Origin of the sequence: Rhodococcus sp. NPDC127593, assembly GCF_042671975.1 — a bacterium.
In the GTDB taxonomy this organism is placed as follows: Bacteria; Actinomycetota; Actinomycetes; order Mycobacteriales; family Mycobacteriaceae; genus Rhodococcus_F.
In genome coordinates, this window is the sequence record NZ_JBHXWI010000043.1 from 56523 (window position 1) to 100592 (window position 44070).

Annotated in this window: 45 protein-coding genes (1 of these 45 cut by a window edge); 11 read left to right on the forward strand and 34 right to left on the reverse strand. The window is 68.7% G+C overall.

The features are described from left to right. Both ACFVJ3_RS33555 and ACFVJ3_RS33560 read left to right on the forward strand, forming a co-directional pair. Window positions 1–523: the 3' portion of a sulfate adenylyltransferase subunit 1 gene (locus ACFVJ3_RS33555; protein WP_378456160.1), read on the forward strand. The gene continues 764 nt to the left of window position 1, outside the view; the window shows 523 of its 1287 coding nt (coding positions 765–1287); the start codon falls outside the window, past its left edge; it ends in the stop codon at window positions 521–523. Between the two features lie 5 nt (window positions 524–528). Beyond that, on the forward strand, window positions 529–1284 hold the full coding sequence (locus tag ACFVJ3_RS33560) for a sirohydrochlorin chelatase (protein WP_378456161.1): 756 nt from the start codon (window positions 529–531) through the stop codon (window positions 1282–1284). Here the strand turns inward: ACFVJ3_RS33560 and ACFVJ3_RS33565 are convergent. The 7 genes from ACFVJ3_RS33565 to ACFVJ3_RS33595 form a co-directional block, all read right to left on the reverse strand. Beyond that, window positions 1220–2269, reverse strand: a complete 1050-nt coding sequence (locus tag ACFVJ3_RS33565; RefSeq protein WP_378456162.1) for an aminotransferase class I/II-fold pyridoxal phosphate-dependent enzyme — start codon at window positions 2267–2269, stop codon at window positions 1220–1222. The two genes, ACFVJ3_RS33560 and ACFVJ3_RS33565, sit on opposite strands and share 65 nt — an antisense overlap. 1 nt (window position 2270) lies before the next feature. Further along, on the reverse strand, window positions 2271–3293 hold the full coding sequence (locus ACFVJ3_RS33570) for a 3-oxoacyl-ACP synthase III family protein (RefSeq protein WP_378456163.1): 1023 nt from the start codon (window positions 3291–3293) through the stop codon (window positions 2271–2273). A gap of 3 nt (window positions 3294–3296) precedes the next feature. After that, complete coding sequence (locus tag ACFVJ3_RS33575) at window positions 3297–3956, reverse strand: SRPBCC family protein (RefSeq protein ID WP_378456164.1); 660 nt, start codon at window positions 3954–3956, stop codon at window positions 3297–3299. Continuing rightward, the gene (locus tag ACFVJ3_RS33580) at window positions 3953–5665 is read right to left on the reverse strand and encodes a thiamine pyrophosphate-binding protein (protein WP_378456165.1); all 1713 of its coding nucleotides are present in this window, start codon (window positions 5663–5665) and stop codon (window positions 3953–3955) included. The genes ACFVJ3_RS33575 and ACFVJ3_RS33580 overlap by 4 nt, the downstream gene beginning before the upstream one ends. Window positions 5666–5851: 186 nt before the next feature. After that, entirely contained in the window at window positions 5852–6610 is a 759-nt protein-coding gene (locus ACFVJ3_RS33585) for a zf-HC2 domain-containing protein (protein WP_378456166.1), read from the reverse strand. Then, window positions 6607–7113, reverse strand: a complete 507-nt coding sequence (locus ACFVJ3_RS33590) for a sigma-70 family RNA polymerase sigma factor (RefSeq protein ID WP_378456167.1) — start codon at window positions 7111–7113, stop codon at window positions 6607–6609. Before ACFVJ3_RS33590 ends, ACFVJ3_RS33585 begins: the two co-directional genes overlap by 4 nt. 121 nt (window positions 7114–7234) lie before the next feature. Next, window positions 7235–7636: a DUF1801 domain-containing protein gene (locus tag ACFVJ3_RS33595; protein ID WP_378456168.1), complete on the reverse strand. Its 402-nt coding sequence runs from the start codon at window positions 7634–7636 to the stop codon at window positions 7235–7237. A gap of 162 nt (window positions 7637–7798) precedes the next feature. On the opposite strand from ACFVJ3_RS33595, the gene ACFVJ3_RS33600 reads away from it, so the two are divergent. The 4 genes from ACFVJ3_RS33600 (at window position 7799) to cysC (ending at window position 12511) form a co-directional block, all read left to right on the forward strand. After that, complete coding sequence (locus tag ACFVJ3_RS33600; protein ID WP_280782427.1) at window positions 7799–8659, forward strand: universal stress protein; 861 nt, start codon at window positions 7799–7801, stop codon at window positions 8657–8659. 248 nt (window positions 8660–8907) lie between these two features. After that, the gene (locus ACFVJ3_RS33605) at window positions 8908–9711 is read left to right on the forward strand and encodes a Stf0 family sulfotransferase (RefSeq protein WP_378456169.1); all 804 of its coding nucleotides are present in this window, start codon (window positions 8908–8910) and stop codon (window positions 9709–9711) included. Next, window positions 9708–10628: a sulfate adenylyltransferase subunit CysD gene (gene cysD, locus ACFVJ3_RS33610; RefSeq protein WP_378456170.1), complete on the forward strand. Its 921-nt coding sequence runs from the start codon at window positions 9708–9710 to the stop codon at window positions 10626–10628. The genes ACFVJ3_RS33605 and cysD overlap by 4 nt, the downstream gene beginning before the upstream one ends. Then, on the forward strand, window positions 10628–12511 hold the full coding sequence (cysC, locus tag ACFVJ3_RS33615; protein WP_378456171.1) for an adenylyl-sulfate kinase: 1884 nt from the start codon (window positions 10628–10630) through the stop codon (window positions 12509–12511). The genes cysD and cysC overlap by 1 nt, the downstream gene beginning before the upstream one ends. Window position 12512: 1 nt before the next feature. Here the strand turns inward: cysC and ACFVJ3_RS33620 are convergent, their stop codons facing one another. From ACFVJ3_RS33620 to ACFVJ3_RS33655, 8 genes are all read right to left on the reverse strand, one after another. Next, a complete protein-coding gene (locus tag ACFVJ3_RS33620) occupies window positions 12513–14006 on the reverse strand; it encodes a UDP-N-acetylmuramoyl-L-alanyl-D-glutamate--2,6-diaminopimelate ligase (protein WP_378456172.1) in 1494 nt (497 codons plus the stop codon). Window positions 14007–14076: 70 nt separating this feature from the next. After that, window positions 14077–15456, reverse strand: a complete 1380-nt coding sequence (locus ACFVJ3_RS33625; RefSeq protein WP_378456173.1) for a sulfatase — start codon at window positions 15454–15456, stop codon at window positions 14077–14079. Window positions 15457–15481: 25 nt separating this feature from the next. Beyond that, window positions 15482–16495: a sulfate/molybdate ABC transporter ATP-binding protein gene (locus tag ACFVJ3_RS33630; protein WP_378456174.1), complete on the reverse strand. Its 1014-nt coding sequence runs from the start codon at window positions 16493–16495 to the stop codon at window positions 15482–15484. Continuing rightward, window positions 16492–17298, reverse strand: a complete 807-nt coding sequence (gene cysW, locus ACFVJ3_RS33635; protein WP_005261260.1) for a sulfate ABC transporter permease subunit CysW — start codon at window positions 17296–17298, stop codon at window positions 16492–16494. The genes ACFVJ3_RS33630 and cysW overlap by 4 nt, the downstream gene beginning before the upstream one ends. After that, entirely contained in the window at window positions 17295–18179 is an 885-nt protein-coding gene (cysT, locus tag ACFVJ3_RS33640) for a sulfate ABC transporter permease subunit CysT (protein ID WP_378456175.1), read from the reverse strand. Before cysT ends, cysW begins: the two co-directional genes overlap by 4 nt. 7 nt (window positions 18180–18186) lie before the next feature. Continuing rightward, complete coding sequence (locus ACFVJ3_RS33645) at window positions 18187–19218, reverse strand: sulfate ABC transporter substrate-binding protein (protein WP_378456176.1); 1032 nt, start codon at window positions 19216–19218, stop codon at window positions 18187–18189. Window positions 19219–19398: 180 nt separating this feature from the next. Continuing rightward, window positions 19399–19527, reverse strand: a complete 129-nt coding sequence (locus ACFVJ3_RS33650; RefSeq protein ID WP_368681004.1) for an Ms4533A family Cys-rich leader peptide — start codon at window positions 19525–19527, stop codon at window positions 19399–19401. A gap of 87 nt (window positions 19528–19614) precedes the next feature. Beyond that, window positions 19615–19797: a hypothetical protein gene (locus tag ACFVJ3_RS33655; protein ID WP_005247996.1), complete on the reverse strand. Its 183-nt coding sequence runs from the start codon at window positions 19795–19797 to the stop codon at window positions 19615–19617. An 86-nt stretch (window positions 19798–19883) separates the two neighbouring features. On the opposite strand from ACFVJ3_RS33655, the gene ACFVJ3_RS33660 reads away from it, so the two are divergent. Next, complete coding sequence (locus tag ACFVJ3_RS33660; protein WP_378456199.1) at window positions 19884–21839, forward strand: glycoside hydrolase family 15 protein; 1956 nt, start codon at window positions 19884–19886, stop codon at window positions 21837–21839. Between the two features lie 99 nt (window positions 21840–21938). Here the strand turns inward: ACFVJ3_RS33660 and ACFVJ3_RS33665 are convergent, their stop codons facing one another. Further along, on the reverse strand, window positions 21939–22877 hold the full coding sequence (locus tag ACFVJ3_RS33665) for an NAD(P)H-dependent flavin oxidoreductase (protein ID WP_378456177.1): 939 nt from the start codon (window positions 22875–22877) through the stop codon (window positions 21939–21941). Window positions 22878–22927: 50 nt separating this feature from the next. After that, on the reverse strand, window positions 22928–24820 hold the full coding sequence (lepA, locus tag ACFVJ3_RS33670; RefSeq protein WP_378456178.1) for a translation elongation factor 4: 1893 nt from the start codon (window positions 24818–24820) through the stop codon (window positions 22928–22930). A 65-nt stretch (window positions 24821–24885) separates the two neighbouring features. On the opposite strand from lepA, the gene ACFVJ3_RS33675 reads away from it, so the two are divergent. After that, window positions 24886–25449 (forward strand): type II toxin-antitoxin system PemK/MazF family toxin, encoded by a 564-nt coding sequence (locus ACFVJ3_RS33675; RefSeq protein ID WP_378456179.1) that lies wholly within the window; start codon window positions 24886–24888, stop codon window positions 25447–25449. 5 nt (window positions 25450–25454) lie between these two features. Here ACFVJ3_RS33675 and ACFVJ3_RS33680 read toward each other — a convergent pair whose 3' ends face one another. The 5 genes from ACFVJ3_RS33680 to ACFVJ3_RS33700 form a co-directional block, all read right to left on the reverse strand. Beyond that, window positions 25455–26216 (reverse strand): SGNH/GDSL hydrolase family protein, encoded by a 762-nt coding sequence (locus ACFVJ3_RS33680; RefSeq protein ID WP_378456180.1) that lies wholly within the window; start codon window positions 26214–26216, stop codon window positions 25455–25457. A gap of 131 nt (window positions 26217–26347) precedes the next feature. Next, entirely contained in the window at window positions 26348–27121 is a 774-nt protein-coding gene (locus ACFVJ3_RS33685; RefSeq protein WP_378456181.1) for an aquaporin, read from the reverse strand. Between the two features lie 64 nt (window positions 27122–27185). Further along, entirely contained in the window at window positions 27186–28016 is an 831-nt protein-coding gene (locus ACFVJ3_RS33690; protein ID WP_378456182.1) for a transglutaminase domain-containing protein, read from the reverse strand. 8 nt (window positions 28017–28024) lie between these two features. Next, entirely contained in the window at window positions 28025–28996 is a 972-nt protein-coding gene (locus tag ACFVJ3_RS33695) for an alpha-E domain-containing protein (protein WP_009473987.1), read from the reverse strand. Then, entirely contained in the window at window positions 28996–30621 is a 1626-nt protein-coding gene (locus ACFVJ3_RS33700) for a circularly permuted type 2 ATP-grasp protein (RefSeq protein WP_378456183.1), read from the reverse strand. The genes ACFVJ3_RS33695 and ACFVJ3_RS33700 overlap by 1 nt, the downstream gene beginning before the upstream one ends. A gap of 305 nt (window positions 30622–30926) precedes the next feature. Between ACFVJ3_RS33700 and rpsT the strand changes: the two genes are divergently transcribed. Next, window positions 30927–31187, forward strand: coding sequence for a 30S ribosomal protein S20 (gene rpsT / locus ACFVJ3_RS33705; protein ID WP_378456184.1), 261 nt, complete (start codon window positions 30927–30929; stop codon window positions 31185–31187). 70 nt (window positions 31188–31257) lie between these two features. Here rpsT and holA read toward each other — a convergent pair whose 3' ends face one another. Continuing rightward, on the reverse strand, window positions 31258–32235 hold the full coding sequence (holA, locus tag ACFVJ3_RS33710) for a DNA polymerase III subunit delta (protein ID WP_378456185.1): 978 nt from the start codon (window positions 32233–32235) through the stop codon (window positions 31258–31260). 118 nt (window positions 32236–32353) lie between these two features. On the opposite strand from holA, the gene ACFVJ3_RS33715 reads away from it, so the two are divergent. After that, window positions 32354–33112, forward strand: coding sequence for a hypothetical protein (locus ACFVJ3_RS33715; RefSeq protein ID WP_378456186.1), 759 nt, complete (start codon window positions 32354–32356; stop codon window positions 33110–33112). On the opposite strand, the gene ACFVJ3_RS33720 is transcribed toward ACFVJ3_RS33715, so the two are convergent. Both ACFVJ3_RS33720 and ACFVJ3_RS33725 read right to left on the reverse strand, forming a co-directional pair. Then, window positions 33105–34214 carry a glutamate--cysteine ligase gene (locus ACFVJ3_RS33720; RefSeq protein ID WP_378456187.1) on the reverse strand — a complete coding sequence of 370 codons (1110 nt, stop codon included), beginning with the start codon at window positions 34212–34214 and terminating at the stop codon, window positions 33105–33107. The two genes, ACFVJ3_RS33715 and ACFVJ3_RS33720, sit on opposite strands and share 8 nt — an antisense overlap. A gap of 48 nt (window positions 34215–34262) precedes the next feature. After that, on the reverse strand, window positions 34263–35813 hold the full coding sequence (locus ACFVJ3_RS33725; protein ID WP_378456188.1) for a carboxylesterase/lipase family protein: 1551 nt from the start codon (window positions 35811–35813) through the stop codon (window positions 34263–34265). 132 nt (window positions 35814–35945) lie between these two features. Here ACFVJ3_RS33725 and ACFVJ3_RS33730 point away from each other — a divergent pair, with 132 nt between their 5' ends. Next, complete coding sequence (locus ACFVJ3_RS33730; protein ID WP_378456189.1) at window positions 35946–36674, forward strand: ANTAR domain-containing protein; 729 nt, start codon at window positions 35946–35948, stop codon at window positions 36672–36674. A 6-nt stretch (window positions 36675–36680) separates the two neighbouring features. Here ACFVJ3_RS33730 and ACFVJ3_RS33735 read toward each other — a convergent pair whose 3' ends face one another. From ACFVJ3_RS33735 to nadD, 9 genes are all read right to left on the reverse strand, one after another. Beyond that, window positions 36681–36851: a hypothetical protein gene (locus ACFVJ3_RS33735; protein WP_378456190.1), complete on the reverse strand. Its 171-nt coding sequence runs from the start codon at window positions 36849–36851 to the stop codon at window positions 36681–36683. Window positions 36852–37046: 195 nt separating this feature from the next. Next, window positions 37047–38012 carry an LLM class F420-dependent oxidoreductase gene (locus ACFVJ3_RS33740; protein WP_378456191.1) on the reverse strand — a complete coding sequence of 322 codons (966 nt, stop codon included), beginning with the start codon at window positions 38010–38012 and terminating at the stop codon, window positions 37047–37049. Between the two features lie 53 nt (window positions 38013–38065). Next, complete coding sequence (locus ACFVJ3_RS33745) at window positions 38066–39625, reverse strand: ComEC/Rec2 family competence protein (protein WP_378456192.1); 1560 nt, start codon at window positions 39623–39625, stop codon at window positions 38066–38068. Then, window positions 39625–40488, reverse strand: coding sequence for a helix-hairpin-helix domain-containing protein (locus ACFVJ3_RS33750; protein WP_378456193.1), 864 nt, complete (start codon window positions 40486–40488; stop codon window positions 39625–39627). Before ACFVJ3_RS33750 ends, ACFVJ3_RS33745 begins: the two co-directional genes overlap by 1 nt. A 69-nt stretch (window positions 40489–40557) precedes the next feature. Next, window positions 40558–41424: a DegV family protein gene (locus ACFVJ3_RS33755; RefSeq protein ID WP_378456194.1), complete on the reverse strand. Its 867-nt coding sequence runs from the start codon at window positions 41422–41424 to the stop codon at window positions 40558–40560. Window positions 41425–41428: 4 nt separating this feature from the next. Then, a complete protein-coding gene (gene octT / locus ACFVJ3_RS33760) occupies window positions 41429–42226 on the reverse strand; it encodes a diglucosylglycerate octanoyltransferase (RefSeq protein WP_378456195.1) in 798 nt (265 codons plus the stop codon). Next, on the reverse strand, window positions 42213–42872 hold the full coding sequence (locus ACFVJ3_RS33765; protein ID WP_378456196.1) for a histidine phosphatase family protein: 660 nt from the start codon (window positions 42870–42872) through the stop codon (window positions 42213–42215). Before ACFVJ3_RS33765 ends, octT begins: the two co-directional genes overlap by 14 nt. Next, window positions 42869–43294, reverse strand: a complete 426-nt coding sequence (gene rsfS, locus ACFVJ3_RS33770; protein WP_378456197.1) for a ribosome silencing factor — start codon at window positions 43292–43294, stop codon at window positions 42869–42871. Before rsfS ends, ACFVJ3_RS33765 begins: the two co-directional genes overlap by 4 nt. 36 nt (window positions 43295–43330) lie before the next feature. Continuing rightward, window positions 43331–44026, reverse strand: coding sequence for a nicotinate-nucleotide adenylyltransferase (gene nadD, locus ACFVJ3_RS33775; protein WP_005248045.1), 696 nt, complete (start codon window positions 44024–44026; stop codon window positions 43331–43333). Window positions 44027–44070: the final 44 nt, after the last annotated feature.

Here is a 44070-nt window from a genome sequence, read left to right on the forward strand (position 1 = left end):
CGACGAGGTCGTGATCCTGCCATCCGGTGTCCGCACCACGGTCACCCGAATCGACACCGCGGACGGCGAACTCGACAGCGCCCACGCCGGCCGCAGCGTCACACTCGTGCTGGCCGACGACGTCGACGTCTCCCGCGGCGACGTCATCGCCTCCCCCGCCGACGCCCCGGAGCCGCTCGGCGAGTTCGACGCGACGGTCTGCTGGCTGGCCGAGAAGCCGCTGCGGCCCGGCGCGCGCCTGCTGCTCAAGCACGGCACCCGCACCACGCAGGCCATCGTCGGCACGCTCGTCGAGCGTTTCAACGAGCAGGAGCTCATTTCGGAGCCCAGTCCGGAGTCGTTGGAACTCAACGAGATCGGCAAGATCTCGGTGCGTGTCGCCGAGCCGATCGTGGCGGACGACTACACCGTGAACCGCCACACCGGCAGCTTCCTGCTGATCGACCCGGCCGGCGGCAACACGCTCGCGGCCGGCCTCGTCGGAGATGCCATCGCAGCGGTGGAGCTCGGCGAGCGCGTCTAGATGCGATGACTCCGCTGATCGCTGTCGCCCACGGCAGTCGCGACCCCCGCAGTGCGCGGGTGGTGGCGGCTGCCGTGTCGGCGCTCCGGGCGAAGCGACCGGACCTCGACGTCCGGCTGTGCTTCCTCGACCTCAACGCACCGTCCGTGGACCAGGTGATCGACGCGGTCGCCGCCGAGGGGCATTCCTCCGCCGTGGTCGTGCCGATGCTGCTGGGCAGCGCGTTCCATGCACGCGTCGACCTTCCGGCACTCCTGGACGCCGCCCGCCTCCGTCATCCCCACCTGCACGTCCGGCAGGCCGACGTTCTCGGGCACGATGCGCGGCTGGTCGAGGCCGTCCGTGACCGCATCGGCGAGGCCGGTGGTTCCGTCGGCGAGGCCGGTCTCGGGATCGTCCTCGCCGCGGTCGGTTCATCCGACCCGGCCGCGAACGACCGAACCCGCGAGCTGGCCGGATCGGTCGTCGCGGGTACCCGATGGTCGGGAGCGGTGACGTGTTTCGCGACCTCGGCGGAACCGACGGTGCAGCAGGCGATCTCGACGCTGCGGCAGGCCGGTGCCGAGCGCATCGTGATCGCACCGTGGTTCCTGGCCCCGGGACTGCTCACGGACCGGTTGAGCCGTGCGGCGGAATCCTGCGGACCCGGCATCACCTACGCGGCCACCATCGGACCGCACCCTCGGCTGCTCGACGTCATGCTCGACCGGTACTCGCAGACCCACACGGAGCTGCAGCGGTACCGCGCACTGTCGGCCTGAGCGCGTCTGTCACCGCACGCCCGGCGTCCGGGTTCCCGACCGCTATCCGCGCGTCACCACTGGGATAGGTGCGCGCGTGGATGCCGGCGCGAGCCAGTGCGTCACCGACTCCCTCCCCGGGGATGTACAGGAAATTGGCGGAACTGCGCGGGACCGGAATTCCCGCCGCCCTCACCGTGCGCCACAGTTCCTCGCGTTCGGCGACGATGGCTGCCACCCGGGCACGGAGTTCACGCTCGGCGGCGTACGACGCCGTGACCGCGGGAACGGCGGCGCTGCCCATCCCGAACGGCAGTTGCAGCGTTCGAATCGTCCGCGCCAGAGCCGCATTCGCGAAGCCGAATCCGATACGCAACCCGGCAAGTCCGTACGCCTTGGAGAACGTTCGCAGGAACACGACGTTCGGATGTTCGGCGATGATGCGATGCACGTCCAGGACCAGTCGGCGGTCGACGAACTCCACGTAGGCCTCGTCGAGGACGACGACCACCCGGTCGGGAACACGACGGAGGAAGTCCGCCAGTTCGGCGGCGTCGACGAGCGTTCCGGTGGGGTTGTGCGGGCGGCAGACGACGACGAGCCGGGTGCGGTCGTCGATCGCGGCCGCCATCGCGGCCAGATCCTGCCCGCCGTCCGGGAGAATCGGTACCGGCACCGCGTCGAGTGCCGCGATGCGCGCCATGATCGGGTACCCGTCGAACGTCGGGGTGGTGAACACGATCCGCTCCCCCGGCCCGGCGACGGAGCGCATGATCTGCAGGGCGACGCCGGTGGCACCGGCGCCCACCACCACCTGATCGGCGTCGAGCCCCTCGTGATCCGCGATGACCTCGATCAGCCGGTCGGGCAGGAACTCCGGATACCGATGCGCCCGGCGCATCACACCGTCGAGCGCATCGAGTACGGAGGGCAGCGGGGCGAACGGGTTCTCGCTCAACGCGAGATCGAATCTCACACCGGGTCCCGCGATGGTCGGCGTCGTCATCTCACACCCCCGCCGGGGCGGCGCCCCATCGAATCGCCCCGGCCCCGGCGAAGTCGCCCGCGTGCGCGAACGCGGACATCATCACCAGCGAGCCGTTCGGGATCCGGCCTGCCCGGTTCTCGATGTCGAGGGTGACGGGGATCGCGGCGCCGAACAGGTTCCCGCATTCGTCGAACGTGTCGGGGTGTCGTTCCGCCGGGAGCTCGAGTGCGTCCCGCCAGTTGCGGAGGAACAGCCGGTTGGGCTGGTTGGTGACCAGGGTGTCGATCTCGTCCGGGGCGATGCCGATCTGCTTGCACACCGCGAGGGCGACCTCGGGGACCAGCCGGTTGCCGCGGGCGAAGACCTTCGCGATCCTCGATTCGGTGAACCCGATGTGCAGTTGGCCGGTTCCCGCCTCCCAGTACTTGCGAGGCGGATCGACGGCGGCCGTCATGTCCCCGGCGAACTCGGGGTAGGTCCGGCACTCGAGCCCGAGCACCGGCGCGGCCTCCGACTTCACCAGCAGGCACGCGCCCGCGCCGTCACCCGGCACCGCCGACTGTGCCAGCGCGCGCACGTCCGATTGCGTGAAGATCTGGCCCGCGCTGTTCTGCACCGACACGATCAGGGCGGTCGACGCGTCGCCGGTCTGCATGATCTGACGTGCCAGTTTGATCATGTACACGAACGATGCGCAGCCGCCGTTGTGCAGGTCCACCACCCAGTCCGGGGTGATCCCCATCCGGCGCGCGAGTTCCCCGCCGGCGCCCAGGATCGGGACGTCGGGCAGCTGGGTGTGGGTGATGAGAATGTCCACGTTGGACACGAGTTCGGAGCCGTTCCGTTCGATCAACGGGGCGATCGCCCGTTCCGCCATGTCGACGGAGTTCTCGTCGCTCCCGATGTGGTGACGAAACTTCGGTGCCCGGAACATGATGTTCTGGGCGAGCCGGTCGGAGGCGGCGAACTGGGCGAAATAGTCTGCTCCCACCCGGTTCTCGGGTAGGTAGCCGGCGATGTCGATCAGGCTGACGGTGTCCATGTCTCACTCACTCATCCAGGTCGGGGTCACGGGCAGGTCGTTCGCCCACCGGTATTCGCAGATCGCCTTGAGATTGCTCATCTCGAGCTGGTGTCCGGCGGCGAACATGTCCCAGAAGTCGCCCACCCACGGAACCCGGTCCGCGGGAGCGGTCTCGGGGTAGGGATTTTCGTCGTAGAAGGGATGGTGGCAGTTGGTCCACAGCACGACGGATCCGTCGACGTCCAGGACCGTGCGCGCGTCCACCACCCGCATCAGATACACCATCCACAGGTGTTTGCCCTGGTCCCAGGCACAGTGATAGTCGACGGTCATCGCGGCCGGGTGTGCCACGGTGCGCGTGTAGATCTCGGTGGTGTCGCCGAGGCGGTCGTACGCGAGCCACAGCCCGGGTTCCCCGGCCGGGGTGAATCCCCGGAGGCTGTACGTCCATTCCTCGAGGCTGCGGGTGTCGGAAAGGTAGCGGAACACCTCGTCCGGCGGGCAGTCGATGTATTCGTTGACAGTGCAGTACTTTCCGAACACCTGGTCGTGCGGATACACCGATCTCAGCATGTCCATGATGATCGGTGTCGTCGCCTGACGGTCGGAGGTCTCGATCCGGACGAGGCCGGGCAGGTCGGCGGGAAGGTCGGGCAGCGGGGCGATCTCTCGAGCGGTCATCGGCGGGCTCCTTCTCGGGATTCGGATCTCTCGGTCGGGCGTCGTGCGGGCAGGAACGGCAGGAACGGCGGCAACTCGTCGGCGTCGCAGGCGACTTCGATGACAGCGGGCCCCGCCGAGTCGGCCGTGGCACGGAGAGAGTCGGCGAGGCCGGCGTGCGTGTCGACCGTGTGGGACGGCAAGCCGGGAAACAGTGCGCCGACTCCCGCCGCGATGTGTGCGGGACGAAACCGGCTGTAGGTGTATGCGCCCTCGAAGTACACCTGCTCGCGGGTCAGGCACATCGCGTGGGCGTTGTTGTTGAACACGACGAACGTGACCGGCACGTCGTACTCGACCGCCGTGTGGATCTCGAGACCGTGCGCGTAGAACGCACCGTCGCCGGCGATCACGAACGTGCGGCGGCCGCGTGAGAAGGCGGAACCGATCGCGGCGCCGAACGTGTAGCCCATCCCGCCCATTCCCAGCGCCACCACGAACCGGCCCCCGGTTGCGACCGGAAGATGGTGCACCACAGCGGCACCCGTATTTCCTGCGTCCGCGAACACGTCGGCGCCCGCGGGCATCACCGCGGCGAGCGCCTTCACCGCGTCGGTGTAGCGCAGACCCGATGTGCCGGACGACGGCACGTCGATCGGGGTCGGATCGCACTGCGCGACGGGCGCACGCGAGGTCGCCGGTCCGATCTCGGTGACGAGCCCACGCAGTGTCGCCCGCAGATCCCGCGTCGGAACGTGATGGGACTGCAGATACGGCTTCGCCGAGCCGACGCTGTACACCAGCGTCTTCTCGAGCACGGCATCCAGACCTCCCCGCGCCATCACCGGCAGTCGCGTGCCGACGAGCAGGCAGACGTCGGAATCCTGCAGTGCGTCGACGACATCCGGATTCCCCATCGCGCCGGTGACCCCGAGTCGCCCCGGCGCCGCAGGATCGAGCACGTCCCTCGCGTCGGGCGTGACGGCCACCCGGGCACCGAGCACGTGCGCGAGTTCCGCGAGTTCCGTTCGCGCGCCGGCTCGCGCGACCTCGTCGCCGGCGATGACGGTGATACGGCCGTAGTCGTCGCGCAGGGCTTCGGCGAGCCGCGTGACGTCCGTCGTGGTGGCGCGCGGCGCGGCCGGGACCGTCGGGCGCGGTTCCGGGAACTCGCCGATTGACTGCTGAATGTCTTTCGGCAACAGGAGAACCGCCGGTCCGCCGCGGCGCGCGGCGGCCAGCGCCTCGGCCAGCTGTCGTTCGAGATCGAGTGGCGACTCGACGCGCGCGCAGTACACGGACACCTCACCGAACAACCGGGACGCATCGATCGACCCCGCCAGTCCACTCGTGTCCTGGAATGCGCCCATCCCCTCGAGCGTCGTCGGCGGTTGCCCGACCAGCGCCAGAAGCGGCACACGGGACGCGAATGCCTCACCGAGCCCGGCGATCACATTGAGCGCACCGCCGCCCGACGTCGCCGCGACCACGCCGATCCGGTTCGACGTCCTGGCATACCCGTCGGCCATGGTCGTCGCCGAGAACTCGTGTTTGGCGACGACGCCCTCGACGTCGCGGGAGCGGTGCAGCGCGTCGTACAGGTCCTCGATGTTCGCGCCTCCCACTCCGAAGACGTGCTCGACCCCTTCTGCGGCCAGCGCCGCGACGATGTAGTCGGCGACGCGCATGTTCCGACCGGTTTTCCGTGGCTCGTGATCCGTGAGATTCATCGGCAGACCCCCGTGTCGTGGATCGGACGGGGCGACCTGCGGTCACCCACTGGATATACACACGAACCACGTACCGGTCGGGTTCACCGGTGGCAGAACATTTTTCCGTAAACGTTCGTGACGAACGAAACACGGCGGTGAAGCGTGCAAAGGGTATGAAACCGACCCGACTCCCTGGCGGCCCGCTCACAACGCCGTGGTCAGCAGTACCTGATGGTCGTCGTCGGATCGCACGTCGATGCTCGCGATCTCGTCGACGGGCAGGCTGGTGGTGGCCGTGGGCCGCACCGTCCTGCCTGCCTCGCCGGTCCAGGTGGCCAGTGTGGTGACGACCCCGGAGCGGTCGGTGACGGTCAGCGCGTACCCCTCGGTGTCCGCGCCGTAGCGACCGTCGCCGGGCCAGGTGTCCTCGTAGGAGCACTCGACGAAGATGACGGTGCCCCAGGACGTCGACGCGACGGACGCAGTCGCGGTGATCGTAGTCGGGACCACGGGGGTGAACACCGCCTCGGTGGTGTTCGCGCGGTCCGGGACGGGCATGGCCGTGACGGGGACGGCCGGGGTCCGGTCCTGCGTCACCAGCACCCCGACGGGGACCGCCACGGCGACCACGGCGGCCGCCGCCGCGAGTGCCGTCGCCGCTCGCCGGTAGCGTCGGCGCCGTTGTACCGTGCCCACCAACTGGGTCAGCACGCGCGGTGCGGGCGTCTCCTCGTCCTGGGGCCCAGCGTTCCCCGGCAGTGTGCCGAACGCCTCTTCCGGTGTGATCAGGGCCATCAACCCGGGCATGCCCGCCAATTCGGACACGGCCTGCGAGCACCGTGCGCAGTGGGCGAGGTGCGCCTCGTATTCGCGCCGATCGCTCGGGGACATCGCACCGAGCACGTACGCGGCATCCCAGCGTACGTAGGGATCCTCGTGCGACTCGAAGTCGTCGAACGTCATCGGGTCACCCCCATTTCCTGCAGAGCCAATCGAAGGGCCCGCAATCCGTAGTGCATGCGGGATTTCACCGTTCCCTCCGGAATTCCGAGTTCGTCGGCGATCTGGTGGGTCGACATTCCCCGGTAGTAGCCGAGCACGAGGACCGCACGGTGGTCGGGACTGAGCCGGGCCAGCGCATCACCCATCATCCAGGCGTCGAGTGCGCCGTCCGAGCTGTCCGGGGCGGCGCGTTCGGGTGTTGTGCTCATCCCGATCTCACGCTGGGAGCGGGCGCTGCGGTGCTCGTCGAACACGAGGTTCCGGGCGACCGTGAACAACCACGCCCGAGCCGACGACTCCGACTGGTCGAGCACGTTCGGATGCTTCCAGGCTCGCAGCAGTACCTCCTGCACGATGTCCTCGGCGCGGGCGCGGTCGCCGGTCAGCCGCAGGGCATACCGCCACACTGCGGGGGCATGCTCCTCGTACAGGGCGTGCATAAGCTCGGACTGGGCATCCGGCATCGGTCACCACCTCCCAGCAGTACACACGGTTCAACCGCGCCTCCGGTTCACCACGCCAGCGAAACGCAGGGAAACCCCAGGTGAACCGGGTCGGGGCGGCCGAAAACCCTTGGCCCGTACTTCAGGAGGTGTTCAGTGCCACGGCGGCGTGGACGAGCGCCTGGAACGCCTTCTCGTCGATCGTGTCGCCCTCGTGGAAATCGATGGCACGCCGGGTATTGCCTTCGAGGCTGGAGTTGAAGAGGCCGGAAGGGTCGTCCAGTGAAGCGCCCTTGGCGAACGTCACCTTCACCGCGTTCTTGTACGTCTCACCGGTGCAGATCATTCCGGCGTGCGACCACACCGGAACCCCTCTCCACTTCCACTCCTCGACGACGTCGGGTTCGGCCTGCTTGACAAGGGCACGGATCCGGGCGAGCGTTTCGCCCCGCCAATCGGACAGCTCCTCGATTCGCGCATCGATCAACTGTGAGGGAGAGTCGCCTCCCCCTCCCTCTTCCGAGCCGCTCGTCCGCTTCTTCATGGTGAACCGTTGCTCTCTTTCTTGCTGTCGTCGCTCGCTCGCCGCTCACTCGAGTATCCCGCGGACCGCCTCGATCGTGTCGGGATCGGCCGCCGGCCGATTTCCCTCTGGCGCGTCGCCGCCGTCCTGGACCAAACTGGAATGGAGGTGAGGAGCACCCCCATGAGCACAGCACGGATTCGACGCGGCATCGTGGCAGGGATCGACGGATCGGACGGCGCGCTGGAGGCGGCGGCGTGGGCTGCGTCCGCCGCGAGGCGTTTCGAGGAGCCGCTGCGCCTCGTCCACGTGTTACCCAAGCATCCGAATTCCGCGGACGGTCACCCCGAAGGCGATGAGTTCCTCGACGCCGCCGAACGCATCGTCCTGGACGGGCAGCAGGACCTGGAGGTGGAGCGCAGCACCCACCCCGGTCCGCCCGCCCACGCGCTGGTGGAACTGTCCAAGACGGCGCGGATGCTGGTTCTCGGGCCCGCGGCCACGAGTGAGATGAAATCCGTGGTTGCCGGTTCCGATGTCGTGCGGGTGTCGAATCGCGCCGAATGTCCGGTGGTCGTCTGGCGCGGCATCCAGGGCCACGAGGTCAGCGAGACCCGTCCCGTCGTGGTGGGTGTGGACGGCAGCGAACTGAGCGACATGGCGGTGGCCCACGCGTTCGAGTTCGCGGCGTTCTTCGGCGCTCCCCTCGTCGCGGTGCACACCTGGGCCGAGCACTCCACCCTCGGTGCGTGGTACTCGGAGGAACGTCGCTTCACCGACTGGTCCGATCTGGTCCAGCACGAGGAGGCGTGGCTCGCCGAGAGCCTCGCAGGGTGGCGCGAGAAGTATCCCGATGTCGAGGTCACGCGCTGCCTCGAGCGTGGTGGGCCGATGAAGGTGCTCCTCGAGTATTCGTTCGGTGCGCAGTTGATCGCCGTCGGCAGCCACGGGCGAAATCCGTTCACCGCGTCGATCGTGGGCTCGACGAGCCAGAGCCTCATCCACCACGCCCGGTGCCCGGTGCTCATCTGCCGAAAAGGCTGAACACGGTCGGCTTCCGTTTCACCTATTTCGATCGGCCTGATTCATATTCATCCGTCGCGGCGTCATTCCCCCGACGAGGCGCGAACCGAATTCCTACGCCCGAACACTGTCCTGAACTGCCGAAATGCATAGCGTCACAGCGCTGACATCGGAGACTCACACGCAGCAGAAAATGCCAAGTGTTTCAATCACGCTAATTCGATTTCCTCCCGATTTCCGCACCGAATTTCGCGTTTATAGTTTCCGGCATGTCGGAGCCACGCTCATATCTCGTCTGCGCGTCACAGCGCAGCGGCAGCACTCTGCTCGTCGAATCTCTTCGCGCCACGACCGTGGCCGGCCACCCCGAGGAGTTCTTCCAATACCTGCCGTCCACCAGTCGATCACCGCAGCCGCGGCAGTGGTTCGACGGCGTCACCGACGAGGCGGTGCTCGCACTGCTCGCCCCGCTCGAACCGGGGACCGCCGACACCCGCACGGCGGAGCAGTGGCGTGATCAACTGCTCAGCCTCGGTCGCACCCCCAACGGGGTGTGGGGCGGAAAGCTGATGTGGAACCAGGTGCCGCTCGTCGTCGACCGCGCCGCCGGACTTCCGGAGCGGTCCGGCGACGACCTGCGGTCCGCCCTCGACGACATTCTCGGCCGCGACCTCGCCTTCATCCATGTGTACCGGCGTGACGTCGTCGCGCAGGCGGTGTCGATGTGGCGGGCGGTGCAGACCCAGGTGTGGCGCGACGACGCCACCCCACCCGCCCCGCACGACGGCGCCGAGTACCACGCGGGCGGCATCGCCCACCTCGTCCGCATTCTGCGCGATCAGGATGAGCAGTGGCGCAACTGGTTCGAGGCCGAGGGACTCGACCACATCGACATCGGTTTCGACGATCTCGTCGCGGCGCCGCAGGCGACGGCGGCGAAGGTGCTCGTCGAACTCGGCCTCGACGCCGATCTCGCGCCGCCGCCGCCGCTGAAGCGGCAGAGCGACGGCCGCTCCAAGGAGTGGGTGGAGCGGTATCGGTCCGACGCCGCCGCGAACGGACTTCCGCTGTGACCGCCACCGACACCGCCGCACGGGTGGACGAACTCCGCGCGCTGGAGGCGGAGGCCGTGCACATCATCCGCGAGGTGGTCGCCGAACTCGAGCGGCCGGTTCTGCTGTTCTCGGCCGGCAAGGACTCGATCGTGTTGCTGCGGCTGGCGGAGAAGGCGTTCCGGCCGTCCCCGTTGCCGTTTCCCGTCCTGCACGTCGACACCGGGCACAACTTCCCCGAGGTGATCGAGTTCCGCGACCGCCGGCTCGCCGAGGACGGTCACCGGCTGATCGTCGCGTCGGTGCAGGAGTCGATCGACCGGGGCCGCGTCACCGAAACGGGCGCCCCGGGCACGTCCCGGAACCGCCTGCAGACCCGCCCCCTGCTCGACGCCCTCGAGGAGCACCGCTTCGACGCCGCGTTCGGCGGCGCGCGCCGCGACGAGGAACGGGCCCGCGCGAAGGAGCGGGTCCTCAGCTTCCGCGACGAGTTCGGGCAGTGGGATCCGCGTTCGCAGCGGCCCGAGCCGTGGTCGCTGTACAACGGGCGGATTCGCCGCGGGGAGCAGGTCCGCGTGTTCCCGCTGAGCAATTGGACCGAACTCGACATCTGGCGCTACATCGAACTCGAGAACCTGGCGCTGCCGTCGATCTACTTCGCCCACGAGCGGCAGGTGTTCGAACGCGACGGCATCCTGCTGGGGTTGTCCGAGTACACGCTGCCCACCGAAGACGAACTGGTGCAACGACTCCGGGTGCGGTACCGCACGGTCGGGGACCTGACCATCACCGGTGCCGTGCGCTCCGACGCCGGCGACGTCGCCGGCGTGATCGAGGAGATAGCCGCGGCCACGGTCTCCGAACGGGGCGAGACCCGGGCCGACGACAGGACTTCCGTTGCCGCGATGGAAGACCGCAAACGCGAGGGGTACTTCTGATGACCACCACCAGCCGGCCCCGCCAATTGCTGCGGCTCGCCACCGCGGGCAGCGTCGACGACGGCAAGAGCACGCTGATCGGGCGGCTCCTCCACGACACCGGGAGCCTGCCCACCGACCACCTCGAGGCGGTGACCAACGCCGACGGCGAGGCGGACCTCGCCGCCCTGTCCGACGGGCTGCGCGCCGAACGCGAACAGGGCATCACCATCGACGTGGCGTACCGGTTCTTCTCCACCCCCACCCGCAGCTTCGTCCTCGCGGACACGCCGGGGCACGAACGGTACACCCGCAACATGTTCACCGGTGCGTCGAACGCCCACGTGGCCGTGCTGCTCGTGGACGCCCGCGCCGGGGTGCTCCGGCAGACCCGCCGCCACGCCCGGATCGCCGACCTCCTCGGTGTGCCGCACCTCGTCGCGGTGGTCAACAAGATCGACCTCGTCGACTTCGACGAGACCCGGTTCAAGGAAGTCGAATCCGAACTCGGCCTGCTCGCGCAGCGGCTCGGCGGCCGCGACCTCACGGTGATCCCCGTGTCCGCCACCCGCGGTGACAACGTCGTGACACGGTCGGATTCGACACCCTGGTACGACGGGCCCACGATCCTCGAGTACCTCGAAGAGGTGGAACTCGCCGCGCCGTCCGCGGTCGCGTCCGAACTGCGACTGCCGATCCAGTGGGTGGCGCGTCCCACCGACGACCGGCGACGCCGCTACACCGGCCGGCTGTCCGCAGGCACCCTGTCCGTCGGCGACGAGGTGGTGGTCCTGCCCGCTGGTTCCCGCAGCACGGTCACCGCCCTCGACACCCTCGATCCGAGCCGGTCCGTCGCGGTCGCCCCGCTGTCGGTGTCGTTCGAACTCGCGGACGACCTCGACATCGCCCGCGGCGACCTCGTCGTGAGCGCCGCCGCCGACGCGACCGCACCCGCCCCGGCCCGCGAGATCGACGCGACCGTGTGCTGGCTGAGCGAGACACCGCTGCGGGCAGGCGACCGGGTGGCGCTCAAGCACACCAGCCGCACCGTGCGCGCCACGGTTCAGGAATTGCACACCCGGCTCGACCCGGAAACGCTCGAAGAACACGACTCCCCCAGCGAACTCGCCCTCAACGACATCGGCCGGATCACGCTCCGGACGAGCACGGTGGTGCTTCCCGACCCCTACGCCACCAATCGCGATGCCGGCGCGTTCATCCTCATCGACGAGCAGAGCAACGACACCGTCGGCGCCGGCACCGTCAGCGAAGCCCGGGAAGTCGTGCCCGGCGAGCAGACCCGGCACGACATCAAGTGGCACCCGTCGTCGCTGGAACGGGATCGGCGCTGGTCCGCGACCGGGCAGCGGGGCGCCACCATCTGGTTGACCGGGCTGCCGGCGTCCGGCAAGTCGACGGTGGCCGTCGCACTCGAACGGACCCTCGTCGACGCCGGACGGACCGCCTACCTGCTCGACGGCGACAACGTCCGGCACGGCATCTCGGACGACCTCGGATTCTCCCCCGGCGACCGGGCCGAGAACATCCGCCGCGTCGGTCACCTCACCCGGTTGTTCGCGGACGCCGGGGTGGTCGCCATCGCGTCGATGGTGTCACCGCTGCGCTCGGACCGCGCGATTGCGCGGGCGCTCAACGAGGCCGCGGGACTGCCGTTTCTCGAGATACACGTGAGCACGCCGGTCGACGAGTGCGAACGGCGTGACCCCAAGGGGCTCTACGCGCGGGCGCGGGCAGGCGAACTCCGCGGCCTCACCGGGATCGATGCACCGTACGAGGACCCCGAGAACCCGGATCTCGCGTTCGACACCACCGGCGCCGATCTCGACGACCTCGTCACACGGATTCTCGCCGAACTCGCCCGGCACGAGACGCTACTGGCCTAGCTCAGCGTGCGCCGAGCCGGAGGAGTGCCTCGTGGAGCGCGATCCGGTCGTCGAACACACGTCGGCGCGGTCCGTACGCCTGAACCCGATCGTGCCCACGGCCTGCGACCACCACGACGTCGCCCGGCGCGGCGAGGGTGACGGCGGCGGCGATCGCCTCGGCGCGGTCGGGAAGGACGAGCACTTCGGCGTCGCCACCACTGCGTGCTCCTCGCGCCACGTCCTCGCGTAGGCGGTGCGCGTTGTCGGAGTACGGACTCTCGTCGGTGACGATGACGGTGTCGGCGAAACGGGCTGCGGTCGCGCCGAGCGGGACCCGCTTGCCGGGGTCGCGCTCACCGGTCGCCCCGACGACGGCGATGACCCGACCCTCGGTCAGCGAGCGGAGGTACGGAAACAGACGTCGCTGTCCGGCCGTGTTGTGCATGTAGTCGACGAAAGCGAGGAACGGCTGGCCCGCGTGCACCGCCTCCAGGCGTCCGGGCACGGTGTCGAGGTTCTCGATCCCGGCGACCGCCGCGTCGAGGTCCACGCCGCGAGCCGCGAGGGCGGCGATCGCCGCGAGTGCGTTGTCCACCTGATGCACTCCGAGTAGCCGGAGCCGCACCGGTTTCCGCGCCCCGGCGCTGTGGAGCGTGAACGACGTGCCGCCCTCGTCCGCGTGCACGGCGGAGGCGTGGAAGTCGGCCGCCGGCGTCGTCGACGAGAACGTCATGCGGGGCACGGTGACGGTGGCGGCGAGGCGGCGTCCGAACTCGTCGTCGACGCCGATGGCTGCCGCGGCGCAGTGCCCCGGTTCGAACAGTCTGGCCTTCGCCGCGAAATACGCGTCCATGTCGGGGTGAAAGTCCAGATGGTCGCGGGCGAGGTTGGTGAACACCCCCACCCGGAAGGATGTTCCGTCGATTCGGTGCAGAGCGAGGCCGTGGCTCGACACCTCCATCGCGACGGCGCCGATCCGGTGCTCCGCGAACGCGGCGAGGGTCTGCTGGAGTTCGCACGCCTCGGGAGTGGTCCGGGTCGCCGTGCGTGACCCGTTCGGTCCCCGGACGGTGATCCCCGTCATCATGCCGGTGGCGACACCTGCCGCACGCAGTCCCGCGTCCAGCAGGTACGCGGTGCTGGTCTTCCCGTTCGTCCCGGTCACGCCGTAGACGTCGAGTGCGTCGGACGGAGTGCCGTAGACCCACGATGCCAACGGACCGAGAACACGACGCGGATCGTCCACCACGATCGTCGGCAGGACGTCCGAGTCGCGGTCGCTGAGCATCGCGACGGCGCCGCGCGCTGCCGCTTCGACCGCGAACTCGATCCCGTGACGGTGCCGCCCCGGCAGCGCCGCATACACGTCTCCGGCCTGTACGAGACGCGAGTCCTGGCTGATACCCGTCACCGCTGCCTCGCCGGACCCGGAAAGTGTCGCCGAACGGCCGAGGCGGCGCACCATCTCACGCAGCAGCTTCGGCGGGGTGCACCGCGGGCAGTCGACGCTCACGCTTCCAGTGCACCACTGCCGTGCAGGTCGCGAGGACGGAACCGCATCATCCGCCCCGCGACCCGGCCCCTTACGTCGCGACGCCGCTCCGCGGCTCGTCCAGGATTCCGCGTTCGGCGCTGTAGGCCGAACGCACGTCCGGCACCCGGCAGAGAGTGGCGAGGTATTCCTCCATGGCCTTCCGGGCGTAGGCCGTTCCCTCCTCCTCGCTCGGGATCGAGTCGCCCGTCGCCCGCCGCCACGTGGAGAGTTCCAGCGCCAACTCGGCCTGCGTCCCGGCGAAGTCCTCGGTGTCGGCCAGGTTGTCGCGCTCGCCGGGATCGGCGACCAGGTCGTAGAGTTCCCGGCTCGGACGCGGCCGGAGATGCTCGGTGCCCAGCGCTGCACCGGACAGACTGTTCTCGATGTCGAGGGGCAGATCGAGCCTGGGCCGTGGTGCGTAGTTCTCGATGTAGCTGAACTGCTTGGTGCGCACCGCGCGAATGGGATCGAAGCTGTCGTGGAACGTCTTCTCCGTGAACAGGACGTCGCGCGCCGTCGACTCCGACCGCCCCAGCAACTGCCCGGCGTGGGAAACACCCTCCACGGCCGCGGGGATCGGGACGCCGAGCAGATCGAGAAGGGTGGGAACCAGATCCACCCCACTGAACAGGTCGTCGTAGACGCGGGGCGCCGCCCGCAGCCTCCGCGGTGGGCGGACGATCGTCGCGATTCCCGTGCCCGGCGCATACAGTGTCGATTTCGCTCCGGGGAACGCCTCGCCGTGGTCGGTGAGAAACACGACCCACGTGCGCTCGTCGTGCCCCTCGTCGTCCAGCGTCTGCAGCAACCTGCCGACGGCCGCGTCGGCCACCTCGATCGACCCGTGGAATCCGGCTAGATCCTCACGGACCTCCGGCCGGTCGGGCAGGTACGACGGAACGTCGAAACCTTCGGGATCGGCGGGTACATACCTGTCGACCGGGTACGGGCGGTGGGTCTCGAAGAATCCTGCGGTCAGCAGGAACGGTTGCGGAGGGAACCGCGCCAGCCACCGCGACGCCCGATCGGTGACGTATTCGCAGTACGAGTTCGTCACGTCGTACTCGTGGAAGCCGAGGCGCTTGGGATACGCGGTCTCGTGCTGCATCCCGAACAGAGCCGTGTACCAGCCCGCCTCCGCCAACAGGGACGGCAGCGTGCGGACGTCGTCGTGGTACTGCCAGCCGTGGTGTGCGAGGCCGATCAGCCCGTTGCTGTGCGGGTACCGGCCCGAGAACAGAGCGCCACGGGACGGCGAGCACAGCGGCGCCGCCGCATGCACGTCCGTCAGCAGCACACCCTCCGCGGCGAGCCGGTCGAGGTTCGGACTACGCACCCCGGACGCGCCGTAACATCCGAGGTGACGGCCCAGATCGTGCCAGTGCACGATCAGAACGTTGTCACGGACGGGATTCACCGGGGTCGCCACAGTCGCCTCCTACATCGGCGGGGAGTTACAGGGAGACCGGAACTTCGGCCTCCGGGAGTTCGGGTGCCCGCGTCGCCCGCGCGTACACGGTCTCGCCTTCCTGCAGACCGAGCGCCGCGCTGTCGCCGCGAGTAACCTGCGCGGAAAAGGGTTCACCGGTCGCCTCGTTGCGCAGATCCACCCGCACCTCGAACCCCAGGTGCACCACTCGCTCGACGGTGGCCCGCGTGACGCCGAGCGACTCGGCCGTGCCGGCCTTCTGGGCGAGGGCCAGGTCGGGATCGCGGCCGAGGCGGATGTCGTGCGGGCGGACCAGCTGACCGTTGAGCTTGGCCACCGACCCGAGGAACGACATCACGAAGTCGTTGTGGGGACGGTCGTAGAGGTCTGCCGGTTCGCCGATCTGCTCGATCCGGCCCTTGTTGAGGACCGCGATCCGGTCGGCGACGTCGAGCGCCTCCTCCTGGTCGTGGGTGACCAGCACGGTGGTCACGTGCACCTCGTCGTGCAACCGGCGCAGCCAGGTGCGCAGGTCAGTGCGGACCTTCGCGTCGAGCGCGCCGAACGGCTCGTCGAGGAGAAGCACCTTCGGGTCCACGGCCAGGGCCCGCGCGAGCGCCATCCGCTGACGCTGACCGCCGGACAGTTGCGCCGGATAGCGATGCTGGAAGCCGTCGAGGCCGACGATCTCGAGAAGCTCGTTGACCTTCTTGTCGATCTCCGGCTTGGGTCGCTTGCGGATCTTCAGACCGAACGCGACGTTGTCACGCACCGTCATGTGCTTGAACGCCGCGTAGTGCTGGAACACGAAGCCGATGTCCCGCTTCTGCGGGGAGATGTCGGTGACGTCGTTCCCGCCGATCACGACGGTGCCGGAGTCGAGGGACTCCAGGCCGGCGATGGATCGGAGCAGCGTCGACTTGCCCGAACCACTGGGCCCGAGGAGCGCGGTCAGCGAACCCGAGGGGATGTCGATGGTGACGTCGTCGAGAGCAGCAAAGGACCCGTAGTTCTTCCGGGCGCCGGTCACGGTAATCATGTGGTGCTCCTCTTGCGGTCGAGCAGAGTCATCAGAAGCAGGGTGATCAGCGCAATGCCCATCAGCAGGGTGGCTGCGGAGTACGCACCGAACGTGTTGTGGTCGTCGATGTAGCGCGAGTGCACGAGCAGGGTCAAGGTCTGCGACACACCGGGGAAGCCGGAGGACACCATGATCACCGCACCGAACTCGCCCAGCGAGCGGGCGACGGTCAGGACCACGCCGTAGGTGAGGCCCCAGCGGATGGCGGGCAGGGTGATCAGCCAGAACGTCTGCCAGCGGCTCGCACCGAGCGTCGCGGCGGCCTGTTCCTGCTCCTCGCCGATCTCGTGCAGCACGGGCTCCACCTCCCGCACGACGAACGGCAACGTCACGAAGAGGGTGGCGATGACCATGCCGGGAAGCCCGAAAATCACCTTGAACCCCAGCGATTCGAGCCCGCCGAACCACCCGTTGGCGCCCCACAGCAGGATCAGCGACACACCGACCACGATCGGCGAGACGGCGAACGGAAGGTCGACCACCGCCTGCACCAGGCCGCGCCCGGGGAATCGGCCCCGGACCAGCGCGAGGGCCGTGACGATCCCGAACACCACGTTCACCGGGACGACGATGGCCACGATCAGCAGGGACAGATTGAGCGCGGAGATCGCGGCGGGGGTGCTGATCGACTGGACGAACGCGCCGATCCCGTTCTCGAACGTGCGGAACAGGATGATGACGATCGGCACCACCAGCAGGCCGAACAGATAGAGCAGCGCGACCGCGCGCAGGGTGATCCGGGTGGACCCAGAGAGCTTCATTCCGCCTGCTCCTCACGACGCTGCCCCCGGCTGGCGAAGACCCGGAGGGCGAACAACGTCACGAACGCGATGGCCAGGAGAGCCACCGACACGGCCGCCGCGGCGGCCGGCCGATCGATTTCGATCTGCTGTTGAATGTACTGGGAAGCGACCTGGGTCTCTCGGGGAATGTTTCCGCCGATCAGGACGACGGATCCGTACTCGCCGATCGCGCGGGCGAACGCGAGCCCCGCGCCGCTGATGATGGCCGGGGTCAGGGTCGGCAGCACGACTCGCCGGAAGATCGTCACGTTGTCCGCGCCGAGCGAGGCCGCGGCCTCTTCGACTTCCCTGTCCACCTCGATCAGCACCGGCTGCACCGAGCGGACGACGAACGGCAGCGTCACGAATGCCAGCGCCACGATCAGACCGGGTTGCGTCGCGTTGAGGTGGACGCCGATCGGGCTCTCCGGGCCGTACAGCGACAGCAGCACGATGCTGGCCACGATGGTCGGCAACGCGAACGGCAGGTCGATCAGCGCGTTGACGACCCGCTTGCCGGGAAATTCGTCGCGCACCAGAACCCACGCGATGAGCGTGCCCATGATCACGTTGATCACGGCCACCACCACCGACACCACGACGGTGACGCGCAGGGACGCCACCGCCACGGGCGCGGTGATCGCGTCCACGAAGCCGCCGATCCCGTCGCCGAACGAGGCCACGGTGAGCGCGGCAAGTGGCAGGACCACGATGACGCTCAGCCAGAGCGTCGCGATGCCGATGCCGAGCGGTCCCACCGCACCGGTGACCCGGGCGATCTTCTTGCGCGCGGGCGGAACGGGCGGAGACGGCACCGTGGTGCCGCGTCCGCCCGTCGCCGTCGTCGTCGTGTCGCTCACGTCGGTCTTACTTGGTTGCGTTGTCGTAGATCACTGCGATGGACCCGGTGTCCTTGGCGAACACCTCGGAGTCGACCTTGGACCAGCCGCCGAGATCGGCGATGGTCCACAGCTTGGCCGGCTCCGGGAACTTGTCGGCAAACTCCGTGGCCACTGCGGGATCGACCGGGCGGAATCCGGCCTCGCCCCACAGCTTCTGGCCCTCGGTGGTGTAGAGGAAGTCCTTGAACGCGTTGGCCTTCTCCAGGTTCTTGCTGTTCGACAGCACCGCGACCGGGTTCTCGATCTTGAACGTGGTCGGCGGGGTCACGTGCTCGACGGGGTCACCGTTGCCCTCGATGAACAGCGCCTCGTTCTCGTAGCTGAGCAGCACGTCACCGGTGCCCTGCAGGAACGCCTCCGACGCCTCGCGGCCCGACTTCGGCTGAATCTTCACGTGGTCGTTCACCAGCGAGGTGATGTAGGCGAGACCGGCGGCCGGGTCCTGGCCGCCGTTGCTCTTCGCCGCGTACGGTGCGAGCAGGTTCCACTTCGCGGATCCGGAGCTGAACGGGTTGGGGGTCACGACCTCGACGTCGGGACGCAACAGGTCGTCCCAGTCGTGGATGTTCTTCGGGTTGCCCTCACGCACGACGATGGTGACAACCGAACCGAACGGAATCCCGTTGTAGGCGTCCTGGTTCCAGCTCTTGTCCACCAGGCCGGCGTCGACGAGGCGGGTGATGTCCGGTTCGACGGAGAAGTTGACGAAGTCGGCCTCGGCGCCGTCCTTCACCTTGCGGGACTGGTCACCGGAGGCACCGTAGGACGGCTGGAAGGCCACACCCTTGCCCTCGTCGGTGGCGTTGAACGCGGGGATCAGCTTGTCGAAGCCCGGCTTCGGCACGGCGTACGCGTACAGGTTGATGGTGCCCGCGCTGCCGTCGGCACCGGCCGAGTCGCCGCCGGCGGTGTCGCTGGCGCCGCCGCTGCACGCGGTCAGCGCCACAGCTCCGAGCGTCACGAGGGCCGTGAGAAGACTACGAGAACGGCGTTTCATGGGAGAAACCTTCCTGGAGATCTGTCACAGAGGGGTGGTGCGAAACGTGGGAGGTGGTGCAAGAGGAGGAACGCAGGGATCGCCCGAACGGGAATCAGGAATGCGAACGAAATCAGCAGCACGAGACCGGTCGAGCGTGCGCGGTGTCACCCGCGCGCATTTCTGTGTGCGAGGGAGAAATCAACAACAGTCGATGTCGGCGACTGCGAGCATGCCGACAGCGATCAACGCCAATTCATGGCGGACCTGGTGTACAGCGGCTTCAGACACGCCGTGGACTGTAGCAGAGGCTGAACCAACCGCCCACATCGAACGGGATTTACCGGGTGACCAGCCAGGCGACCACGACGAGGACGAGCAGCGCGAGCAGCGCGAGTGTGACGCGTGAGCGCGGCATCAGGGTTCCTCCACCTTCGAGACGTCCCGCCTGAGCAGGACGAAGACTGCGGCCAGGCCACGATCGAGCAGCCACGCCAGTCCTCGGCACACCGGCACCATCACCAGCAGCACGAGAGCGACCTGCGGCACGAACGGGAGCCCGGCGATCCACAGCTCGAAGCCGTCCCACCAACTCGCCATCCGGTCCACCGTGCCACCCTATCGTTCGACGGCAGCTGGTCGGCGCACAGGTGGACGCCGTGACGACGACGGCCGATGATGAGCAGATGGTGTCTCTCGATGCGCACTCGGACGACCAGCCCCGCTCCGCCGCGCATCGCCACCGTCGCGCGTTTCCGCCGATCGACGATTACGCATTCCTGTCGGACTGCGAGACCACGTGCCTGATCGCCCGTAACGGGGCGGTCGAGTGGATGTGCATCCCCCGGCCCGACTCCCCCAGCGTCTTCGGCGCCGTCCTCGACCGCAGCGCGGGCCACTTCCGGATCGCACCGTACGGGCAGAACGTGCCCGCCGCCCGCCGCTACCTGCCGGGGGGACTGATCGTCGAAACGACGTGGCAGACCGAGACGGGGTGGCTCATCGTCCGCGACGCACTCGTCCTCGGTCCGTGGCACAACGTGGAGCAGCGGTCCCGTTCCCGCCGCCGCACCCCCACGGACTGGGATGCCGAACACGTCCTGCTGCGGACCGTCAAGTGCGTGAACGGCACCGTGGAACTGGAGATGAGCTGCGAGCCCGCGTTCGACTACCACCGCGGCGACGCGGTGTGGGAGTACACCGGCAAGGTCTACGAGGAAGCCACCGCCACCTGCAAGTCGAGCGGTCCCGGCGACCACCCGACACTCCGGCTGACCAGCAACATGAAGCTCGGGCTGGAAGGGCGCGAGGCCCGCGCCCGGACCCGGATGGTCGAGGACGACAACGTTTTCGTCGCACTGTCCTGGGCGCACATGCCGGCGCCGCAAACGTACGACGAGGCCGCCGAGAAGATGTGGCAGACGGCGAAGTTCTGGCGGGAATGGATCACGACCGGCCGCTTCCCCGACCACAAGTGGCGTGGCTACCTGCAGCGCAGCGCCCTGGCCCTGAAGGGGTTGACGTACGCCCCCACCGGCGCGCTGCTCGCCGCGTCGACCACGTCGCTTCCGGAAACCCCCGGGGGTGAACGGAACTGGGACTACCGCTACGCGTGGGTGCGCGATTCGACGTTCGCCCTGTGGGGTCTGTACAGCCTCGGACTCGACCGGGAGGCCGACGACTTCTTCGCGTTCCTCTACGACGTGTCCAGCGCCGACGACGGCAAGTACCGGCCGCTCCAGGTGATGTACGGCGTCGGCGGCGAGCGGACCCTCGTCGAGGAGGAGCTGCCGCACCTGTCCGGCCACGACGGCGCACGTCCGGTCCGGATCGGGAACGGTGCGTACGACCAGGACCAGCACGACATCTGGGGAACGATCCTCGATTCCGTGTACCTGCACGTGCGATCGCGCGAGCGGGTGCCCGAGACGCTGTGGCCGATGCTCAAACGTCAGGTCGAGGAGGCGATCGCGCACTGGCAGCTCCCCGACCGCGGCATCTGGGAGGTGCGCGGCGAGCCGCAGCACTTCACGTCGTCGAAGATCATGTGCTGGGTGGCGCTCGACCGGGGCGCGAAACTCGCCGAGCAGCAGGGCGAGACGAGTTACGCGGACCAGTGGGCCGAACTCGCCGACGAGATCAAGGCCGACATTCTGGGGCACGGCGTCGACGCACGCGGAGTCCTCACCCAGCGTTACGGCAGCGGCGAACTCGACGCTTCACTCCTCCTCGCTCCGCTCCTGCGGTTCCTGCCCGCCGATGACCCGCGCATCCGTGCGACCGTGCTCGCCATTGCGGACGAACTGACCGAGGGCGGGCTGGTGCTGCGCTACCGGGTGGAGACCACGGACGACGGGTTGACAGGCAAGGAGGGCACGTTCACGATCTGTTCGTTCTGGCTCGTGTCGGCGCTCGTGGAGATCGGCGAACTCGACCGCGCCAAACGCCTGTGCGAGCGGCTCCTCGGGTTCGCCAGCCCCCTCGAGTTGTACGCGGAGGAGATCGATCCCGAGTCGGGGCGGCACCTGGGAAACTTCCCGCAGGCGTTCACCCACCTCGCGTTGATCAACGCGGTCGTTCACGTCATCCGCGCCGAGGAGGCCGCGGCGGGCGGCTTCCACCCCGCCCACTACACGGTGTGATCAGGAGCCGACCGCCTCCAGTTGCGGCGTGATCCGGCCGAGCGAGTACTGCGCCAGCTCCGGGGTCAGGGTGAGGCGGCCCAGATTCGGCGCTACGGGTTACTCCGCGAAACGGTGTAGCAACCGCTCCGCGTCGGCCGCGATCTGCCGCACCACGACACCCGCCGGCCGCTCCGACGTGACGAGACCCGCCGCCTCCCCGGCGTACACGACACCGAGGTCGGGATTCGCGGGGTCGTAGGCGGTGGCGAGTTCGGTGTCGGGGGTGTCCGCGCCGTGCCAGCGGGACGTGAACTCGTTGCTCAGGGCCCGGCCGCCCCAGCGGGCGGGCCACGGCTGGCTGCGCGCCTGGTCGAACACCGACGTGTACACGGTGTCGGCGCTGCCCGCCGCGATCAGCTTGTCGCGGGCGTACTCCGGTCCGATGGTCTCGGGGCTGGCCAGCAGCGCGGTCCCGATCATCGCGCCCTCCGCACCGGCGGCGAGGACGGCGGCGAGACCGCGGCCGGTCGCGATGCCGCCCGCGGCGAGCACGGGCAGCGCGGTGGCGTCCAGGATCTCCTGCAGCAGCGGCAACGTCCCGATCCGGCCGGTGTGGCCACCCGCCTCGCCGCCCTGGGCGATGACGAAGTCGACGCCCGCCGCCTCCACGACACGCAGATCGTCGATCGTGTTGACCTGGGACACCACGAGCGCTCCCGTGGCGTGTACCCGCTCCACGTACGGGGCGGGATCACCGAACGACAGCGACACGACCCGCGGGTTCTCCGCCAGCGCGGCGTCGAGCAGAGCGTCGTCGTCGTCGAGCGCCCAGGTCATCAACCCGATGCCGAATGCGTCGCCGCCGATGCTCCGCGCGACCGCCGTCTCCTTCGCCACCCACTCCGGGGTGGCGTAGCGCGCGGCGCCGAGCAGGCCGAGCCCACCCGCCTTCGACACCTCGCCGACGAGGGTTCCGCCGGCCCGTCCGCCCATCGGGGCACCGAAGATCGGCACCTCGATTCCCAGCGTTCGGGTGAGCCAGGTTTCGAGGGCCACGGGACGCACCTACTTTCGATCAGACGTCGGCGGACAACACGATCGGGCGCCTACTTCTTCGGCTTGTCGCCGACCGACTCGGACGACAAGGCCGCCACGAAGGCCTCCTGCGGGACCTCGACCCGGCCGATGGTCTTCATCCGCTTCTTGCCCTCCTTCTGCTTCTCGAGCAGTTTGCGCTTGCGGCTGATGTCGCCGCCGTAGCACTTGGCGAGCACGTCCTTGCGGATCGCGCGGATGTTCTCACGGGAGATGATCTTCGACCCGATCGCCGCCTGGATCGGCACCTCGAACTGCTGACGGGGAATCAGCTCACGCAGCTTCGACGTCATCCGTCCGCCGTACGCGCCGGCGGCGGAGCGGTGCACGATCGACGAGAACGCGTCGACCGCCTCACCCTGCAGCAGGATGTCCACCTTCACCAGGTCGGCCTGCTGCTCGCCGGCCTCCTCGTAGTCGAGGCTGGCGTACCCCTTGGTCCGCGACTTCAGGGCGTCGAAGAAGTCGAACATGATTTCGCCCATGGGCATCTCGTAGCGAAGCTCGACACGGGTCTCGGACAGGTAGTCCATGCCGCCGAGTTCACCGCGCCGGTTCTGGCAGAGCTCCATGATCGCGCCGATGAATTCGCTCGGCGCGATGACGGTGCACTTCACCATCGGCTCGTAGACCTCGCGGATCTTGCCTTCCGGCCAGTACGACGGGTTGGTGACGACGTGCTCGGAGCCGTCCTCCATCACCACCCGGTACACCACGTTCGGCGACGTCGAGATCAGTTCGAGCCCGAATTCGCGCTCGAGGCGGTCGCGGGTGATCTCCATGTGCAGCAGTCCGAGGAATCCGCAGCGGAACCCGAACCCGAGTGCCACCGACGTCTCCGGCTCGTAGGCCAGGGCGGCGTCGTTGAGACGCAGCTTGTCGAGGGCGTCGCGCAGGACCGGGTAGTCCGAACCGTCGAGCGGGTAGAGGCCGGAGTAGACCATCGGCTTGGGGTCGCGGTACCCCACGAGGGGTTCCGTCGCACCGCCGCGCGCAGCGGTGACCGTGTCGCCGACTCGCGACTGCCGGACGTCCTTCACACCGGTGATGAGGTAACCCACCTCGCCGACGCCGAGGCCGATACTGGCCTTCGGTTCGGGCGAGATGATGCCGACCTCGATCAGTTCATGGGTGGTGCCCGTCGACATCATGGTGATCTTCTCGCGCGGCGAGATCCGGCCGTCGACGACGCGCACGTAGGTGACGACTCCGCGGTAGGCGTCGTACACCGAGTCGAAGATCATGGCGCGCGCCGGACCGTCGGGGTCGCCGACCGGGGCGGGGATCTGCCGCACGACCTCGTCGAGCAGTTCCTTGACCCCCATGCCCGTCTTGCCGGACACGCGCAGCACGTCGCCCGGTTCGCACCCGGTGATGTGGGCGATCTCCTCGGCGTACCGGTCGGGGTCGGCGGCGGGCAGGTCGATCTTGTTGAGCACCGGGATGATGGTGAGGTCCTTCTCCATCGCCAGGTACAGGTTGGCGAGAGTCTGCGCCTCGATGCCCTGCGCGGCGTCTACCAGCAGGACCGCACCCTCGCACGCCTCGAGTGCGCGGGAGACCTCGTACGTGAAGTCGACGTGCCCCGGAGTGTCGATGAGGTGGATGACGTACTCGTCGTCGCCCACCTTCCACGGGAGCCGGACGTTCTGCGCCTTGATCGTGATGCCGCGCTCGCGCTCGATGTCCATGCGGTCGAGGTACTGGGCACGCATCTGCCGCTCCTCGACCACACCGGTGAGCTGCAGCATTCGGTCGGCCAGCGTCGACTTGCCGTGATCGATGTGCGCGATGATGCAGAAATTCCGGATCCGGGCAGGATCCGTGAACGTCTTGTCGGCGAAGCTGCTGATGGGGGACCCCTTACCTGGACCGGCACCGGCCCGGTTCCGGACCACTGTCACCTGTCAGGATATCCAAGTCACCGCGTTGCGGCTGCCGCGGCATACACGCACTAAGCTCGGCGGCCATGGCGAGCACGTGGAGCAGCATCGGGAAGACGTTGGGCCGACTTGCACGGGACAAGGGCCCGCAGCTTCTCCGGCAGCTGCAGAAGTCCGGCGCGCTGGACCGCGCGGCCGGTGTCCTGACCGGGTCGACGGCCGCCGCGCCGAAGCCGGCCCCGGGTCGTCCGGTCACCGCGAACTCCGCCCCGACGGCCCATCGGGCACGGAAGGTGGAGTACTCCCCCGACCTGGACGGTCGCGCGGATCCCGGCGAAATCGTCTGGACGTGGGTGGCGTACGAGGAGGATCCGAGCCAGGGCAAGGACCGCCCGGTGCTCGTCGTCGGACGCGACGGCGACACACTGCTCGGGTTGATGCTGTCCTCGCAGAGCAAGCACGAGGGCGACCGGGACTGGATCGCGGTCGGCTCGGGGGCGTGGGATGCGGAGGGCCGTCCGAGCTGGATCCGCCTGGACCGGGTGCTGGACGTGCCGGAGGCGGGGATCCGCCGCGAGGGCGCCATCATGGCCCAGGACAAGTTCGAGATCGTGGCGCGGCGTCTGCGAGCGGACTTCAGCTGGCAGTGACGCCGTCACCGGCCCAGATCTTGGGCGATCATCTCGGCGATCGCGGTCATCGCGAGCGCGTTGGGATGTGCCGGTTCCGCGGGTGACTGCGGCAGGATGCCCTCGAACCACCGCCGCCCCGCGGGCGCGCAGGCATCGTGCCCACCGTCCACGGCGGCCTTCGCGATTTCGACGTAGTGCACGCCGTACCTGGCCGCGGCATCGACGTAGATCTGGTTGAACCGCTCGAAGTATCGCTCGAGCCAGACCGCGTCCGCGTCGGAAACGGGCATGTTCGGCCAGCAGCCGCGTCGTCCGACGGAACCGCCGTGCCCGATCAGGTAGACCTCGGCGTTCGGTGCCTTCGCGACGATCGCGGCCACCACGGCGTCGACCTGCGGCGCCATCGTCGCGATCCCCTCGACCGTGAGCTGCTCCGCCCGCGGGTTGTTGCGGCAACCGGCATCCGCTCCGGGAACGAGGGCGCCGCAGCGCACCGACACGGGCAGGTGATTGGACCCGCCCCCGCCGATGCTGAGCGTCACGACGTCGGTGTCCGCGCGGAGCGCGTCGATCTGCGGCGGAACGAAACGCGTCCCCACGAATTGCGGGGTGCTGATCACATGGGCAGGTGTGGCCGCGGAGCAGGTGACGTCGGTGACGGTGGCCGCGCCGATCAGCTGCGCCAGCTTCGCCGGGTAGTTCAGGTCCGGTGATCGCAGGCACAGGTCGCGGTGCTCGGAGAACTCGATGAGTGGCCCGGCCGCCCGGGAGTCGCCGAGGGCCACATATGTCGGTCCCGGCAGCGGCCTGTCCTCGGCGGACGCGGTCGCGGGGACCGCCCCGGTGAGCGCGAGAACGACGCACGTGAGAATTGCGGTTCGCAGGCCGCGCCTGTCCGGGACGGGACGGGCGGCGCTCAGCTCTGCAGGCGGTCGTAGCGGCCGAAAAGCGACCGGTAGGCCAGCGCGCCCACGGCGCCACCGATCAGCGGGAACACGATGAACAACCACACCTGGGCGAGTGCGCCGTTCTGGTACGGCGCGACGGCGAGGCTACGAGCAGGGTTGACGGACGTGTTGTCGATGGGGATCGACGCGAGGTGGATCACGGCGAGCGTGAATCCGATGGAGACACCGGCGAGGGGGACGTCGGAGATCTGGTCGGTGGACGCGAGGACCACGAACACCAGCAGCGCGGTGAGGAGGACTTCGACGATCATCGCCGCGCCGATGCCGTAGCCGTTCTCGATGACCCCGCCGAGCGGTCCCTTGATGGCGGACGGGCTGTGGGCGCCCCAGCCGTTGGCGCCGAGACCGTCGTCGGCCCGGTTGTACGAGGGCAGGCTCTGCGCGATCGCGTAGACCACCACACCGGCGACGAGACCGCCGATGACCTGGGCGACGACGTACAGTCCGGCCTTCACGACGGACAATCGGCCGAGCAGGAGGTGGCCGACCGTGACGGCCGGGTTGACGTGGCAGCCCGAGATGGGTCCGATGGCGTAGACGAGGAAGAGGAGCGTCAGTCCGAATGCCAGTGCCACACCGAGGTTCCCGACCTTGGCACCGGCGAAGACCGCAGTACCCACCGCCGAGAAGACGAGTACGAACGTACCGATCGCCTCTGCTACGTACTTCTTGAGGTCCGAGATCGGTTCGACTTCTACGTATTCCTGTGCGGTTGGAGACATTGAACCCACCTTCATCGAAATGGATCGTTAGTCCTGCTTTCCACGCATAGATCTGGGTGGCACTTTACGCCAGCCGTGTGATCTCCACGACGACTTCGAGATCTGTCGCCCGGCCGCCGGAGAAGATGCCCTTGAGCGGCGGAACGTCCGCGTAGTCCCGTCCGATACCCACCGACACGTGCTGTTCGTTCACCGCGACGGCGTTGGTGGGGTCGTATCCCCACCACGCGCCGGTCCACGCCTCCACCCAGGCGTGACTCTCCCCCGCCACCGTGTCGTCCACCGCCGCATCGGGTTTCGGATGCAGATAGCCGGACACGTAGCGACTCGGAATTCCCATGCTGCGCAGAAGGACCAGCGTCAGGTGCGCGTAGTCCTGGCACACGCCCTGCCGCTCGGCCCAGGCCTCGACCGCGGACGTGTGGACGCCCGTCGTGCCCGGAACGTAATCCATCTCCCGATGCACCCAGTCCGCCGCCGCGACAACGGCTTCGTCGGGGGTGCGGCCCTTGCGGAGGTCCCGGGCGATGGTGTCGAGCTTGCGGCTGCGCGGCACGAACGTGGTGTTGCTCAGCTGTTCGTTGAACCGGTCGGTGAGCGGCGGGCTGGCCAGCTCGTCCCAGTCCACCTTCTCCTCCGGCTCCCAGAACGGTTCGGTCTCGACCACGGACAGCCCGGTGACCTCGAGTTCCTTGTGCGGTGCGTGGAGATCGAACGCGGTGACGGCGGTGCCCCAGTAGTCGGTGTAGCGGTACGACCGCGTCGCGGGCGTCGTCTCCACGCGGTTCAGGATCACCGTCTGCCTGCTGTCACCGCGCGGGGTGAGTCGCGCCTCGTTGTACGAGGACGTGACCGGTGCGTCGTAGGCATACCCGGTGGTGTGCACGACTCTCATACGCCAGCTCACAGCTCTCCCTCCACGACGGCTTCGCCGCCGACGGCCCGTGCATCGGTCCACGCCACCCACGGCGCGGCGTGAAAATACTGCAGCGCGATGGCTTCTCCGAGCTCGCGGCAGGTTTCCTGCAACCCCGCGAGCCGATCCTGGAGATCCTCGAGGAGCACGCCGGGCGGCAGGAACTCGAGTTCGCTCCGGGCCCTGCCGAGGAGTCGCTGCGCCTCGGCTCTGGGTCCGACGCGGCTGTCGGGCTGGTGGTCGAGCTCGGCGAGGCACAACTCCGCCTGCCGGATGGCGTGGAACACCGACCGCGGAAACAGCCGGTCCAGCAGGATGAACTCGACCACCCGGTTGGCGTCCAGCGCGCCGCGGTACGTGCGCAGGTAGGTGTCGTGGGCTCCCGCGGAGCGCAGCACCGTCACCCACGCCGGCGAGGACGGGCGGTCACCCGCACGGGACAACAGCATCCGCGCGAGCATGTCGACGCGTTCGATCGAGCGGCCGAGCAGCAGGAAGCGATATCCGTCGTCGCGGCTCATCGTCGAATCGGCCAGACCCGCGAACATCGCCGCGCGTTCCTCCACGTATCGGAAGAACTCGTGCGGCCCGAGACGCTTGGACGCCCGCTCCCGTTCGGCGAGGCCGTTGTACGTGGTGTTGAGGCACTCCCACATCTCGCTGGACGTGACCTCCCGGGCGCCCCGCGCGTTCTCACGGGCGCTGGCGAGGGAGTCGATGATCGAGCCCACCTGGTTGCGGCTGAACGCCACCAGTTCCGTCACCGACCGGACGTCGAGCTGCGTGTCGGGCGCTTCGATGCCGAGCACCCGCAGCAGCAACCGGGACGTGCGGTCCGGGTCCACCGAGGCGTCGTCGAGCAGCTGGTGCACGGCGACGTCGAGAATGCGGGCCATGTCGTCGGCCCGCTCGACGTACCGGCCGATCCAGTACAGCGATTCCGCGTTCCTCGCCAGCATCAGCGATCACCTCCCTGGCCCTGTTGCTGCTGCTGTTGCTGTTGTTGCTGCAGTTGAGTCGTGCTGAGTTCGGGTCCCTGCTCGGCCTCGGCGGACTGCGCCGGCTCAGCCACGAGCTCCTCACCTGCGAGTTCCCGCTCTTCGTCGGAACTCCTGCTCGCGAGCACCCACGTGTCCTTGCTGCCACCGCCCTGGCTGGAGTTCACGACGAGGGACCCCTCGGGCAGGGCCACCCGGGTGAGGCCGCCCGGCAGCACCCACACGTCGTCACCGTCGTTGACCGCGAAGGGCCGCAGATCGACGTGCCGGGGCACCAGTTCGTCCCCGACCTTCGTGGGCACCGTGGACAGCTGGACGACGGGCTGCGCGATCCACCCGCGCGGGTCCGCCTTGATCTTCCGGGCAATCGTGTTCAGTTCCTTGGGTGACGCGTCGGGGCCGAAGACGATGCCGTAGCCGCCGGAACCCTCCACCGGTTTGATCACCAGTTCGTCGACCCGGTCCAGGACCTGCTCGCACTCCTCGCCGAGCCAGCAGCGGAACGTGTCGACGTTCGCGAGCAAGGGCTTCTCACCGAGGTAGTAGTCGATGATCTGCGGAACGTACGTGTAGACGAGTTTGTCGTCGCCGACCCCGTTCCCGACGGCACTCGAGATGACGACATTGCCCGCCCGGGCCGCGTTCAGCACGCCGGCCACCCCGAGCACGGAGTCCGGCCGGAAGTGCATGGGGTCGAGGTAGTCGTCGTCGATGCGGCGGTAGATGACGTCGACCTGGCGTTCGCCCTCGGTCGTGCGCATGTAGACCATGTTGTCGCGGCAGAACAGGTCACGGCCCTCGACCAGTTCGACACCCATCTGGCGCGCGAGCAGCGAATGCTCGAAGTACGCGGAGTTCGCGACACCGGGTGTCAGCACCACGACGGTCGGGTCGGCCTCGTTGAGGGCGGCGGAAGCGCGCAGCGCCCGCAGGAGGTGGGAGGCGTAGTCACCGACGGACCGTACGCGGTGCGACATGAACAGGTCGGGGAACACCCGCGCCATCGTGCGGCGGTTCTCCATGACGTACGACACTCCCGACGGCGAACGCAGGTTGTCCTCCAGGACCCGGAACACCCCGTTCTCGTCGCGGACGAGATCGATTCCGGCGACGTGGATCCGCACCCCGTTCGGCGGGACGATCCCCGAGGCCTCCCGGTGGAAGTGCTCGCACGAGGTGACCAATCTCTTCGGCAGCACGTGGTCACGCAGGATGCGCTGTTCCCCGTACACGTCGTCGAGGAACATCTCGAGCGCCTTGACGCGCTGCTTGATGCCCTTCTCGAGACGCGTCCACTCGGCAGCGGCGATGACCCGCGGCACCAGATCGAGTGGGAAGGGTCGTTCCTGACCGGACAGCGAGAACGTCACGCCCTGGTCGATGAACGCCCTGCCCAGGGCCTCGGATCGGGCGGCGAGGTCGGCTCGGTCCGCGGGCTCGAGTGCCTTGAAGACGCCCTTGTAGGGCGGGCGGACGGTGCCGTCGCGGTCGAACATCTCGTCGAACGCCAGCCCGTAGCGCCCGACGTCGGTGTACCCGTCGAACACGTGGGCGGGTTCTGCGGGCTTGCGCGGACGGGCGGTCACCCGCGTCCGCGGCTGCGTTCCCGATGCCTTCGCACCCGCCTGCGTGCTTGCCCCCGATTTTCGGACGGGGGCTTTCGAGGTTGCCGACGATTTCGTTACTGTTGACGACTTCGATGCTGGGGGCGTCATCCCAGACATGCTGCTACATGTACACCCGTTCAGCAGCACAGCCGCAGGATTTGTCGGCGCGTCCGGCGCCGGTTTGAGATCGGACACCGATCACTGGTAATCTCGCCTGTCGGTGCATATGTGTGCGCCCACAGCTTTCTCGACCGTAACCAGCTTAAGACGACAGGATTTTACGCGTGGCCAACATCAAGTCCCAGGTGAAGCGGATCCGTACCAACGAGGCGGCCCGACTCCGTAACCAGTCGGTGAAGTCCTCGCTGCGCACGGCGATCCGCTCGTTCCGCGAGGCTGCGGCGGCCGGTGACAAGGACAAGGCCAACGAGCTCCTCGTCGCCACCAGCCGCAAGCTCGACAAGGCAGCCAGCAAGGGCGTCATTCACGCCAACCAGGCTGCCAACAAGAAGTCTGCTCTCGCGCAGGCTGCCAGCAAGATCTGACGGTTCTTCCGTCATAGGCTCTCCAACAGCCGCTCGATCCTCGGATCGAGCGGCTGTTGTCGTGTCTCCGTCAGATCTGGCGTAGCCGGGAGACGCGTCCCACCGCACTCTCGACGGCGTAGTCCGCGTCGGCCGCCGCGCCCTTGACATCGGCGTTCAGCGAGGCCACGATGCGCAGCGCGTCCCCCACCGACGTGGGCGTCCATCCCTTCGCGAGGGCTTGCGCCTTCTTGATCTTCCAGGGCGGCATGCCCAGTTCCGACGCCATCCGGAACGGGTCTCCCCGCCCCGCCGGGGCCACCCGGGCGATCGAGTGCACCGCGTCGGCCAGCGCGTCGGCCAGCAGCACGTGGGGTACGCCGCGCAGCATCGCCCAGCGCAGCGCCTCGATCGCACCCGCGGTGTCGCCGGCGACGGCCTTGTCCGCGACGTCGAATCCGCTCACCTCGGCCTTGCCCGCGTAGTACCGCTGGACGGCGGCGACGTCGATCTTTCCGCCGGTGTCTGCCGTGAGCTGCGAGCACGCGGCGGCCAGTTCACGCAGATTCGAGCCGACCCCCTCGAACACGCTCTGGACCACTTCCGGCGACACCCGGATCTCGAGGGTGCGGAACTCGCCGCGGATGAACCCGATGAGGTCGCCGGACTTCAGTTTGGCGCACGGGTGCACCACGGCTCCGAGTTTCTCCAGCGCCCCGGTCATCGCTTTCGCACGTCCGCCGCCCGAGTGCAGGACCACCAGGACGACGCCCGGAGGTGGGTCGCCGGCTGCATCGAGGATCAGTGCCACCGCGTCCTTGCCCGCCTCGGCCGCGGCCTCCAGCACCACCACGCGGTCTTCGGCGAACAGGGAGGGGCTGAGCAGTTCGGCGAGTTCGGCCGCCCCGGCATCGCCCGCCCTCAACCGGTTGACGGGAAGGTCCGCGCCCGCGGCCACGTCCGCGCTCGCGCGGACCTGGCCGATGACCTGCGCCACCGCGCGTTCGACGAGGAACTCCTCGTCACCGAGGACCAGATGGAGCTGTTCGAGCTGAGTTGGAGTGCTCACGCGAAGATCGTGCCACGTGTGGCGGACACGTTCGCCGACACCCCGGGGCCGGCACCGAGCAGGCCGAACACGGGCGATCGCCACGCAGCGGTCGCGTCAGCGGTGGACACTCGATCATATGACCGCGGAAACCGAGGTGGACGGCGTCACCCGCGAGGACTACGCGCACATGATCGACCTCGACGACGATCGCACGGCAGGGCAACGGTACGAGCTGAGTTTCCGGTACACCTGCCGCGACGGGCTGCTCCTCCGATGGTCGGTGCAACTGGTGGCCCGCTGTTCGGCCTCCGGACATGCCGAGACACTGTTCGCCGGCGGTCGATCCGCCCTCGAACCCGCATCGCCCTCGCGTCGCGACGTTGCGGCGACCAACTCCGGCGACGACTTCGACACGGCATGCGACTTCTACGAGCACCGATGGCGGGCCCTGCTCGATCCGGCGGGCGGCAGCCCGAGAGGTGAGACCGAGCAGCGTCACCTGTCCGACGCGCTCACCCTGTACGGGCGTACGTGGCGCAACGCCGCCGGGCGCACGGTCGCCGACCGGCTCGCGTCGTTCGCGAATGTCACCGTGCTCGCCCTGGGCACCGACCCCGCATTCCACGTCATGCGCCGCACCGCCGCCCACTACCCCGACCCGGTCGTCCTCGCCGTCTACCGACCCGTCGGGCAGCGCATCGACCTCAGCCTCGTCGACACCGCGACCGTGGAGGCGTTGATCGACGACCCCGGCCCGCTGCGCACCGGACCGGACACCAGCGCAGGTGCCCTGCTCACGGGCGAAGGATCCGCCGGATTGCTGCATCCCGGCTACATCGGCTCCACCACCACCGCCGGCGTGACCGAACTGACTCCGCCACCCCCGGTCAGCTGACCACTTCGCGGGTCAGGAGGTCGACCACCGCCGCCAGCGTGCCGACGCGCGCGAACTCTGCCCGTTGCCGCTCGGCGCCCGTGCCCTCCCGCAGCACGGTGTCGAGACCCGCCTCGAGGAACGCCCGATCACTCGCGCCGAGCCCCGGGGCCACGCACTCGTTCAGCAATTCCAACTGCCGGCGAATCGGCAGGGACCGATCCGTCGCCGGGCTCGTGCATTCCCCGTCGAGTCCGTCACGGGCCGCGCGCCACAACTGCGCCCGCAGCAGCTCGGCGCGCAGCCACGGCACGGTGACGCCCTCCTCCAGCGACCGCAGCGCCCATCCGACGAGCCCCTTCACGACTACCGCGTAGAGCGCCGCGTGCGCCGCGGTCATGGCGACGTCCGCGATCCGGACCTCGATGGTCGGCTGCTTGTCGGAGAGCCGGACGTGCCAGTAAATCATTCCCCGATCCATCGCGGCACCGGTTCCGATCATGGCGCCGACCGTCGCCTCGTATTCGTCCGCGGAGTCGAAGTGGGGCGGCGGCCCCGCCGACGGCCACCGCGACCACATGATGTGCCGCCAACTGTGATACGCGGTGTCGTGCCCACTGTGGAACGGCGAGTTCGCGGCAAGCGCGAGCAGTACGGGCAGCCAGCTGCGAACCAGGTTGCTCACTCGCACACCGACGTCGCGGCTCGGGATTCCCACGTGCACGTGACAGCCGCACGTGGTCACCGTGTCCACGATCGACCCGAAGTGGCGGGCCATCTCCTCGTACCGCGGGCTCGGGGTGATCGCCGGGGGTAATCCCTCGACGATCAGGGACGTCCCGCTGGGCAGCAGCAACAGGTCGCGTCCCGCGGCGGCCTTCGCCAGCCGGCGTCGCAGGCTGCGCAGCTCCTGGTGCAGTTCCTCCCCGGTGTGGCACACACCCGTCGCCGTCTCGATCTGACATCGGGCGAGTTCACGCTGAAGCCCGTGAATGTCGTGGCCGGCCTCCGCGACGACGTCGGGTCCCGCGGCGGAGAGGTGACCGGACGCGTCGACGAGGAAGAACTCCTCCTCGACTCCCACACTGAGGTCGCGACCCGATTCCGTTGCTGCAGGACTCATTCAGCAGGTATCCCCCGTTCCGCGGATACGAAACCGGGGCGCCGCCGCTCAGGTGAAACCGATGACTTCCTCACCCCAGGCCCGGCGTAGCTCCCGGTCCGGATCGGCGACGACCGCGTCGGACTTGCCGATCAGCAGGGTCGTGCGATCCGCCTCGTCGTACCGCGGCCAGCCGACCTCGGCTCCCGTTCCGTCCGGCGTGCCCTCGGTGGCGAACGACAGCCACCGTCGCTGGATCCGCGCCGACACGTGCCCGGCGGTTCGGTGCCCACCGAGCTTGAACGTGGGATCGTGCGGGACGACGCCGAAGTTCCCGAAGACGTACGGCACCTCGGTGCCGTGGGTGGCGCCGATCCGCGCGGCGCGCAGGAACGGTGTCGCATAGTCGAAGCGGTACAGCCAGGTCGGGGCGACGCGGCTGTGCGCCTCCGCGATCCACAGCGTCGGCATCCGGAACGCGGCGTCCCGCGAGATCTCCATGGCCGAGCGCCTCTTCGGGTAATCGGGATACGCGGCCGCCACCTCCTGTTCCTCGTCCGCCCGGAGGTCGGGATGGTCGGCGGCGATCGCCACGAACATCTCATGCACGGCGTCCGGGGTGATCGGCATCAGAGGCGACTTCATCAGCCGGAACATGGACGCCTCGTCCTTGTTCGTCCCGATCAGCAGCGGGATTCGATGCGCGAGGCCTTTGCGGAATGCCGCCACCGGGTAGTGCGGGACCACGTCGCCGTCGACGGTCGGGGCAACCGCCAGAGTGCCGGGGACCCGCGCGGGCACCTGCTGGACGAGTTCGACGCAGGCCTTCGTCAGCACGTCGACGGGCAGGTCGCGGAGACGGCCCGCGTCGGCGGGCGCGATGTCGAGCAGCTCGAGGAACGATTCGGCGATGCTCGCGGCGCGGTCGCTGCCGTACACGGACGTCGCGGGCGAACTCTCGGCGATCGCGCGATGGAACAGTCCCTCGGCCGGTGGGGACGTCATCAATGTGGTGACCGCGCCGCCACCGGCGGACTCCCCGAACAGCGTGACGTCGCCCGGATCGCCGCCGAATGCCGCGATGTTGTCGCGAACCCAGGTCAGTGCCGCGACCTGATCGCGCAGGCCCAGGTTCGTGTCGAACGGATGCTCCTCGGTCGAGAACGAGGAGAAGTCCAGGAAACCCAGCGCACCGAGCCGGTAGTTGAACGTGACCACCACGACGTCGCCGCGATCGACCAGACGAGTCGGATCGAACATGCGCTGTCCGGACGAACCGAGGTAATACGCCCCGCCGTGGATCCACACCATCACCGGCCGCGGTCGCTCGGTATCCGTGGCGGGGGCGAAGACGTTCACGGTGAGGCAGTCTTCGTCGATGGTCAGACCGGGATCGATGGGCAGCGGGCCGTGCTCGTTCTGCGGTGCGATCGAGCCGAACCGGGAACAGTCGCGCACCCCGGCGAACGGTTCGGGCGCGCGCGGGGCGCGGAGCCGCCACTTGCCCACCGGCGGCGCGGCGTAGGGAATGCCTTTCCATGACCGAACGCCGTCGAGGCGGACGCCCCGCAGCGTTCCCTGGCCGATGGTCACATGTGGGTCCTCGGTGCGCGAAACCATGACGTCATCTTCGCCCGGGACGACCGCCCCCGGAGTCCGATCGAGAATTCCTCCGGCCCGGACCTGCGGCGACCTCCCACTCTGGCACACTGAATCGGTGAGCCGGGCACATGCCCGCACGCTGGAGGAACGATGCGAGACACAGCGCCCGATACGACGCGCGCGCAGGCTGTCGGCAGGTCGGCCGCGACGTTCGCGGCCCTCGCCGATCTTCTCTACGCGGGCCAGGATTTCGGGCACGTCCACCAAGCCATCTGCGACGCAGCGCCACTACTCGTCGAGGGCTGTGACCACGCGAGCCTGATGCTCCGGGAGGATTCCCGCTTCGTGACGGCCGCGGCCAGCGACGACGTGGCCGCCCGCGTCGACGAGTTCGAGCGCGACGAGAACGAGGGACCGTGCGTCGATGCCATCGTCAGCGACACGCCCCAGTTCGAGACGGACCTCTCCAGCACGTCGCAGTGGCCGCGGCTGTCGGCGCGGGTGCTGGCCCACACGCCGGTGCGCGGTGCGGCCGGATTCCGCCTCGTCATCCTCGGGCGCAAGGTCGGCGCTCTCGATCTGTTCTCCGACACGCCGGGAGCCCTGAACACCACGTCCGTCGAGCAGGGCATCATGCTCGCATCGTTCGCGGCGGTGGCGCTGGCGGCCGTCCACGAGCACGCCGAGGCCGAGACACTGCGGGCAGGCCTCGCCAGCAATCGGGAGATCGGGAAGGCCGTGGGTCTGCTGATGGCCTTCCACAATATTCCCGAGACTCAGGCGATGGAGATTCTCCGCACCACCTCGCAGGACATGAATCTCAAACTGGCGACGGTGGCGCAGGAAATCATCGCTCACCATCACCGGAAGGTGACCTGACCGCTGTCAGTCCACCTCCGGCGCATCGGGGTTACCCGCAATGCCGAGCATGGACAGGAGCATGCGGCAGTCGTCGGCGTCGAGTGACTGGGCAGCAACGACCCGCTGAGCTCTCCACACCTGCCCGGCGTCGAGCTCGTCGTCCACATCGAGATCTGTCCGCTCCGATTCCGACATCTCGCCCTCCAATGCGGGTGCGTTCCAAGACCGTTCACCTCAACATCTGCCACCGGATGGTAGTCGGTGTTTCGGTGTCGCATACGCACATCGGGAATCGAAGTCGAAACGATACAGAAGTCGTTCCGCCGTCGTCCCGCCGGGCGTCCCGAGCGGCGCATACTGGAAGCGAAAGCGACAGCGGCACAGCCGATATCAGGGATTTGTCAACGCCCGCAGCGGCTCGCTCAACTCGTTGGCGAAGAACTCGAAGAAGCCGTCGACGTCCGGCCCCGCGTTGATCAGTGCCAAATGATCGAATCCGGCGTCCACGAACGTACCTGCCACCTCGAGGTGCCGCCGGACGTCCGGACCGCACGCCATGGCGCCTCGGACGTCCTCGGTGCGGATCGACGACGACGCAGCCTCGAAGTTGATCGGATTCGGCAGTTCCGCTTGCACCTTCCATCCGGTCAACCCGAACCGGAACAACCGGTGCGCCGCCTCGACCGCGGATTCCTCGTCACGCGCCCACGCGAGAGGCACCTCCCCGTATCTCGGCCCCGACCCACCGGCCCCGGCGTAGGCCTTCACCAGATCCGGGTCCGGTTCGGTGGCGAAGAGTCCGTCACCGAGTTCCGCCGCGATCCCGACGGCCTCAGTGCCGCCCGCCGCGACTGCGATCGTGGGCGGCACGTCGGGGAGATCGAAGACGCGTGCGTCGTCGAGGGTGAGGTGCTTGCCCTCATACGAGTGGTAGCCGCCCGACCACAGCAGGCGGATGATGTCGATCGCCTCACGGAGCATCTGGTGCCGGATGGTCACCGACGGCCAACCGCCTCCGACGACATGTTCGTTCAGCCGTTCCCCCGAACCGAGTCCCAGGGTGAACCGACCCTCGCTGAGGACGGCGGTCGTGGCGGCGGCCTGCGCGATGATCGCGGGGTGATATCGGACGAACGGGCAGGTGACGCCGGTCGCCAGACCGATCCGGTCGGTCCGTGCCGCGGCGGCCGCGAGCATCGACCACACGAATCCCGAATGACCGTGACTGTAGAGCCAGGGGTGATAGTGATCGCTCACCTCGACGAAGTCGAAACCGGCCCGTTCGGCCTCCACCGCCTGCCGCACGATCTCCCGCGGATCGAACGTCTCGGCCATCAGCTTGAACCCCACCTGCATGTCGTCGTCCCTTCCTCGAGTGCCTTGCGACGGTTTCCCGGATTCGGGCGCGCTCACACAAGGCGACCCACCGACGACGGCCAGACCGGCGCCCACAGCACCAGCACACCGATCGCGATTCCCGCCAGCACCAGCCGAGGTCCGCCTCTGCGCATCGTCACACCGAGCGCCACCACGGCACCGAGCACGATCGCCGCACCGGCAGGCCCGGAGGGCACCGGGATCGAGGCTCCGGGAATCCGCGCGCCCCGCTCGGCCACGGTGACGAGCCACCACAGCGGCCACTGCGTCACGCGCACCACCACTTCCGCAACGGGAACACTGACCCCGGCGATCAGCGCGGTGATCGCTCCGGCCACGGTGATCACGCCGACCACCGGGGCGACCAGGATATTCGCGCAGATGGAGACCAGGCTCACGGTCCCCGCCATCGCGGCCACGATGGGGGCGGTGACAGCGAAGGCGGCGACGGACACCGCCACCGACTCTGCCACCGCCCGCGGCCAGCCGCGGCCCACCAGCACGTCGACCAACACCGGCGCGATCACGATCAGCCCCGCAGTGGCGGTCGCCGAGAGAACGAAGCCGAAGTCCACCGCCAGCTCCGGTGACCACGCCAGCAGGGCGATGACCCCGGCCGCGAGCGCCGGCATCGCCTGTTTCCGCCGTCCGGTCACGAGCGCCAGCAGGGCAACCGATCCCATCGCCGCGGCGCGCAGCACGCTGGGTGACGGTCTCGCGATCACCACGAATGCGATCAGTGCCGCAGCGGCCAGCGCCGCACCCGCGCGGGGACCGAGCCCCACCCCTCGGACCAGGAGCAGCACCGCTCCCAGCAGGATGCTGACGTTCGCCCCCGACACCGCCGTGAGATGGGTCAGTCCGGTCGCGGTGAAATCGTCCTTCACCTCCCGGGGCAGCGCCGAGGTGTCGCCGACCACCAGCCCCGGCAACAGTCCTGCCTCGTCGGCGGGCAGGACGGAGGCGGCCGCGGCGAACCGCGCACGCAGGACGCCGGCCCACCGCTGATGCGGGGGCGCGGGACCGACGTCCGCGGGCGGTCCGGACACCCGGACCGTGGCCAGGCTCAGGTCCCGGTGCCGCGGAGGGCTCGCCTGCCCGCGCAGAACCACGTCCTGTCCCGGCAGGAGCCCGAGCCACCCCTCCGCCGGAGCGAGGACGACCACCGCACCGCCCGAGTGGATCGTATCGGTGTCCCGGCGGATCTCGACGACGTTCGCGTTCACGAGGACGTGCCGTCCGAAGCCGGGGATCTCCCGGGGATCGTCGACAAGAGTGACGACGAGCGTCACCCACGTCTCGTTCCGGCCGAGTTCGGTCATCGGGTGCCGTTCCACGGCCTGAACCCGCCAGGCCACCCCGGCAGCGCAGCAGGACCCGAACAGCAGTACCGCCAGCGTCCCGGCCGTCCACCGTCCCGGTCCCCGCAGGGCGCATCCCGCGGCGAGGAGAACTGCCGCTCCCGACAGGGTTGCCACGAGAACCCACGCCGCCCGGGAGCCTCCGAGGATACCGACCAGCGTTGCCGCCCAGCACATCCCGGCGAACGGAAGAAGCCGCAGGTCGAGGATCCGCGGTTCGTTGTCGGGCATCACAGGGTGACCTGGCCGCGCAGCTTCTCCAGCCGCACCGGCCCGATCCCGTCCACCTCCCCCAGTTGCGAGATGTCGGTGAACTTGCCGTTGGTCGTGCGCCACGCGACGATCGCCGCCGCCGTGACGGGCCCGACACCGGGAAGCGCGTCGAGTTCCGTCTCGGTCGCCGTGTTGAGGTTCACGAGCCCTCCGCCCGTGGCGGCCGCCGCGCCGGCGGTCCCCGGCGATCCCGCGGAGGCGCCGCCCACCGCGCTCGGTGGCGCCTGGGTGGTCGCGGCACCCACGAGCACCTGATCGCCGTCCGAAAGTCGTTGAGCCAGATTCAATCCGAGGGTGTCACCGCCGTCGCGCACTCCCCCGGCAGCGGCGAGAGCGTCCGCGACCCGGGAGCCCGGTGGCAGCCGGACGAGACCGGCCGACGCCACCAGTCCCACGACGCTGACGACGATCTCCTCCGCCGGGTCGGGTGCCGACGTCGCCGCGGAGGGAGTCGTCGTAGCCGGTGCCGGAGTCAGGGAATGCACTCCGGCGGCGGGTAACGACGGAACGGCCTGTATCTCCGGCCGATCGCTGCGCACCCCCAGCACGGTGGCTGTCGCGACGACGATTCCCACCACGATCAGCACCAACGCCCCGGAACGCCCGGGATCGAATCGTGCGTCCCGCCACCGGTCCGGCAGTGAGAATCCACCCCGGCGGCGTTCGGCCGACCACGTCGTGTCGCCGTCGAGGACGGTCCCGCTCGGCTCGGCCAGCCACTCCGGCGCCGCCGGTGTGTCGGGCGGCACCGCATCGCGTTCCCCCGACGTCAGGAACGCGAGCCGGGTCCGGCCCCTCGAACGTTCTTCCCTGATGCCCATGGACGCGACGGTAGAGTGCGCCGCCCACAGAATTCCCGCGAAAACCCGGCTTCCGAATCGGCCTGTGGATCAGTGCGAAGCTGTGGATGAATCGCGGTCTTCGTGGTGCAGGGCGGGTTCCGGGCACAGCACGATACCGATGGCCCCCGTCCCGACGTGGGCACCGATCACCGAGCTGAAATCGGTGACGACGAGATCACTGACCTGCGGAATCCGGTCCTTCAGCTGCTGTGCCACCGCTTCGGCGCGCTGTCGGGCGTGCATGTGATGCACAGCGACGGCCGTCCTGTCCAGACCTGCCAGCTCCACCGCGGCGTCGACCATCCTGGCCATCGCCTTGGTCGAGGTGCGGGTCTTTTCCTTCAGAACCAGCCGGCCGTCCACGAGATGCAGCACCGGTTTCATCGCCAGTGCGGTTCCGAGCAGTGCGGCGGCGGTGCCGATGCGGCCTCCACGACGCAACTGATCGAGCCTGTCCACGACGATCAGGCAACGCCCGCGGCTCGCGACGTCGACCGCCCGCCGGTACGCCGTCTCGAGGTTCGCACCGTCTTTCGCGGCCCGCGCGGCCTCGAGGACCGGGTAGCCCAATCCCATTCCGGCGGACTGGGAGTCGACGATCCGCACCCGGCCGTCGAATTCCTGTGCCGCCTGGCGGCCTGCCTCCCACGTGCCGGACAGCTGCCGCGAGATGTGTACCGCGAGAACTCCTGCGCCCTCACTCATCTCCAGCGCTGTCGCGTACGCCTCGGACAGCTCGCTCGGCGACGCGCCCGACGTGGTGACACCGGCAAGATCCGCGGGGAGATCGTCGATTCCCTCCCGGAAATCCTGACCGCCGCTGAGGACATGGAGCGGGACCACCTGGATCCCGTACTGCTCGACGAGTTCGGGCAGGATCGAGGCCGAAGAATCGGTGACGACGACGACGGGCATCGGACTACTCGGCTCCGCTCGACACCGGGTCGGCCGGAACCGCACCCTCGGCGGAGTCCGGGTCCACTCCCGCCGCACGGAGCGCGGTCAGCATCGCCGCAGCCACCTCGGTGTGTCCGTCCCAGCCCCAGTGGATGCCGTCCGGATTACCCTGATCGCTGAATACGTTGGCGCGCACCGCTTCCGCGAGGTCGACGATGGGCACGTTCTTCTCCTCCGACCAGGCGGTGATGGCGGCAACGGCACCGGGGCGACCCGCATGCACCTTGCCGTAGGCCTCGCTGCGATGCACGGACGGCAGGGTCCCGATGACGGGCAACTCGGGGCGCATGTACTCGAGCGCCGCCCGGGAACTCTCCAGATATTCGACACTCAGCCGCGGGGGCAACGCCACCGGCCACCCCAGCGGGGACAGCCTGGGCTGAAGCCACTGGTAGCCGGCCCGCACGACGCGGCGCAGCGCGGGCGGGCGGACGTAGCGCAGTTGTTCCCGCAGCGCCGTCGGGAGCGGGGACGGCAGGGAGTCCATGCCGCCGACCGCGAACACGACGGCACCGGCGCGGGGAACCGCCGACCACACGCGTGGGTCCTGGGTCAGCGCCCACCACACGTCGCGGCTGGTCCAGCCGATCCGCGCCACCAACTCGACATCCCAACCGAGTTGACGTGCAACGATATTGGGCCAGATCTCGGGGTGGTCGGACGGGAGACCGCCCTTGGGTCCGTAGTACGACAGCGAGTCGGCGAGCACGAGCAGGACGGGGCGTTCCCCGGAACCGGCACCCACGTCAGAGGACGTCACTGGCCACACTCGCAGAAGCGTTCCACACGTCGAGGCGCCAGTTGAGCGACTCGGGGTTTCCGTACGCACTCAGCTGCACCCAGCTGGTGTTGCCCAGCCCGCCCAGCACCGGCCAGCGGTCGACGGGCAGATCCAGCAGGGCGGCCGTCAGTGCGGCGATCAAACCGCCGTGAGCGACCAGGACCACCGGCTTCTCCGCCCAGTCCTCGTGCTTCTCGACGAGTTCGGCGACCACCGGCTTGCTGCGGCGTGCGACGTCGATGCGGCTCTCCCCGCCGGGCGGTGCCCACGTCGCGTCGCCACGCCACGTGGCACGGGCGCCGGGTGCGCGCGCGTCGACGTCGAGGTGGGTCAGCCCCTGCCAGTCACCGAGATGCGTCTCACGGAGGCGCTCGTCGATCTGCACGGGAAGACCGGCGTTGTCGCCGACCTCCACGGCGGTGTCGTAGGCCCGCCGCAGATCGGAGGACACGATGGAGATCGGTCTGCGACCGACGAGCGCGGTGGCGGCGACGCGGGCCTGGGACCGACCCAGCTCCGACAGTTCGGTGTCGAGCTGACCCTGCATGCGGTTGTCGGCGTTGTACTCGGTCTGCCCGTGGCGGAGCAGGATCAGACGTCGCGGGGCACGGGGGGCATCCGTCACAGCTCGGACTCCTCCGCCTCGACGGCGGCGCCCGCACCATTCGCGTCGGCCGGGCCGTGCTGCCCGAGACCCTCGACGGGCACGGCCGGGCAGTCCTTCCACAGCCGGTCGAGTGCGTAGAAGTTGCGCTCCTCGTTGTGCTGGACGTGAATCACGACGTCCACGAAATCGAGCAGTGCCCAACGGCCTTCGCGGGTGCCCTCGCGCCGCACCGGCTTGTGACCTGCCTCACGCAGTCGATCCTCGATGTTCTCGACGATCGCGTTGACCTGTCGCTCATTGGGGGCGGAGGCGATGACGAAGCAGTCGGTGATGACCAGCTGCTCGGAAACATCGAGCACCACCACATCGGAGGCCAGCTTCTCGTCGGCAGCCACTGCCGCGATGCGTGCCATCTCGATGGCTTCGGTCGTTGCGCTCACGCGATGTTCTCCCAGTTCGGTTCGAAAAAGTACTGACTAACTCTTGGTCTTGTCCGGGGCCGGTTCGGACATCGTCGTCGCGCCGTCGAGGCGCTCGGAGTCCGGCGGCCGGTACAGGTTCCGTTTGGAGATGTACTGGACCACACCGTCCGGCACGAGGTACCACACAGGACGGTGTCGACTGGCACGCCGCCGACATTCCGTCGAGGAGATCGCCAGAGCCGGGATCTCGATCAGCGTGACCGCGTCCTCCGGCAATGCGTCCAGGTGACCGGCCAGATGTTCGGTGTTGAGATCGAATCCCGGGCGCGACACCCCGACGAACTTCGCCAGCGAGAACAGTTCCTCCCAGTCCTGCCAGGACAGGATACTCGCCAGGGCGTCCGCACCGGTAATGAAGTACAGCTCGGCGTCCGGGTGGTAGCTGCGCAGATCACGCAGAGTGTCGACAGTGTAGGTGACCTTCTCCCGGTCGACGTCCACCCGGCTGACCGAGAATCGCGGATTCGACGCGGTGGCGATGACCGTCATCAGGTACCGGTCCTCGGCGGGGCTGACGCCCTTGCCCTGCTTCTGCCACGGCCGGCCGGTGGGCACGAAGACGACCTCGTCGAGGCTGAATCGATCTGCCACCTCGCTGGCCGCCACGAGGTGACCGTGATGAATGGGGTCGAAGGTGCCACCCATGACTCCCAGGCGGCGCCGACGCGCGCCCGCTGCTCCCTGTTCCACGAGTGACGAGCTTACGTGTTCACACCGGCAGCAACCCGGCGACC

Coding starts and splice junctions, on each gene's coding strand:
- ACFVJ3_RS33560 (WP_378456161.1), top strand. CDS start 529: ATGACTCCGCTGATCGCTGTCGCCCACGGCAGTCGCGACCCCCGCAGT.
- ACFVJ3_RS33565 (WP_378456162.1), bottom strand. CDS start 2,269: ATGACGACGCCGACCATCGCGGGACCCGGTGTGAGATTCGATCTCGCG.
- ACFVJ3_RS33570 (WP_378456163.1), bottom strand. CDS start 3,293: ATGGACACCGTCAGCCTGATCGACATCGCCGGCTACCTACCCGAGAAC.
- ACFVJ3_RS33575 (WP_378456164.1), bottom strand. CDS start 3,956: ATGACCGCTCGAGAGATCGCCCCGCTGCCCGACCTTCCCGCCGACCTG.
- ACFVJ3_RS33580 (WP_378456165.1), bottom strand. CDS start 5,665: ATGAATCTCACGGATCACGAGCCACGGAAAACCGGTCGGAACATGCGC.
- ACFVJ3_RS33585 (WP_378456166.1), bottom strand. CDS start 6,610: ATGACGTTCGACGACTTCGAGTCGCACGAGGATCCCTACGTACGCTGG.
- ACFVJ3_RS33590 (WP_378456167.1), bottom strand. CDS start 7,113: ATGCCGGATGCCCAGTCCGAGCTTATGCACGCCCTGTACGAGGAGCAT.
- ACFVJ3_RS33595 (WP_378456168.1), bottom strand. CDS start 7,636: ATGAAGAAGCGGACGAGCGGCTCGGAAGAGGGAGGGGGAGGCGACTCT.
- ACFVJ3_RS33600 (WP_280782427.1), top strand. CDS start 7,799: ATGAGCACAGCACGGATTCGACGCGGCATCGTGGCAGGGATCGACGGA.
- ACFVJ3_RS33605 (WP_378456169.1), top strand. CDS start 8,908: ATGTCGGAGCCACGCTCATATCTCGTCTGCGCGTCACAGCGCAGCGGC.
- cysC (WP_378456171.1), top strand. CDS start 10,628: ATGACCACCACCAGCCGGCCCCGCCAATTGCTGCGGCTCGCCACCGCG.
- ACFVJ3_RS33630 (WP_378456174.1), bottom strand. CDS start 16,495: ATGATTACCGTGACCGGCGCCCGGAAGAACTACGGGTCCTTTGCTGCT.
- cysW (WP_005261260.1), bottom strand. CDS start 17,298: ATGAAGCTCTCTGGGTCCACCCGGATCACCCTGCGCGCGGTCGCGCTG.
- ACFVJ3_RS33645 (WP_378456176.1), bottom strand. CDS start 19,218: ATGAAACGCCGTTCTCGTAGTCTTCTCACGGCCCTCGTGACGCTCGGA.
- ACFVJ3_RS33650 (WP_368681004.1), bottom strand. CDS start 19,527: ATGTGGGCGGTTGGTTCAGCCTCTGCTACAGTCCACGGCGTGTCTGAA.
- ACFVJ3_RS33655 (WP_005247996.1), bottom strand. CDS start 19,797: ATGGCGAGTTGGTGGGACGGCTTCGAGCTGTGGATCGCCGGGCTCCCG.
- ACFVJ3_RS33660 (WP_378456199.1), top strand. CDS start 19,884: ATGGTGTCTCTCGATGCGCACTCGGACGACCAGCCCCGCTCCGCCGCG.
- ACFVJ3_RS33675 (WP_378456179.1), top strand. CDS start 24,886: ATGGCGAGCACGTGGAGCAGCATCGGGAAGACGTTGGGCCGACTTGCA.
- ACFVJ3_RS33685 (WP_378456181.1), bottom strand. CDS start 27,121: ATGTCTCCAACCGCACAGGAATACGTAGAAGTCGAACCGATCTCGGAC.
- ACFVJ3_RS33690 (WP_378456182.1), bottom strand. CDS start 28,016: ATGAGAGTCGTGCACACCACCGGGTATGCCTACGACGCACCGGTCACG.
- ACFVJ3_RS33695 (WP_009473987.1), bottom strand. CDS start 28,996: ATGCTGGCGAGGAACGCGGAATCGCTGTACTGGATCGGCCGGTACGTC.
- ACFVJ3_RS33715 (WP_378456186.1), top strand. CDS start 32,354: ATGACCGCGGAAACCGAGGTGGACGGCGTCACCCGCGAGGACTACGCG.
- ACFVJ3_RS33720 (WP_378456187.1), bottom strand. CDS start 34,214: ATGAGTCCTGCAGCAACGGAATCGGGTCGCGACCTCAGTGTGGGAGTC.
- ACFVJ3_RS33725 (WP_378456188.1), bottom strand. CDS start 35,813: ATGGTTTCGCGCACCGAGGACCCACATGTGACCATCGGCCAGGGAACG.
- ACFVJ3_RS33730 (WP_378456189.1), top strand. CDS start 35,946: ATGCGAGACACAGCGCCCGATACGACGCGCGCGCAGGCTGTCGGCAGG.
- ACFVJ3_RS33735 (WP_378456190.1), bottom strand. CDS start 36,851: ATGTCGGAATCGGAGCGGACAGATCTCGATGTGGACGACGAGCTCGAC.
- ACFVJ3_RS33740 (WP_378456191.1), bottom strand. CDS start 38,012: ATGCAGGTGGGGTTCAAGCTGATGGCCGAGACGTTCGATCCGCGGGAG.
- ACFVJ3_RS33745 (WP_378456192.1), bottom strand. CDS start 39,625: ATGCCCGACAACGAACCGCGGATCCTCGACCTGCGGCTTCTTCCGTTC.
- ACFVJ3_RS33750 (WP_378456193.1), bottom strand. CDS start 40,488: ATGGGCATCAGGGAAGAACGTTCGAGGGGCCGGACCCGGCTCGCGTTC.
- ACFVJ3_RS33755 (WP_378456194.1), bottom strand. CDS start 41,424: ATGCCCGTCGTCGTCGTCACCGATTCTTCGGCCTCGATCCTGCCCGAA.